The sequence below is a fragment of the Streptomyces sp. NPDC005181 genome, from assembly GCF_040608395.1.
Classification (GTDB): Bacteria; Actinomycetota; Actinomycetes; order Streptomycetales; family Streptomycetaceae; genus Streptomyces.
The window spans coordinates 111,837-169,507 of sequence record NZ_JBEXID010000006.1 but is presented as its reverse complement, the minus strand read 5'-3'; the positions used below and the strand labels follow the sequence as shown (position 1 = coordinate 169,507).

Annotated in this window: 50 protein-coding genes and 1 pseudogene (2 of these 51 cut by a window edge); 33 read left to right on the top strand and 18 right to left on the bottom strand. The window is 70.8% G+C overall.

Features of this window, described 5'->3' with window-relative positions; translation table 11 throughout:
* A protein-coding gene (locus ABZV38_RS06760; protein WP_356325242.1) for a magnesium and cobalt transport protein CorA crosses the window boundary here: on the bottom strand, positions 1 to 521 show its 5' end (the start). The gene continues 595 nt to the left of window position 1, outside the view; the window shows 521 of its 1,116 coding nt (coding positions 1-521); the start codon lies at positions 519 to 521; its stop codon lies beyond the left edge, outside the window.
* Positions 522 to 930: 409 nt separating this feature from the next.
* Here ABZV38_RS06760 and ABZV38_RS06755 point away from each other — a divergent pair, with 409 nt between their 5' ends.
* Complete coding sequence (locus ABZV38_RS06755) at positions 931 to 1,515, top strand: suppressor of fused domain protein (RefSeq protein WP_356325240.1); 585 nt, start codon at positions 931 to 933, stop codon at positions 1,513 to 1,515.
* An 88-nt stretch (positions 1,516 to 1,603) separates the two neighbouring features.
* Here the strand turns inward: ABZV38_RS06755 and ABZV38_RS06750 are convergent, their stop codons facing one another.
* A complete protein-coding gene (locus tag ABZV38_RS06750; RefSeq protein ID WP_356325238.1) occupies positions 1,604 to 2,035 on the bottom strand; it encodes a hypothetical protein in 432 nt (143 codons plus the stop codon).
* Between the two features lie 157 nt (positions 2,036 to 2,192).
* On the opposite strand from ABZV38_RS06750, the gene ABZV38_RS06745 reads away from it, so the two are divergent.
* From ABZV38_RS06745 to ABZV38_RS06735, 3 genes are all read left to right on the top strand, one after another.
* Positions 2,193 to 2,837, top strand: a complete 645-nt coding sequence (locus ABZV38_RS06745) for a DUF6758 family protein (protein ID WP_356325236.1) — start codon at positions 2,193 to 2,195, stop codon at positions 2,835 to 2,837.
* Positions 2,838 to 2,971: 134 nt separating this feature from the next.
* On the top strand, positions 2,972 to 3,838 hold the full coding sequence (locus ABZV38_RS06740) for a PHP domain-containing protein (protein WP_356325234.1): 867 nt from the start codon (positions 2,972 to 2,974) through the stop codon (positions 3,836 to 3,838).
* 139 nt (positions 3,839 to 3,977) lie between these two features.
* Entirely contained in the window at positions 3,978 to 4,583 is a 606-nt protein-coding gene (locus ABZV38_RS06735) for a MarC family protein (RefSeq protein WP_356325231.1), read from the top strand.
* A gap of 76 nt (positions 4,584 to 4,659) precedes the next feature.
* On the opposite strand, the gene ABZV38_RS06730 is transcribed toward ABZV38_RS06735, so the two are convergent.
* Complete coding sequence (locus ABZV38_RS06730) at positions 4,660 to 4,812, bottom strand: hypothetical protein (protein WP_356325229.1); 153 nt, start codon at positions 4,810 to 4,812, stop codon at positions 4,660 to 4,662.
* A 210-nt stretch (positions 4,813 to 5,022) separates the two neighbouring features.
* Here ABZV38_RS06730 and ABZV38_RS06725 point away from each other — a divergent pair, with 210 nt between their 5' ends.
* Entirely contained in the window at positions 5,023 to 5,919 is an 897-nt protein-coding gene (locus tag ABZV38_RS06725) for an NYN domain-containing protein (RefSeq protein WP_356325227.1), read from the top strand.
* A 1-nt stretch (position 5,920) separates the two neighbouring features.
* Here ABZV38_RS06725 and ABZV38_RS06720 read toward each other — a convergent pair whose 3' ends face one another.
* Positions 5,921 to 6,769, bottom strand: a complete 849-nt coding sequence (locus ABZV38_RS06720; protein WP_356325225.1) for an alpha/beta fold hydrolase — start codon at positions 6,767 to 6,769, stop codon at positions 5,921 to 5,923.
* A 189-nt stretch (positions 6,770 to 6,958) separates the two neighbouring features.
* Positions 6,959 to 8,839, bottom strand: a complete 1,881-nt coding sequence (locus ABZV38_RS06715; protein WP_356325223.1) for a DEAD/DEAH box helicase — start codon at positions 8,837 to 8,839, stop codon at positions 6,959 to 6,961.
* Between the two features lie 475 nt (positions 8,840 to 9,314).
* On the opposite strand from ABZV38_RS06715, the gene ABZV38_RS06710 reads away from it, so the two are divergent.
* A complete protein-coding gene (locus tag ABZV38_RS06710; RefSeq protein ID WP_356325221.1) occupies positions 9,315 to 10,049 on the top strand; it encodes a ferritin-like fold-containing protein in 735 nt (244 codons plus the stop codon).
* Between the two features lie 72 nt (positions 10,050 to 10,121).
* Here ABZV38_RS06710 and ABZV38_RS06705 read toward each other — a convergent pair whose 3' ends face one another.
* The 4 genes from ABZV38_RS06705 to ABZV38_RS06690 form a co-directional block, all read right to left on the bottom strand.
* Positions 10,122 to 10,391, bottom strand: coding sequence for a hypothetical protein (locus ABZV38_RS06705; protein ID WP_356325219.1), 270 nt, complete (start codon positions 10,389 to 10,391; stop codon positions 10,122 to 10,124).
* Between the two features lie 230 nt (positions 10,392 to 10,621).
* Positions 10,622 to 10,849, bottom strand: a complete 228-nt coding sequence (locus ABZV38_RS06700) for a DUF3107 domain-containing protein (RefSeq protein WP_356325217.1) — start codon at positions 10,847 to 10,849, stop codon at positions 10,622 to 10,624.
* A gap of 124 nt (positions 10,850 to 10,973) precedes the next feature.
* Positions 10,974 to 11,615, bottom strand: coding sequence for a TetR/AcrR family transcriptional regulator (locus tag ABZV38_RS06695; protein ID WP_030915445.1), 642 nt, complete (start codon positions 11,613 to 11,615; stop codon positions 10,974 to 10,976).
* Positions 11,616 to 11,783: 168 nt separating this feature from the next.
* Complete coding sequence (locus tag ABZV38_RS06690; RefSeq protein ID WP_356325215.1) at positions 11,784 to 11,999, bottom strand: hypothetical protein; 216 nt, start codon at positions 11,997 to 11,999, stop codon at positions 11,784 to 11,786.
* Positions 12,000 to 12,108: 109 nt separating this feature from the next.
* Here ABZV38_RS06690 and ABZV38_RS06685 point away from each other — a divergent pair, with 109 nt between their 5' ends.
* From ABZV38_RS06685 to moeZ, 12 genes are all read left to right on the top strand, one after another.
* Complete coding sequence (locus tag ABZV38_RS06685; protein ID WP_356325213.1) at positions 12,109 to 13,074, top strand: alpha/beta hydrolase; 966 nt, start codon at positions 12,109 to 12,111, stop codon at positions 13,072 to 13,074.
* A gap of 8 nt (positions 13,075 to 13,082) precedes the next feature.
* Positions 13,083 to 14,477: a DUF3152 domain-containing protein gene (locus ABZV38_RS06680; RefSeq protein WP_356325211.1), complete on the top strand. Its 1,395-nt coding sequence runs from the start codon at positions 13,083 to 13,085 to the stop codon at positions 14,475 to 14,477.
* 143 nt (positions 14,478 to 14,620) lie between these two features.
* A complete protein-coding gene (locus ABZV38_RS06675) occupies positions 14,621 to 14,740 on the top strand; it encodes an Ms4533A family Cys-rich leader peptide (RefSeq protein WP_356325209.1) in 120 nt (39 codons plus the stop codon).
* 226 nt (positions 14,741 to 14,966) lie between these two features.
* Positions 14,967 to 16,691, top strand: a complete 1,725-nt coding sequence (locus tag ABZV38_RS06670; protein ID WP_356325207.1) for an ABC transporter substrate-binding protein — start codon at positions 14,967 to 14,969, stop codon at positions 16,689 to 16,691.
* Positions 16,692 to 16,693: 2 nt separating this feature from the next.
* Complete coding sequence (locus ABZV38_RS06665; RefSeq protein WP_356325205.1) at positions 16,694 to 17,677, top strand: ABC transporter permease; 984 nt, start codon at positions 16,694 to 16,696, stop codon at positions 17,675 to 17,677.
* The gene (locus ABZV38_RS06660) at positions 17,674 to 18,663 is read left to right on the top strand and encodes an ABC transporter permease (protein WP_356325203.1); all 990 of its coding nucleotides are present in this window, start codon (positions 17,674 to 17,676) and stop codon (positions 18,661 to 18,663) included. The genes ABZV38_RS06665 and ABZV38_RS06660 overlap by 4 nt, the downstream gene beginning before the upstream one ends.
* Positions 18,660 to 20,309, top strand: a complete 1,650-nt coding sequence (locus tag ABZV38_RS06655; RefSeq protein ID WP_356325201.1) for an ABC transporter ATP-binding protein — start codon at positions 18,660 to 18,662, stop codon at positions 20,307 to 20,309. The genes ABZV38_RS06660 and ABZV38_RS06655 overlap by 4 nt, the downstream gene beginning before the upstream one ends.
* A gap of 189 nt (positions 20,310 to 20,498) precedes the next feature.
* A complete protein-coding gene (locus tag ABZV38_RS06650) occupies positions 20,499 to 22,283 on the top strand; it encodes a glycosyltransferase (RefSeq protein WP_356325323.1) in 1,785 nt (594 codons plus the stop codon).
* 661 nt (positions 22,284 to 22,944) lie between these two features.
* On the top strand, positions 22,945 to 24,081 hold the full coding sequence (locus ABZV38_RS06645; protein ID WP_356325321.1) for a hypothetical protein: 1,137 nt from the start codon (positions 22,945 to 22,947) through the stop codon (positions 24,079 to 24,081).
* A 144-nt stretch (positions 24,082 to 24,225) separates the two neighbouring features.
* Positions 24,226 to 25,191 carry an NAD-dependent epimerase/dehydratase family protein gene (locus ABZV38_RS06640; protein WP_030915473.1) on the top strand — a complete coding sequence of 322 codons (966 nt, stop codon included), beginning with the start codon at positions 24,226 to 24,228 and terminating at the stop codon, positions 25,189 to 25,191.
* A complete protein-coding gene (locus ABZV38_RS06635; RefSeq protein WP_356325199.1) occupies positions 25,179 to 26,033 on the top strand; it encodes a spherulation-specific family 4 protein in 855 nt (284 codons plus the stop codon). Before ABZV38_RS06640 ends, ABZV38_RS06635 begins: the two co-directional genes overlap by 13 nt.
* 85 nt (positions 26,034 to 26,118) lie before the next feature.
* Positions 26,119 to 27,297 (top strand): adenylyltransferase/sulfurtransferase MoeZ, encoded by a 1,179-nt coding sequence (moeZ, locus tag ABZV38_RS06630; RefSeq protein ID WP_356325197.1) that lies wholly within the window; start codon positions 26,119 to 26,121, stop codon positions 27,295 to 27,297.
* A gap of 82 nt (positions 27,298 to 27,379) precedes the next feature.
* On the opposite strand, the gene ABZV38_RS06625 is transcribed toward moeZ, so the two are convergent.
* The 3 genes from ABZV38_RS06625 to ABZV38_RS06615 form a co-directional block, all read right to left on the bottom strand.
* The gene (locus ABZV38_RS06625; RefSeq protein ID WP_356325195.1) at positions 27,380 to 28,969 is read right to left on the bottom strand and encodes an alpha/beta hydrolase; all 1,590 of its coding nucleotides are present in this window, start codon (positions 28,967 to 28,969) and stop codon (positions 27,380 to 27,382) included.
* A gap of 48 nt (positions 28,970 to 29,017) precedes the next feature.
* Positions 29,018 to 30,649: an alpha/beta hydrolase gene (locus ABZV38_RS06620; protein ID WP_356325193.1), complete on the bottom strand. Its 1,632-nt coding sequence runs from the start codon at positions 30,647 to 30,649 to the stop codon at positions 29,018 to 29,020.
* Between the two features lie 94 nt (positions 30,650 to 30,743).
* On the bottom strand, positions 30,744 to 33,578 hold the full coding sequence (locus ABZV38_RS06615; RefSeq protein WP_356325190.1) for a lysylphosphatidylglycerol synthase domain-containing protein: 2,835 nt from the start codon (positions 33,576 to 33,578) through the stop codon (positions 30,744 to 30,746).
* A 236-nt stretch (positions 33,579 to 33,814) separates the two neighbouring features.
* On the opposite strand from ABZV38_RS06615, the gene ABZV38_RS06610 reads away from it, so the two are divergent.
* Positions 33,815 to 34,234, top strand: a complete 420-nt coding sequence (locus tag ABZV38_RS06610; protein ID WP_356325319.1) for an MGMT family protein — start codon at positions 33,815 to 33,817, stop codon at positions 34,232 to 34,234.
* A 268-nt stretch (positions 34,235 to 34,502) separates the two neighbouring features.
* Positions 34,503 to 37,922 carry an ATP-dependent DNA helicase gene (locus ABZV38_RS06605; protein ID WP_356325188.1) on the top strand — a complete coding sequence of 1,140 codons (3,420 nt, stop codon included), beginning with the start codon at positions 34,503 to 34,505 and terminating at the stop codon, positions 37,920 to 37,922.
* A 22-nt stretch (positions 37,923 to 37,944) separates the two neighbouring features.
* Here the strand turns inward: ABZV38_RS06605 and ABZV38_RS06600 are convergent, their stop codons facing one another.
* Positions 37,945 to 38,145 (bottom strand): hypothetical protein, encoded by a 201-nt coding sequence (locus ABZV38_RS06600; RefSeq protein WP_356325186.1) that lies wholly within the window; start codon positions 38,143 to 38,145, stop codon positions 37,945 to 37,947.
* Between the two features lie 162 nt (positions 38,146 to 38,307).
* Between ABZV38_RS06600 and ABZV38_RS06595 the strand changes: the two genes are divergently transcribed.
* The 4 genes and pseudogenes from ABZV38_RS06595 to ABZV38_RS06580 form a co-directional block, all read left to right on the top strand.
* Positions 38,308 to 41,799, top strand: a complete 3,492-nt coding sequence (locus ABZV38_RS06595; protein WP_356325184.1) for an ATP-dependent DNA helicase — start codon at positions 38,308 to 38,310, stop codon at positions 41,797 to 41,799.
* A gap of 10 nt (positions 41,800 to 41,809) precedes the next feature.
* Complete coding sequence (locus tag ABZV38_RS06590) at positions 41,810 to 43,204, top strand: dipeptidase (RefSeq protein WP_356325182.1); 1,395 nt, start codon at positions 41,810 to 41,812, stop codon at positions 43,202 to 43,204.
* A 44-nt stretch (positions 43,205 to 43,248) separates the two neighbouring features.
* A complete protein-coding gene (gene nudC, locus ABZV38_RS06585) occupies positions 43,249 to 44,196 on the top strand; it encodes an NAD(+) diphosphatase (protein ID WP_356325180.1) in 948 nt (315 codons plus the stop codon).
* 70 nt (positions 44,197 to 44,266) lie between these two features.
* Positions 44,267 to 44,395, top strand: a pseudogene (locus ABZV38_RS06580) (bifunctional 5,10-methylene-tetrahydrofolate dehydrogenase/5,10-methylene-tetrahydrofolate cyclohydrolase); the annotation flags it as partial.
* Positions 44,396 to 44,546: 151 nt separating this feature from the next.
* On the opposite strand, the gene ABZV38_RS06575 reads toward ABZV38_RS06580, so the two are convergent.
* The gene (locus ABZV38_RS06575; protein WP_356325178.1) at positions 44,547 to 44,789 is read right to left on the bottom strand and encodes a mycoredoxin; all 243 of its coding nucleotides are present in this window, start codon (positions 44,787 to 44,789) and stop codon (positions 44,547 to 44,549) included.
* 204 nt (positions 44,790 to 44,993) lie between these two features.
* Here ABZV38_RS06575 and ABZV38_RS06570 point away from each other — a divergent pair, with 204 nt between their 5' ends.
* The 5 genes from ABZV38_RS06570 (at position 44,994) to ABZV38_RS06550 (ending at position 48,958) form a co-directional block, all read left to right on the top strand.
* Complete coding sequence (locus tag ABZV38_RS06570; protein ID WP_356325176.1) at positions 44,994 to 47,198, top strand: ATP-dependent DNA helicase UvrD2; 2,205 nt, start codon at positions 44,994 to 44,996, stop codon at positions 47,196 to 47,198.
* A 166-nt stretch (positions 47,199 to 47,364) separates the two neighbouring features.
* Positions 47,365 to 47,691 carry a hypothetical protein gene (locus ABZV38_RS06565; RefSeq protein WP_356325174.1) on the top strand — a complete coding sequence of 109 codons (327 nt, stop codon included), beginning with the start codon at positions 47,365 to 47,367 and terminating at the stop codon, positions 47,689 to 47,691.
* Positions 47,692 to 47,863: 172 nt separating this feature from the next.
* A complete protein-coding gene (locus tag ABZV38_RS06560; protein WP_030915514.1) occupies positions 47,864 to 48,232 on the top strand; it encodes a WhiB family transcriptional regulator in 369 nt (122 codons plus the stop codon).
* 32 nt (positions 48,233 to 48,264) lie between these two features.
* A complete protein-coding gene (locus tag ABZV38_RS06555) occupies positions 48,265 to 48,588 on the top strand; it encodes a hypothetical protein (protein ID WP_356325317.1) in 324 nt (107 codons plus the stop codon).
* Between the two features lie 166 nt (positions 48,589 to 48,754).
* Positions 48,755 to 48,958 carry a hypothetical protein gene (locus ABZV38_RS06550; protein WP_356325171.1) on the top strand — a complete coding sequence of 68 codons (204 nt, stop codon included), beginning with the start codon at positions 48,755 to 48,757 and terminating at the stop codon, positions 48,956 to 48,958.
* A gap of 28 nt (positions 48,959 to 48,986) precedes the next feature.
* Here ABZV38_RS06550 and ABZV38_RS06545 read toward each other — a convergent pair whose 3' ends face one another.
* Entirely contained in the window at positions 48,987 to 50,408 is a 1,422-nt protein-coding gene (locus tag ABZV38_RS06545) for an AarF/ABC1/UbiB kinase family protein (protein WP_356325169.1), read from the bottom strand.
* A 41-nt stretch (positions 50,409 to 50,449) separates the two neighbouring features.
* Positions 50,450 to 51,610 carry a ThiF family adenylyltransferase gene (locus ABZV38_RS06540; RefSeq protein WP_356325167.1) on the bottom strand — a complete coding sequence of 387 codons (1,161 nt, stop codon included), beginning with the start codon at positions 51,608 to 51,610 and terminating at the stop codon, positions 50,450 to 50,452.
* A 293-nt stretch (positions 51,611 to 51,903) separates the two neighbouring features.
* Between ABZV38_RS06540 and ABZV38_RS06535 the strand changes: the two genes are divergently transcribed.
* The 4 genes from ABZV38_RS06535 (at position 51,904) to ABZV38_RS06520 (ending at position 55,694) form a co-directional block, all read left to right on the top strand.
* The gene (locus ABZV38_RS06535) at positions 51,904 to 52,527 is read left to right on the top strand and encodes a M48 family metallopeptidase (protein ID WP_356325165.1); all 624 of its coding nucleotides are present in this window, start codon (positions 51,904 to 51,906) and stop codon (positions 52,525 to 52,527) included.
* Between the two features lie 107 nt (positions 52,528 to 52,634).
* Positions 52,635 to 54,227 (top strand): TerD family protein, encoded by a 1,593-nt coding sequence (locus tag ABZV38_RS06530; RefSeq protein WP_356325162.1) that lies wholly within the window; start codon positions 52,635 to 52,637, stop codon positions 54,225 to 54,227.
* Between the two features lie 11 nt (positions 54,228 to 54,238).
* Positions 54,239 to 54,919 (top strand): AIM24 family protein, encoded by a 681-nt coding sequence (locus ABZV38_RS06525; RefSeq protein WP_356325160.1) that lies wholly within the window; start codon positions 54,239 to 54,241, stop codon positions 54,917 to 54,919.
* A gap of 19 nt (positions 54,920 to 54,938) precedes the next feature.
* A complete protein-coding gene (locus ABZV38_RS06520) occupies positions 54,939 to 55,694 on the top strand; it encodes an AIM24 family protein (protein ID WP_356325158.1) in 756 nt (251 codons plus the stop codon).
* 67 nt (positions 55,695 to 55,761) lie between these two features.
* Here the strand turns inward: ABZV38_RS06520 and ABZV38_RS06515 are convergent, their stop codons facing one another.
* The gene (locus tag ABZV38_RS06515; RefSeq protein ID WP_356325156.1) at positions 55,762 to 56,316 is read right to left on the bottom strand and encodes an NUDIX hydrolase; all 555 of its coding nucleotides are present in this window, start codon (positions 56,314 to 56,316) and stop codon (positions 55,762 to 55,764) included.
* Positions 56,313 to 57,671, bottom strand: the 3' portion of a protein-coding gene (locus tag ABZV38_RS06510) for a zinc-dependent metalloprotease (RefSeq protein ID WP_356325154.1). 90 nt of this gene lie beyond the right edge of the window; the window shows 1,359 of its 1,449 coding nt (coding positions 91-1,449); the start codon falls outside the window, past its right edge; its stop codon occupies positions 56,313 to 56,315. Before ABZV38_RS06510 ends, ABZV38_RS06515 begins: the two co-directional genes overlap by 4 nt.

The window sequence follows — 57,671 nt, the reverse complement described above, 5'->3', positions numbered from 1 at the left end:
GGGTCGTCCTGCAGCCGGTGCCGCAGCGCACGCAGCGAGCCGTGTCCGCCGTGCCGGACGGTGATGACGAAGTCCCGGCCGGTGAAGCACATCACCTCACCGGTCTCGACGACCTCGCTGGTCGCGGTGAGCTCGGCGTGCTCGACGTAGTGGATGGTCTTGAAGACGGTGAAGAGCGTGTCGTCGTACCGCTCGAGCTTCGGCCGCTGGTGGGCGTGGACGGCGTCCTCGACGGCGAGTGGGTGGAGGCCGAACTCCCGGGCGATCCCCGCGAATTCGGCCTCGGTCGGCTCATGGAGGCCGATCCAGGCGAAGCCGCCCTCCTCCCGTACCCGGAGCATCGCCTCGTGCGGTGTCAGGCAGCTTCCGCTCTCCTGGCGCCGTCCGTCGCGGTAGACCGCGCAGTCGACGACCGCGCTGGAGGCGGACGGGTCACGGGTGGTGTCGTAATTGCTGTGCAGGACGTTGGTCTTGCGCAGGGACGGGCGCACGGCGGCGCGCAGGTCACGAATCATCGACATGGCTGGCTCCTTCACGGAGGGCCGTCGTCGGGCGCGTGGAACAGCCCGGAATGGGGACGTGTGCTCACATCCGCAAAGCGGGCGGCACCGCGGCGGCGCGATGACGGCGTTCGCTACAGACAGGCAAAAAAGGAGTGCTCTTCCGTCGTGCGCAATGCCCCGGGCCTTGACCGAGAAGGCTTCAGATCACCGAAGAGAGGTGTCGGGCGGAAGAGCGATCGGTACTGCACGATCGACTTCGATCCATTGCAGCCCCACCTCCTCCAGCCGGTCCCCCGTGGGGGATGACGTGTCGTCGGGACTGAGAGCGACGCTTCTGCGTGCTGCCCCGACCAGCGGCCAAGACTATCAGCCGACACAGGGCCAATCCCTTAATTTGCCCGTTCGATACGCGTTCTATGCTCGCCACATGGGAGAAATTCTTGCTCTGGTCGAGGCCCGTCTGCGGACGGCTCTCGGTGAACCGGACGCACGCGCCGCGGTGACGTTCCTCGGTACGGACCGGATCGAGGTGCTCCGTTTCGTCGACGGCGATGTGGTGCGCTACGCGACGCTCGGCATGTCCGCCCAGCCGATGTCCGACCCGACCGCAGCCCTCGCGGACCCGGTGAAGGGGCCGCGCGCCGAGCTGGTCCTCTCCGTGCGGGCCGGGCTCGCCGACACCGACAAAGTGCTCCGCGGGCTGGCGGTGCTGGCGGCCTCCCCGCAGGTCGAGGGGTTGATCGTGGCGCCCGGCGCCTCGCTGGACCTCGGTGAACCGCTGTGGCCCGGGGCGCCGTTCAGCTCCGTACTGGTCGCCGAGCCGGGCGGTCTGGTCGAGGACCTCGCACTGGACGAGCCGATGGAGCCGGTCCGGTTCCTGCCGCTCCTGCCGATGACGCACAACGAGGCCGCATGGAAGCGGGTCCGCGGGGCGCAGGAGCTCCAGGAGCGGTGGCTGTCGCACGGGACGGATCTGCGTGATCCGCTGCGTGCCTCCGTAGCCCTGGACTGAGACATAGGCCATACGGGGATGCTGGAAGCCCCGCCGCGCGGCCAGGAGGGAGAGCCGCGGGCGGGGCGGAACAGGATTGACCCAGGGGTCAGTTGGCGAAGACCGTGAGGCCGTCCTCGGTGGCGTGCTTCGGCTCCAGCTCCTCCGCCTCGTGGGTCAGGGCCGTACGGCGGATCCGGACCACGAGCGCGCCGGCCACGGCCGCGATCGCGGCGACCACGAACGGGACGTGGATGTTGCTCCACTCCTCGATCTTCGGGGCGAGATACGGGGCGGCGGCCGCGGCGAAGACGAAGCCGGTGACGAGCATCGCGACCGCGGTGATCAGGAAGTACGAGGTGAAGAGCAGGGACACCTGGCTGGGTGTGGCCTCGAGTCCCTTGGCGATGGACGGCAGGATCGGGTCGACCAGCCCGATCCCCATGAACGCGACAACCGAGGCACCCGCGGTGGCCCGGACAGCCTTGGGCTGGCGCAGGATGCTGCCCGTTCCCTGATCGAATGGATCATCTGCCGACATGGGAGTGCTCGCTCTCCAGTAGATCGATGTGTTGTGCACAGAATAAGTTAGAGAACCTAATAAATGCAAGTTACATCTAATTATTCTGGTGGGAGCCACGCTGCGGACGGGTGATCGTCCTTGACGCGGCGACAGCCGGGGAGGACCGTTGGTCGCTATGAGGGGCGAACCCAGTTGCCCGAAGTGCGGTGGCCGGGTCAGGGCGCCCGGTCTTTTCGCCGACACGTGGCAGTGCGCCGTGCACGGCGCCGTGTATCCGATGCAGCCGGTGATTCCGCCCAGCGTCGAGGCGCTCGGCGTGGTGGTGCACCGTGCCCGCGTGCCGGTGTGGATGCCCTGGCCGCTGCCGGTCGGCTGGCTGTTCACCGGCGTGGCATACGCGGGGGACGACCGCAGCGGCGGCCGCGCCACCGTCGTCGCCTGCTCGGGGCCCGGTCCGCTCGGCGGGGTGGGGGAGATGCTGCTCGTCGCCGAGGAGCTCGGGGTCGGCCTCGGCGCGCGCTACGCCGGGATCGACGGCCCCGACCCCGGCCCGTACCTCCACGTCGACGGCCCACCCAACGCCAAGGTGCTCGCCGCCGGACGGCCCACCCCGCTCTGGCAGGTCAAGAGTGCCCCCGAGGACCGAGCGGTCTTCGCGGGGGAGGCGCGAGGGCTCTGGCTGTGGGCGGTCGTCTGGCCCGAGCAGTCCGCACTGCTGATGTACGACGAGCTGATACTGACCGATCTGCGCGACGCCGGGGGAGAGATCGACCTGGTGCCCTGCGGGGCGCTCAGCCCACGGCTGCTCAGCCGGCCCTAGGGCTGGTCCGGCGGATCCTGGCCGCACTGCTGCCCTGCCCTGCCCTGTCCTGCCGTCCTGACCGGGCGGTGTTCGAATTCCGGTTATCCTTGGGCGTCCCCCCTGTCCGGCATGCGAGCACTGGAGTACGCGTCGTGCACATCGACCTGCACACCCACTCCACCGCGTCGGACGGCACGGACACCCCTGCCGAGCTGGTGCGGAACGCTGCGGCGGCGGGTCTCGATGTCGTCGCCCTCACCGACCACGACACCGTACGCGGCCACGCCGAGGCGACCGCCGCGCTCCCCGAGGGACTCACTCTCGTCACCGGCGCCGAGCTCTCCTGCCGGATCGACGGTGTGAGCCTGCACATGCTCGCGTACCTCTTCGACCCCGACGAGCCCGAGCTGGCGTGCGAACGCGAGCTGGTCCGCGACGACCGGGTGCCGCGCGCGCAGACGATGGTGCGCAAGCTCCAGGCGCTCGGCGTTCCCGTCGAGTGGGAGCAGGTCTCCCGGATCGCCGGCGAGGGATCGGTGGGCAGGCCGCACATCGCCACCGCGCTCGTCGAGCTCGGTGTCGTCGAGACCGTCTCCGACGCCTTCACCCCCGAGTGGCTCGCCAACGGCGGTCGCGCGTACGCCGAGAAGCACGAACTCGACCCCTTCGACGCGATCCGGCTGGTCAAGGCCGCCGGTGGCGTCACCGTCTTCGCCCACCCGCTCGCCGTCAAGCGCGGTGAGGTGGTGCCCGAGGCGTCGATAGCCCGGCTCGCCGCGGCAGGCCTCGACGGCATCGAGGTCGACCACATGGACCACGACGAGCCGACCAGGGCCCGGCTGCGCGGGCTCGCCAAGGAACTGGGGCTGCTGGCCACCGGTTCCAGCGACTACCACGGTCGCCGGAAGACCGTGCGGCTCGGCGAATACACCACCGACCCGGAGATCTACGGCGAGATCACCCGGCGCGCCACGGGAGCCTTCCCGGTGCCGGGCGCCGGTGGACCCCGCCCCGCGTAGCTCCCCGTCTGCGCGTCTCGCGCACTCCATTGCTTCTCGCGTACGTCACGTACGTCCCCTTCTTCGCGTGCCCGGCCGGACCTGGCCGTGGGCTGCGCGTGTCCTGTTTCGACTCGCTCTCTTCTCGCAAGGCCTCACTGTGTTCGATGTTGCTGTCTTCGGATCCCTTTTTCTCACGCTTTTTGTGATTATGGATCCGCCCGGAATCACCCCGATCTTCCTTGCCCTGACCGCCGGACGGCCCGCCAAGATCCAGCGCCGGATGGCGTTCCAGGCGGTCGCGGTCGCCTTCGGCGTGATCGCCGTTTTCGGCGTGCTCGGCCAGCAGATCCTCGACTATCTGCATGTCTCCGTCCCCGCCCTGATGATCGCGGGCGGACTTCTTCTGCTGCTGATCGCGCTCGATCTGCTGACCGGCAAGACCGACGAGCCGACGCAGACCAAGGACGTCAACGTGGCGCTCGTACCGCTGGGCATGCCGCTGCTCGCCGGACCCGGGGCGATCGTCTCGGTGATCCTGGCGGTGCAGCACGCCGACAGCTTCGCCATGCAGATCTCCGTCTGGACGGCGATCGTCGCCATGCATGTCGTGCTCTGGCTGGCCCTGCGCTACTCGCTGCTGATCATCCGTGTGATCAAGGACGGCGGTGTCGTGCTGATGACGAGGCTCGCCGGAATGATGCTCTCCGCCATCGCCGTACAGCAGATCATCAACGGGATCACCCAGGTCATCCAGAGCTCCTGACGGCGCCGCACATGCCACAGCGCCCCCGTACGGACAGTCCGTACGGGGGCGCTTCGTCTTTGTGCGTCGTCAGGTGTTACGAGGCCGAGGTCTGGGCCGGGCGGATATAGATGCGCTGGCCTATCGCGGCGGCCTGCTGCACGATCCGGTTGACGGAGGCGGCGTCCACGACGGTGCTGTCCACGGCGGTACCGTCGACATCGTCGAGTCGCATGATCTCGAAGCGCATATGGCTTCCCTTCGTCTGATCCTCCTGCTGGAGAACTACTGGGAGGACGGATGATCCGTCCGCAAGGATGTGGAGCACCAGACACCAGTGTCTTGCGCTCCGCAGGGTGTACAACGGCATGCTGTCTGCAAACATTCCCTACGCTAAGGAAATTTTTTGGATGTCTAAGTACCAGTGGGCAACGGGTCGTGCGCGCACCATGAGGTCCGTATGAACGAGGCACAGGCCGCAGAGATCGGCGAGCGCCTGGACCGCACCAACGAGCTGCTGGGGCGCGTGCTCGCCGAGGTGTCGAAGACCCCCTCGACCCACGCGATCTTCGTGGACGCGGGCTATGTGTACGCAGCGGCCGGGCTGCTCGTCACCGGAACCGAGGACCGGCGCTCCTTCGATCTCGACGCGGAAGGGCTGATCGAGGCATTCATCGACAAGGCCCGCACGATCTTCGCGGACAGCAGACTGCTGCGCGTGTACTGGTACGACGGGGCCAGGCGCCGGATCCACACCGTCGAGCAGCAGTCCATCGCCGAACTCCCCGACGTCAAGGTCAGACTCGGCAATCTCAACGCCAACAACCAGCAGAAGGGCGTCGACTCACTCATCCGCACCGACCTCGAATCGCTCGCCCGGCACCGCGCCATCAGCGACGCGGCGCTCGTCGGCGGCGACGAGGACCTGGTCTCGGCGGTCGAGGCGGCGCAGGGGTACGGGGCCCGGGTCCACCTGTGGGGCATCGAGGCCGGAGAAGGCCGCAACCAGGCCGAACCGCTGCTCTGGGAGGTCGACAGCCAGCGCACCTTCGACCTCGACTTCTGTCGGCCGTACGTCACCAGACGCCCCGTCACCACATACGAGGACGACTCCCCGGCGCCCTCGCGCGACGACGTCCGTTTCGTCGGTGCGCAGATTGCCGCGGCCTGGCTCGCCGCCCGCGGCCGCGAGTCCCTCGCCGATCTGCTGCCCGGACACCCCTATCTGCCGGGCTCCGTCGACCAGGACCTGCTTGTCGAAGCCGAGCGACTCCTCCAGCACTCGCTGCGCGGCCACGCCCACCTGCGGCGGGCGCTGCGCGACGGCTTCTGGCAGCACCTGCAGGCGCAGTACTGAACTACACGCCGTCCCAGAAGGAGACGAGCGCGGCAGCGGTCTGCTCCGGGCGGTCCGTATTGGGGGAGTGCTCGGCGCCCGCGATCCGGGTGCGGTGCGCGCCGAGGCGCTGCGCCATCGTGTCGAGCAGCGGCACCGGCCAGGTGTCGTCGCGCTCGCCGGACAGCACAAGCACGGGCAGCGGTACGGCGGCGAGTTCGGCCACCCGGTCCGGCTCGGTCACCAGCTGCCGGCCGGTGGCGATGAGCTGGGCGGCCCGGTGCCGCAGCCAGCGTCGGCGCAGGCCCTCGCCGTCCGTCGCCGCGTCCTCCGGCGGGTCGAGGGCGCGCATCGCCTCCCACACCTCGGCCATGCTCAGCGTCGTGAGCGCGTCGCTGAGCATCTTCACCTTGAGCTGCTGGGCCTCGGTGACCTGGGCGGGGCCGGAGGACATCAGCGTCAGCGAACGGAACGGCGAGGCGTCGACCAGCACGGCCGCACGGGCGATCAGGCCGCCGAGCGAATGCCCCAGCAGATGGACGGAGCCGTCACCACCGGCGTCGAGCGCGGCGGCCTGCGCAAGCACATCGCGAGCCAACTCGCCCTGAGCGTAAGCCTCCTGACGATCCGTCCCCTCGGTCTCGTACTGCCCGCGCCCATCGATGGCGACGATGCGGTACCCGGCGGCGGAGAGTGGTTCGAGGAGCGCGATGAAGTCCTCCTTGCTGCCCATGTAACCGGGCAACAGGAGTGCGGTGCCGCGCGGTTCGGCAGGCGGCAGGGCTTCCAGCACAGCAAAGTCCCCACGCGCGGTACGCAGCGGGCGGACGCGGGCGCAGGGGGGCGGGGTGAAGGTGTGCGGCCGACTCATGGAACGAGGCTATGTCCTCGAACGCCGGACGGGCCGAATCGGGTGTCCTCAAACGCCGGACGGGCTTGAGGTCGCCCTCAAGCCCGTCCGGCCATGCAAGCCCCTCAGGGGTCCCCCATGCCATTGAGGCCATGGGAGATGGAGGAGCGGGGTTCGGGGCGCAGCCCCGAACCAACCCACGTGGTGGGGTCAGCTCTCGGTCGTAGCCGCCCGCGCCCGCCGACGCCGCGGCTTCGCCTCGCCCTCGGCGACCGGAGCCTCGACCACGGTCTCCGCCTTCGGCTTCGCCGCAGCGCGCGTCCGCCGACGCGGCTTGCTCTCCGGCACCGGCTCGGCGATCGGCGCGATCTGGAAGTCGACCTCGTCCGCCACCGGCTTGGCCACGACCCGGGCGCGACGACGCGGCTTGGTCAGCGCCTTGGTCTCCGGCATCGGCTCGGCGATCGGCGCGATCTGGAAGTCGACCTCGTCCGCCACCGGCTTGGCCACGACCCTGGCCCGGCGGCGACGCGGCTTGGCCTCGGCAACCGGCTCCGCCTCGACCTTCACCGGTGCCTCGACAACGGCGGCCGGAGCCTCCGCCACGGCCACGGCCACGGCCACCGCGGCCTCGGCCGCGACATCCGGGGCCCCGACACGGGTACGACGACGGCGACGCGGTGTACGCGGCTCGGCCGGCGCGTCAGCAACCGACGAGACCGACGCGGCCTCGGAGGTCGGTGCGGCCTCGGAGGCCGGCGCCGGCACCACAGCGGCGGCGCCGTCCGCAGCCGCGGACCCGCCCCGCGTACGACGACGCTGACGCGGCGTACGCGGCGCTCGCTCCTCACGCTCCGCAGGGGCCGACGACGCGGCGGACGCCTTGCGGCCACGGCCGCCCGTCTCGCCCAGGTCCTCGATCTCCTCGGCCCGCAGACCCGCACGGGTCCGCTCGGTGCGCGGCAGGACACCCTTGGTACCGGCCGGGATGTCGAGCTCCTCGAAGAGGTGCGGCGACGTGGAGTACGTCTCGACCGGGTCGGGGAACTTCAGGTCCAGCGCCTTGTTGATCAGCTGCCAGCGCGGGATGTCGTCCCAGTCGACCAGCGTGATCGCGATGCCCTTCGCACCCGCACGGCCGGTCCGGCCGATGCGGTGGAGGTACGTCTTCTCGTCCTCCGGCGACTGGTAGTTGATGACGTGCGTGACGCCTTCGACGTCGATACCGCGGGCCGCGACATCGGTGCAGACGAGCACGTCGACCTTGCCGTTGCGGAACGCCCGCAGCGCCTGCTCACGGGCGCCCTGGCCGAGGTCGCCATGGACCGCGCCGGACGCGAAACCGCGCTTCTCCAGCTGCTCGGCGATGTCGGCTGCCGTCCGCTTGGTGCGGCAGAAGATCATCGCCAGTCCACGGCCGTTGGCCTGCAGTATCCGTGAGACCATCTCCGGCTTGTCCATGGAGTGGGCACGGAAGACGTGCTGCGAGGTGTTGGCGACGGTCGCGCCCTCGTCGTCGGGCGAGGTGGCGCGGATGTGCGTCGGCTGCGTCATGTAGCGCCGCGCGAGGCCGATGACCGCACCCGGCATGGTCGCCGAGAACAGCATCGTCTGGCGGGTCGGCGGCAGCATGGTGATGATCCGCTCGACGTCGGGCAGGAAGCCCAGGTCGAGCATCTCGTCGGCCTCGTCGAGGACGAGGGAACGCACGTGCGACAGGTCGAGCTTGCGCTGACCGGCCAGGTCGAGCAGGCGGCCCGGGGTACCGACGATCACGTCGACGCCCTTCTTGAGGGCCTCGACCTGCGGCTCGTACGCACGGCCGCCGTAGATCGCGAGAACGCGGACGTTACGCACCTTGCCGGCGGTCAGCAGGTCGTTGGTGACCTGCTGGCAGAGCTCACGCGTGGGAACGACGACCAGCGCCTGCGGCGCCTCGGTCAGCTGCTCGGGCTGGGCCCGGCCCGCCTCGACGTCCGCGGGGACGGTGACGCGCTCCAGCAGCGGAAGACCGAAACCGAGCGTCTTGCCGGTACCGGTCTTGGCCTGTCCGATCACGTCGGAGCCGGAGAGTGCGACGGGGAGCGTCATCTCCTGGATGGGAAAGGGGGACACAATGCCGACGGCCTCAAGGGCCTCGGCCGTCTCGGGAAGGATCCCGAGGTCTCGGAACGTAGTCAGGGTGCTGCCTCTTCTGTGAGACGCGGTCCGAGGCGAACGCTGGGGGTCGTACCGTGCCGGGGTTGGTCATCCGGCCGTGGATGGGCCGGGTGGCGCGGGACCACTGCCGTCGCTCGAGCGCTCGTGCCGCTGAGGGGGCCCCTCATCTGCGGTCGTACGTGTCGTACGCCCCGCGTGGAGGGCTGTCGGGTCGGAGCCGATCGGGCCACCGACCGGGCATCCTCATTCAATTTCGCGCCACCGGTACATCCAAAATACTCAGTAGCCGCAATACCACTGTACCCCGGATTCGCGCATGTGTGTCGGGCGAATTCATCGGAACGGTGTGATGTCACCGGCTGACCAGGCCCTTCCATCCTTCGACGGGCGGGCTATTCTGCGGTTCATGGAGACGCCTGACAACGCCACTGAAGCCCCCGCACCCACCGGAATCGCCGCCCAGGACTGGGCCACCGCATCCGCTGAGCCGCAGTACCGCGCCGCGGTCGTGGATCTGCTGGGAGCACTCGCGTACGGGGAACTTGCGGCCTTCGAGCGGCTCGCCGAGGACGCAAAACTCGCGCCGACGCTGGCCGACAAGGCGGAGCTGGCAAAGATGGCGTCCGCCGAATTCCATCACTTCGAGCGGTTGACGGACCGGCTGTCCGCGATCGACACCGAGCCGACCGGGGCCATGGAGCCGTTCGCCAAGGCGCTCGACGACTTCCACCGCCAGACCGCCCCGTCGGACTGGCTGGAAGGTCTGGTCAAGGCGTACGTCGGCGACTCGATCGCCAGTGACTTCTACCGTGAGGTCGCCGCCCGCCTCGACTCGGACACCCGCTCGCTCGTCCTCGCCGTGCTCGACGACACGGGCCACGGCAACTTCGCCGTGGAGAAGGTGCGTGCCGCGATCGAGGCCGACCCGCGCGTCGGCGGCCGGCTCGCTCTGTGGGCCCGCCGGCTGATGGGCGAGGCGCTCTCACAGGCGCAGCGGGTGGTCGCCGACCGCGACGCGCTGTCGACGATGCTCGTCGGCGGGGTGGCCGACGGTTTCGACCTGGCAGAAGTCGGCCGGATGTTCTCGCGCATCACCGAGGCGCACACCAAGCGGATGGCCGCACTCGGTCTGGCTGCCTGACCCGTACCCGCCCCGGACGGCCGACCGATCAGGACGACCGGCCGGCCGGTCCGGGGCCGGCCTCGTACGAGGTCAGGCCGCCGCTGATCGGCTCAGACGGCGGCTGCCCGGGCGGAGCAGCAGGGACAGCGTCACCGCGCCGATCAGCACCGCGCCGATCAGGGTGGCCAGGACATGGCCCGGCCCCAGCACCGAGTGCGTCAGATACGCGCCGAACAGGGCCCCCAGAGCGCCGGTGGCGAAGACGGTACGACGGGACGGGAGCCGGCCCGACAGTGAGCGGAGCGCCGCCCAGGAGAGGGCGAGTCCGAGCACGACGGAGCCGAGGGATTCCCAGATCACAGATGTTCACCTCGCGGGTTGCGGAGGGGGATCTCCCCTGCTCATGGAGCTGTGGGGGCAAATCGGTCGTAGGCGGTCCTACCCGTGGGCCGTGGAACGCAACCCTCCTGGGACATTTTTCGCACAGGTGTCGCACAGGCGTCGGTGGCCGTGAGCAGCGGGAAACGACGAAGCGGCCCGGTGGGGATCCCCGCCGGGCCGCTTCTCACTACTGTGCGTCGAGCGTGCTCCTACAGCGCGCCGAACCCCACCCGCCGCGTGCTCGGCTCGCCGATCTCCACGTAGGCGACCCGGTCGGCCGGCACCAGGACCTTGCGGCCCTTGTCGTCCGTGAGGCTGAGCAGCTGCGCCTTGCCGGTGAGAGCATCGGCGACCGCGCTCTCGACCTCCTCGGCGGAAAGCCCGCTCTCCAGAACGATCTCCCGGGGTGCGTGCTGCACGCCGATCTTGACCTCCACGGCTATGTCCCTCCGACGGTCAGTCCTCTGCGCGTGAGCCGCGCCGTACGCACCACACATTAGCCCGGTGAGGGGAGCTGCCAGCGGTCGGCGGGCCACGCCCGCAGCGAACACGGCCGGACGGTCAGTGCTGATCGATGCCGTGCAGGGGGAACCCGGCGATGCCGCGCCAGGCCAGCGAGGTGAGGAGCTGCACCGCCGTGTCGCGCGGAATCGCCGACTGGCTGGACAGCCAGTACCGGGCGACCACCTGGGAGACACCGCCCAGTCCCACCGCGAGCAGCATCGACTCGTCCTTGGACAGGCCCGTGTCACCCGCGATGACGTCGGAGATTGCCTCCGCGCACTGCAGCGAGACCCGGTCGACCCGCTCGCGTACCGCCGGCTCGTTCGTCAGGTCCGACTCGAAGACCAGCCGGAAGGCGCCGCCCTCGTCCTCGACGTACGCGAAGTAGGCATCCATCGTCGCGGCGACGCGCAGCTTGTTGTCCGTCGTCGACGCCAGTGCCGTACGGACCGCCTGCAGCAGCGACTCGCAGTGCTGGTCGAGCAGCGCCAGATAGAGCTCCAGCTTGCCCGGGAAGTGCTGGTAGAGCACCGGCTTGCTGACACCGGCCCGCTCCGCGATGTCGTCCATCGCGGCGGAGTGGTAGCCCTGCGCGACGAAGACCTCCTGCGCGGCGCCCAGCAGCTGGTTGCGTCGGGCGCGGCGAGGCAGGCGAGTGCCCCGCGGGCGCGCTGCCTCTGTCTGCTCGATGGCTGTCACGCCGCCTCCCAAATTTGTGATCGAACGCAGCCATTGCGTACACGCTGCGCCGTTCGGCCATCGTACTTTTGAGTAACCCGGGTGCGCGCGGCGCGGACGCAGAATTTCACGGACCGGACCGCTGCGGTAGCCACAGATTGGCCGACCCCCACGGCAAAACGGGACGTATCAGCGGTAGTCGTCCTCATCCTGCGCGACCACGCGGCGCTGCTCGGCCGCATCCGCCTCATTTGCGGTGGCCCGGTCGAAGTCCGTCAGCGGGTCGTCGCTCTTCTGTTGGAGATCGGCCTGCTGCTCGACGGCATCCGCCTCGGGCGTCTCCTGGTCCGGTTCGTCCGGCTGAATGTCTTCGAAGGTCTCCGGGTCACTGGGGTCGACCGTCATGGTGACTCCCTTCCTTGCTTCGAGCGTAGGAGCTACCCCTCCACGGCGCTATGCCATCTGTGACGGCGAACACACAAACCACGGTGTGATCGTCTCGTAACATTGGCGCATGTCGTCGACCGAGCTGCCGGGAGCCCGCGCCGCTGCCGCCGTGGTGGCCCCCACGGCGAGTCCCGTCCGGGTAGCCGAGGGCGAGAAACTGCGTTCCGTCGCGCTGCCCGGGCTGACGTTGAACGTCCGCACCCGCCCGCCGGAGCGGTCCGGACTGCCGCCCGCGCTCTATGTGCACGGGCTCGGCGGCTCCTCGCAGAACTGGTCGGCGCTGATGCTGTTGCTCCAGGACGTGGTGGACGGCGAGGCGGTCGACCTGCCCGGCTTCGGGGACTCCCCGCCGCCGGACGACGGCAACTATTCGGTCACCGGGCACGCCCGCGCGGTGATCCGGCTCCTGGATGCGGGGGAGTGCGGCCCCGTCCATCTCTTCGGCTGTTCGCTCGGCGGCGCGGTGGCCACCCGGGTCGCGGCCGTCCGCCCCGATCTGGTGCGGACGCTCACCCTCATCTCGCCGGCGCTGCCCGAGATCCGGGTGCAGTGGCCCGCCGTGCCGACCGCACTGCTCGCCGTTCCGGGGATCGCATCCCTGTTCTCCCGGATGACCAAGGACATGACGGCGGAACAACGGACGCGCGGAGTCATGGCACTCTGTTACGGCGATCCGGCACGCGTCTCCGAAGCCGGCTTCCGTGAAGCGGTGGCCGAAATGGAGCGGCGGCTGGAGCTGCCGTACTTCTGGGACGCGATGGCGCGCTCGGCGCGTGGCATCGTCGATGCGTACACGCTGGGCGGACAGCACGGACTGTGGCGCCAGGCCGAGCGTGTGCTCGCCCCGACCCAGCTCGTGTACGGCGGACGGGACCAGCTCGTCTCGTACCGGATGGCACGCAGGGCGTCCGCGGCCTTCCGTGATTCGCGGCTGCTGACACTGCCCGATGCCGGGCATGTGGCGATGATGGAGTACCCGGAGGCGGTCGCCCAGGCGTTCCGGGAATTGCTCGACGAACGCGGCGGGAGCTGATCCGGGGCGTGGGACGACATAGCCGAAAAGGCCCTCCACCCAAGGGGCCCGGGAGCGATGCCGCCGCGAACGCGGCAGGCGGCCGTGAGGGGGTCCGGCCGGAGGACGGCAGCGGACGGCGCAGGAGGACGGCAGACACGCCGCCCGGCACGGACGGGCACACTCCGTTCCAAGGGGTCCCGCAGGTGCGCGGCGGCCATCCCGAACCGCGTGAACCGGGTGGTGGCTGGGGGACCGGCCCGCAGCAGCGGTACGGCGACTGGCGCATAACGGCGCGGACCGGTGACCCGGGGCGACGGCCGGGGGCACCTCGGCCGGTCTCCCAGCAGTCGATGGCTCAGCGGCCGCCGATGCCGCAGCAGCAGGCGGTCGGTACGCGACCGCTGATACCGGGGCCACGACGAGAGTTCGTCGATGCCTTCGACGTACCAGCCGCATCGCTCACGCCACCCGCGCCGCGTTCCCCGTCCGCCCCACCGGCCGATCCGTTCAGCTCGGTCGGCGAGTGGGACGAGCGGCCCCCCGGCGGGGACAGGGATGCGGTACCGGGCACCGCTCCGGACAGCAAGGACAGCAAGGACAGCAAGGACAGCAAAGGCACCAAGGGCCGTACCTTCACCGGCATCGCGGCGGCCGCGGTGACCACCGTGCTCGCGGTCGTCGTCGCCGGACAGGTCGCCCACGACGGCAGCGCGCGGGTCGATGCCACCGCGCGGACGGGCGTGGACCGGGACGGTGCCGACGACACCTCCTCCCGGTCGGACGACCGGCCGACGCCCACACCGGCCGCGGTCAAGCCCCTTTCGTACGAGCAGAAGATGGCCACGGCCTATCCGCTCGCCCGGGAACTCCAGGGCTCCGGGCATTTCGAGGTGGTTCCGGGCGCGGCGAAGGCTCCGGGCGCGGGGCATAAGTACCGCTATCGGATCGATGTCGAAAAAGGTCTCGGCCTCGATGCCGGACTTTTTGCCGAAGCGGTTCAGAAAACCCTTAATGACGACCGGAGTTGGGCGCACCACGGCGCCATGACCTTTGAGCGGATCTCCTCGGGGGACCCCGATTTCGTGATCACTCTGGCCAGCCCGGGAACCACCGGCGACTGGTGCAGGAAGTCGGGCCTCGATACGACCGAGGACAATGTCTCGTGCGATTCCGCGGCGACCGAGCGCGTGATGATCAACGCCTATCGCTGGGCCCAGGGATCGTCGACGTTCGGCCCCGAGAAGCTCTTCGCCTACCGGCAGATGCTGATCAACCATGAAGTCGGCCACCGGCTGGGGCACAACCATGTGAGTTGCCGCACGCCGGGCGCCCTGGCTCCGGTGATGCAGCAGCAGACCAAATCCCTGAACATCGATGGGATCAAGTGCCGCCCCAACGCCTGGGTCTACCCGGCCAGTTGAGCCGGAGCGGGGCACCGGCCCCGTTGCGCCAGGTCATACCTTGATCGCGCCCTGCTGGGAACCGCGCCCGGGCCGGGAGAGCGGCCGTCCGGAATACTGTCCAGTATCTGAGATCGGCGTCTTGTTCCGCGTTGACATCGCCGATGCGGTCCCGCATATTTCTCGGCATGTCACGCAGCCCCGTCACCTCCGAATGCGCCGCCATTGTGCTGGCGCTCATCGGCGTGACCGGGCACAGCGTCGCCGACATTCACTGTTGCTGACGCCTGCCTGAGCGCGCGTCGGCCCCCTTTCCCCGAGTCCTGTCTCGTAGGGAACGGCTCTTCCCGGCTGCCGCGCCTGGGCGTACTCCGTCCGCAGGCGCGGCAGCTTCGGTGTTCCGGTCCCCTTCGCTTTCCGACCGGTTGTCCACCCCCACCCTCGCTGCAGCCTGCCCGGACCCACCATCCGTGTCCCACCGCAAGCAGCACTCCGAGAGGTCATCTTCCGATGCGTCAACCGTCCGTCATATCGCGCCGCGTGGCAGCGGCCGTCGTGGTTCTCGTCGTGGGTTCGGGCGCCGCCGCGTGCGGGCCCCAGGACAGCAAGGGCAGCGACGGCAACTCCGGCGCAGCGGGCAAGCCCGCCAAGGGCGGCACGCTCACCGTCCTCAACAGCAACCCGCAGGAGGACTTCGACCCCGCGCGGCTGTACACCTCCGGCGGCGGCAACGTCCCGTCCCTGGTCTTCCGTACGCTGACCACCCGCAACCGGGAGGACGGCGCCCCCGGCGCCGAGGTCGTCCCCGACCTGGCGACCGACCTGGGGACGCCCAGCAAGAACGCGACTGTCTGGACGTACACGCTCAAGGACGGCCTGAAGTACGAGGACGGCACCGCGATCACGAGCGCCGACATCAAGTACGGCATCGAGCGCTCCTTCGCCGCCGAGCTCTCCGGCGGTGCGCCCTACCTGCGTGACTGGCTGATCGGCGGGGCCGACTACCAGGGTCCGTACAAGGACAAGAAGGGCCTCGCCTCGATCGAGACGCCCGACGCGAAGACGATCGTCTTCCACCTCAACAAGCCGGAGGGCGAGTTCCCCTACCTGGCGACACAGACCCAGACGACCCCCGTACCGAAGGCCAAGGACACCGGCGCGAAGTACGAGAACCACCCGATCTCCTCGGGGCCGTACAAGGTCGTCAAGAACGAGGGCGACGGCGAGCGCCTCGTCCTGGAGCGCAACACGTTCTGGTCCGCGAAGACGGACGAGGAGCGCAAGGCGTACCCGGACCGGATCGACGTGCGCTCCGGCCTCGACTCCGCCGTCATCAACCAGCGGCTCTCCGCCTCCCGGGGCGCCGACGCCGCCGCCGTCACCACCGACACCAACCTCGGCCCGGCCGAGCTCGCCAAGGTCACCGGCGACAAGAAGCTCGCCGCCCGCGTCGGCACCGGCCACTTCGGCTACACCAACTACATCGCCTTCAACCCGAAGGTGAAGCCGTTCGACAACCCGAAGGTGCGCGAGGCGATCTCGTACGCTGTCGACAGGTCCTCCGTGATCAACGCGGCCGGCGGTTCCTCGCTCGCCGAGCCCGCCACCACCTTCCTGCCGGAGCAGGCGTCCTTCGGCTACAGCGCGTACGACGCCTTCCCGGCCGGCAAGACGGGCAACGCGGCCAAGGCCAAGGAGCTGCTGAAGGAGGCCGGTTACGCCAAGGGCCTGACCGTCACGCTCACGCACTCCAACGAGAAGAACTTCGCCACCAGCCCGGAGATCGCCACCGCTGTCCAGGAGGCGCTGAAGGAGGCCGGGATCACGGTCGAGCTGGCGGGCCTGGAGGGCAACGCCTACTCGGACAAGATCCACGATGTGAAGAGCGAGCCCGGCTTCTTCCTCACCGGCTGGGGCGCCGACTGGCCGTCCGGCGGCCCGTTCCTCGCGCCGATCTTCGACGGACGCCAGATCGTCAAGGACGGCTACAACTTCAACGCGTTCCAGCTCGACGACTCCTCCGTCAACAAGGAGGTCGACGAGATCAACAAGCTGACCGACCTGAGCGCGGCCGCGAAGCGCTGGGGCGCGCTCGACAAGAAGATCGGTGAGCAGGCGGTGACCGTGCCGCTGTTCCACCCCGTCTACAAGCGCCTGTACGGCGAGTCCATCAAGAACGTCGTCATCAGCGACTGGACCGGTGTACTCGACATCTCGCAGGTCGCGGTCAAGTAACCATGGCCGAAGCTCTGCTGGTCAAGGAGGCGGGGGCCGTGCAGGCCCCCGCCTCCGGGGCCTCCTCGTTCTGGCGGCGGCTGCGCGCACGGCGCTCCGCCGTCGTGGCGGCCGTGATCGTCGCTCTGCTGGTCCTGGTCGCGCTCGCCGCCCCGCTGCTGGCGGGCATCGAGGGCCAGGACCCCACCACGTACCACGCGAACCTCGTCGACTCCGCGACCGGCGGCGTGCCGCTGGGCTCGTTCGGCGGGATCAGTGCCGACCACTGGCTCGGCATCGAACCGCTCACCGGCCGCGATCTCTTCGCCCGCGTCGTGTACGGCGCCCGGGTCTCGCTCGGCGTCGCGCTCGCCGCGACCCTGCTCCAGGTGGCCATCGGCGTGGTCGTCGGCCTCGCCGCCGGGCTCGGCAACCGCTTCGTCGACCAGGCGCTCAGCCGCGTCACCGATGTTGTCGTCGCCCTGCCCGTCATGGTGATCGCGCTCGGCGCGCTCGCCGTCGCCCCCGCCGACTTCCCGCGTCCGGTGCTGATCGCCGCGATCGTCGGCCTGGTCGGCTGGTCCGGCATCTCCAAGATCGTGCGCGCCCAGACGCTCGCCCTGAAGTCGCTCGACCATGTGGCGGCCGCCCGGCTCAGCGGCTGGGGCGGCTGGCGGATCGCCCGGCGCGAGCTGTTGCCCGCGCTGGCCGCACCCGTCATCACGTACGCCGTGCTGCTCTTCCCCGGCAACATCGTCGTCGAAGCGGCACTGTCCTTCCTCGGCGTCGGCATCAAACCGCCCACGCCGTCCTGGGGACAGATGCTCAGCGACGCCGACACCTGGTACCAGGCGGCGCCCACCTATCTGCTGATCCCCGCCCTGCTGATCTTCATCACCGTGCTGGCGCTGACCGTCCTCGGTGAAGGCGTACGCAACGCACTCGACCCGCGCGTCGCCTCCCGGCTCCGGATCGGCACCGGACGCAAGAAGGAGGCCGGAGCATGAGCCGGTTCCTGCTGCGGCGCCTCGGCGGGGCGCTCTTCGTGCTCCTCGCCCTCAGCGTCGTCGTCTACGCCGCCTTCTACGTCGCCCCGGGCAACGTCGCACAGATCGCCTGCGGTCCGCGCTGCTCGCCCGCCCAGGTGGCACAGGTCAGCGACCAACTGCGGCTCGGCGACCCGCTGTACCTGCAGTACGCGCACTTCCTCCGGGGGATCTTCGCCGGCCGCGACTATTCGACCGGCACCGGAATCCTGCACTGCCAGGCACCCTGCCTCGGACGTTCGTACCAGAACGACGAGCAGGTCACCCAGATGATCCTCACCAAGCTCCCGGCCACCGCCTCGCTCGCCATCGGTGCCTTCGTGCTGTGGATCGTGCTCGGCGTCGGCACCGGGCTGCTCTCGGTGTGGCGGCGCGGCCGCGCGACCGAGCGGCTCCTCACCGGACTGACCCTGGCCGGCATGGCCACGCCCGTCTTCGTCGTCGGTCTGCTGCTGATCATCGTTTTCTGCTCGGCGCTGCAACTGCTGCCGTTCCCCGACTACGTACCGCTCACCGAGAATCCGGAGCAGTGGGCCTGGAACCTGCTGCTGCCCTGGGTCTCACTGGCCCTGGTCTCTGCCGCTCCGTACGCCCGGATGACCCGGGCGTCGATGCTGGAGACGCTCGCCGAGGACCATGTGCGCACCTTCCGGGCGTACGGGGTGAGCGAGCGGAAGCTCGTCGGGCGGCACGCGCTGCGCGGCGCCCTCGGCCCCGTGATCGCGCTCGGCGCACTGGACATCGGCTCGATGTTCGGCGGAGCCGTCCTCACGGAATCGCTCTTCAACATCCCCGGCGTCGGACGCGAACTCGTCGACGCCGTGAAGAACGTCGACCTGCCGGTCGTCGTCGGCCTGGTGCTCGTCACCGGCTTCTTCGTCGTCCTTGCCAATGCCGTCGCAGACATCCTGCAGGCGATGGCCGACCGTCGGGTGGTGCTGGCATGAGTCTGGTCGAGGTCTCCGATCTGACCATCTCCTTCGACGGCGCGGATGGCGTACGGGCCGTGGACGGCCTCTCCTTCACGCTGGAGGCGGGTGCCGCGCTCGGCGTCGTCGGCGAGTCCGGCTCCGGCAAGAGCGCGTCGGCGTACGCCCTGCTCGGACTCCACCGGGGGACAGGTGCCACGGTCGGTGGTTCGATCCGGGTCGCCGGCGTGGACGTACAGGCGGCGGACGACGCGGAGCTGCGTGCGCTGCGCGGGGCGAAGGCCGCGATGGTCTTCCAGGACCCGCTGTCCTCACTGGACCCGTACTACGCGGTCGGCGACCAGATCGCCGAGGTGTACCGGGTCCACGCCCGCGCCTCACTTCGAGCGGCGCGGGCGCGGGCCGTCGACGTGCTCGACCGGGTCGGCATCCCCGACGCGGTGCGGCGGTCGCGGTCCCGGCCGCACGAGTTCTCCGGCGGGATGCGGCAGCGCGCGCTGATCGCCATGGCGCTCGCCTGCGAGCCACAGCTGCTTGTGGCCGACGAGCCGACGACGGCGCTGGACGTCACCGTCCAGGCCCAGATCCTCGACCTGCTGCACACCCTGCGCCGGGAGACCGGCATGGGGCTGCTGCTGGTCACCCACGATGTGGGCGTCGCGGCGGAGAGCGTCGACGAGGTGCTGGTCATGCAGTCGGGCCGGGAGGTGGAGCGCGGGCCGGTAGCCGAGGCGCTCGGCGCGCCCCGGCAGCCGTACACGCGCGCACTGCTGGCCGCCGTGCCGCGGGTGGATGCGAAGCGTGCGGTGCCGGTACGGGTACCGGCACCTCGGGTCGCGGACAGCGGGGAACCGCTGCTCGAAGCCGTCGATCTGCGGCGTGAATTCGGGCGGGGCCGCAGCCGGGTCACCGCCGTGGACGGCGTATCGCTCACTGTCCACCCCGGCGAGACACTCGGCATCGTCGGCGAGAGCGGCAGTGGCAAGACGACGCTCGGACGGATGCTCGTACGCCTCCTCGACCCGACCGCGGGCCGGCTCCACTACCGGGGTACGGAGATCGGATCGCTGTCGGACAAGGCGCTGCGCCCGCACCGGCGCGAGCTCCAGATGGTCTTCCAGGACCCCGTCGCCTCGCTCAACCCGCGCCGCTCGATCGGTGAATCCGTCGCCGATCCGCTGCGTGCGGCGGGCGCACTCGACGACACCCGGGTCCGGGCCCGCGTCCAGGAGCTGCTGGAACGCGTCGGCCTCGACCCCGACCGGTACGACCGCTACCCGCACGAGTTCAGCGGCGGACAGCGCCAGCGCGTGGGCATCGCGCGCGCGCTCGCCGCCGACCCCCGGCTGATCGTCTGCGACGAACCGGTCTCCGCGCTCGACGTCACCACCCAGGCACAGGTCACCGCACTCCTCGCCGAGCTCCAGCGCGAACTCGGCCTCGGACTGGTCTTCATCGCCCATGACCTCGCGGTCGTACGGCAGGTCAGCGACCGGGTCGCGGTGATGCGGCAGGGCCGGATCGTCGAAACGGGCAGTGTCGACGAGGTGTACGGCGCGCCCCAGGATCCGTACACCAAGCAGCTCCTGGCCGCCGTGCCCGCCCTCGATCCGGCGCTCGCGGCAGTGCGCCGCACAGCCCGCAAGGAGCTGGCCGCAGCCTGACCCTGCGTAACCGATCACCCTCATAGCGCGACGGAACGCTACCGAGGCAGGAAAGTTACGACGGTTCACCCCTTTCGGTGGCGCGATGGACAACCGTCCGTCGCGCCACCGGCGTATCCGCTTACGGTCGTCCCGCTGTGAGTCGCCCTTTCGACGGCGGCCGCCACAAGGGAGATCGGGGGTGTGCTCGTGCGGATCGGACTCCTCACCGACGGTGGTTATCCGTATGCGACCGGTGAGTCCAGACTCTGGTGCGACCGTCTGGTGCGCGGACTGACGCAGCACGAGTTCGATCTCTACGCGCTCAGCCGCTCCGCCGAGCAGGAGGCGCAGGGCTGGGTACAGCTCCCGCCCCAGGTCAGCCGGGTGCGGACGGCGCCGCTGTGGATGGCCGACGAGGACATCCTGGGCGGCCACGCCCCCAAGGGGCTGCTCGCCCGGCTGGTGACCGGAGGGGGCGGGCGGTCGTACGGACGGCGCGAACGACGCCGCTTCACGGCGCACTTCACGGCGCTCGCGACATCCATCTGCACGGCGGACGTGACACGCGACGAAGCGGACGGCGTACGCCCTACAGGTGCCCCCGACGCCGCCGACACGCAGTTCACGGACGGGCTGTACGGACTCGCCGAGCTGGCCCGCGAACACGGCGGGCTTCCCGCGGCGCTCCGCTCCGAAACCGCCGTCCGCGTACTCGAAGCCGCCTGCCGCGCTCCCGGCACCGGCCGCACCGTCCAGACCGCGACCGTCCCCGACCTCCTCGCCTTCGCCGCGGAGCTGGACCGCGTCCTGCGTCCGCTCTCCCTCGACTGGTACGACGAGGAGAGCCTCGGCGCGGTCGACCTCTGCCACGCCACGTCCGGCGCCGCCGCGGCCCTGCCGGGGCTGTTGGCCAAACGCTTCTTCGGGGTGCCGCTGCTGGTCACCGAGCACGGTGTGCAGCTGCGGGCGCACTACCTCGCCGCGACCGGCACGCCGCTGAGCGCGCCGGTACGCGCCCTGCTCGCCAACTTCCTCGGACGGCTGGCCACCGAGGTGTACCGGCAGGCCGCGCTCATCACCCCGGGCAACACGCACGCCCGCCGCTGGCAGGAGCGGTGCGGCGCCGACCGGGCCAAGCTGCGCACCGTCTACCCCGGCATGGAGGCGGCCCGCTTCGCCGCGCTCGGGGAGAGCGGCGACGACGGCGGACCCGACACGCTGGTCTGGGTCGGCAGGATCGAACCTTCCAAGGACCTGATCGCGCTGCTGCACGCCTTCGCCGAAGTGCGGAAGGCCGAACCGGACGCCCGGCTGCGCATCGTCGGCGCCCCGGCGCCGTGCGCGGAAGGCACCACATACCTCGCCCAATGCCGGGCGCTCGCCGCCCAGCTCTTCCCCGACGAGGCCGCCGACGCGCACGCCATCGGTGACAACCCGGTCTCCTTCGAGGACATCGGCGACGCCGAACTGCCCGACCTCGCGGAGGCGTATGCGGCGGGCGGGATCGTGGTCCTCTCCAGCGTCGTCGAAGGCTTCCCGATCAGCCTGGTCGAGGCGATGTTCTGCGGACGGGCCACGGTGTCGACGGACGTCGGCGCCGTCGTCGAAGTCATCGGCGGTACGGGGCTGGTGGTGCCCCCGCGCAACCCCCGGGCGCTCGCCGACGCATGTATCACGCTGCTGCGCGACCCCGAGCGTCGTGCACGGCTCGGCGCGGCGGCCCGCGCCCGCGCACTCGAACTCTTCACCGTCGAACAGAACCTCGCGGCATTTCGCGGCATTTACCTGGAGCTGATCTCGCACTCCCCGGTGCGCAGAGACGCGCATGCACCGAACACGGACGGCTCCCCACGCCCGTTCGCGACACCGCCGGAGGCCCATGTGCTGGGCGGCTGGACGGCCCCCGTCCCGCCCACGGCCGGGCACACCCCGAGCTGGGCCACCGAGGGCGTGTGCGCGGGCGCGCTGGGAACGGGGGACGGCGATGTGTGAGCAGGAGACGGCCGCGAGGGCGGGCCGGTCGGGTACACCCGCCAGACGGTCCCGCGGACTTGGCGAAGAACACGGAGGAACTCCCATGGGCGGCCGCCCGACCGAGGCACCCGATGCCCCGGGCACACCGATGCCCGGCGCAAGCCGGGACTCCCGCGCGGAGGCCTTGGTCTCCGAGACACGAGTCGCGGGGATCTCCGCACCGGCTTGGGGTCTGCCCGCATCCGGGCCGGGGCGGACATCGGTGATGCCCGGCTACTCAGGGAAGGGGCGCGCGCCGATGGTGCCCGGCTTCTTCGGGGCGGGGCGGCCGGCGTCGGTCATGGGGAAGTTGATGAGGCGGGGCGGGAGCCCGGACCGGGGCGAGGACCCGCACGTCCCGGAGGCGGACCCGGCCACGCCCCAGGCGGCGGACGCGGCCGGTGGTCCGGAACCGGACGGCCCTTCGACCGCAGAGCCGGATCCGGCCGCAGACCCGCACGTGGCCTCGGCCCCGGATCCGGCCGCGGACCCGCACACACCCCCGCCCAGCGACACTGCCCGTCCGCCGGAGGCGACCGTCGCCCCGGACCCCGTCCGCCTCCCCACCGCAGAGCCGGAGCCGGAGCCGGAGGCGGCCGACTCCGAAGTCAGGACCGCGGCCGAAGCCGAGCCCGCCCCCATCCCCCGCGCCCCCGAGATCGCGCATACCCCCGCCGTCTCCGCGCGCAAGCTCAGCGCCGCGCGGCGTGGGCCCGTCGACCCCGTGAAGACGCTCATGCACCGGCACCGCGAGCTCTGCGAACGCGCCGTCGACCCTCTGGAGATCGCCGCCGGGCTCGAAGCCCACGGGGTGACCGACCGCACCGCCGCCCGCTACCGGCACCGCGACGTCTTCTCGCTTGCCGAGGAGCTCTACGCGCGGGTGCCCGCCGTCGCGGGCGAGCCCGGTCGCGTGACGGCGCCCGCGCCGATGCGTGACATCGAGACGCGCGCCGCCTGGTCGCTCCGCGCGCTGCTGCCCGGTGCCGCCTGCACCGCGACCGCCGTCGTTCTGAAACTCACCGACGGAGTGCTCGGCGGCGAGGCGCGGCTCACCGTGGCTCTCGTCGGGGCGCTCGTCGCGCTCCTCGGCCTCGGCCTGTGCCTGCGGAGCGGCCCCCTGCACGCCGCCGAAGGGCGCTCCTCGGCTGCCGCCCCGTTCTACGGGTACTGGCTTCTCGGGTACGTCCTGTACGGCGACGGCCTGCTCGACCAGGTCCTCAGCGGCGGACCCGAAGGGCCCTGGACGGTTACTCCCGCACCGCTCCTGGGGCTCGCGCTCGCCGTCGCCCCGGCCGCCTGGTGCGCGCACCTCTTCTCCGTGCACGCCCATCGCAAACTCGCCGGCAGCCGTGCGCTGGAGGAGTTCGCGGCAGGGGTGCGCCCCCTGCTCTTCGGGACCGTCGCGCTCTTCCTGTGCGTCCTCGCCGGGCTGCTCTACCTCGCCGACCTCGGATACGGAGGTGGCGGCGCCCCGGTCGCGGCCGCCGCCCTCGGCGTCCTGCTCCTACTGGCCCGGCTGCTGGCCGTCCATGGCTTCCCCGAGCCGGCCACCACCGGACTCGCCGCCGCCTGCGCCGTCGAAGCGGTGGCGCCCGCCCTGATCCTGGCCGGGCGGCTGCCCGGTCTGCACTTCGTCGCCCGGCCCGTCGACGCCGTCGTCGCAGCGGCCGGCACCGGAGCCGTACCCGCCATCGCCTGCGGCGCAGCCGCGCTCGGCCTGCTGATCCACGCCACCGTCGCCCTCTCGAGGGCCTCCGCACACACCCGCGCGTAACCCGCACGACCCCGCACGACCCCCGCGGAGCCGACGCCGCGAGTGCCTGTCCCGTAACGCTCACAACCTCCCCAAGGAGACACCGGACATGACCCCCCAATCCCCCGCACCGGCAGCCCGCCGTCGGCACGAAGGGGGCGCACGATGAGGGTTCTGCTGCTCGGAGCCAATGGATTCCTCGGCCGGTTCGTGGCCGACCGGCTGCTCGCCGACCCCGCCGTGCACCTGACCGCGCTCGGCCGCGGCGACGACGCCGACGTACGGTTCGACCTGGCCGGCGGCAGTCCAGGAGCACTCACCCGCTTCCTGGACGCCGTCCACCCCGGGGTCGTGGTCAACTGCGCGGGCGCCACCCGCGGCGGCGCCCGCGATCTGACCCGTCACAACACCGTCGCCGTCGCCACCGTCTGCGAGGCGATGCGCCGCAGCGGCTGCAGCGCCCGTCTCGTCCAGGTCGGCTGCTCCTCGGAGTACGGGCCCTCGCAGCCCGGATCGTCGACCGCGGAGGACGCCGTGCCGCGCCCCGGCGGCCCGTACGGCGTCTCCAAGCTCGCCGCCACCGAACTCGTCCTCGGCTCCGGCCTCGACGCGGTGGTGCTGCGGGTCTTCTCACCGGTCGGCCCCGGCACCCCGGCCGGCTCACCGCTGGGCCGGCTCGCCGAGGCGATGCGCCGTGCCATGCAGTCCGGCGACGGCGAGCTGAAGCTCAGTGGCCTCGGAGTGCAGCGAGACTTCGTCGACGTACGGGATGTCGCCCGCGCCGTGCACGCCGCCTCGCTCTCCGCCGCGCAGGGAGTCGTCAACATCGGAACCGGCCGGGCCGTGCGGCTGCGCGACGCGGCCGCCGTGCTCGCCAAGGTCGCGGGTTACCCGGGTGCCCTGCACGAGCTCGACACACCCCCCGCCCGGCTTCCCATCGGAGCCCCCCGCACCTCCGCCGAGTCCGTGATCGAACATCTCTCGGCGACCCCGTCCCCCTACCCGGACGGCTGCGGCGCCTGGCAGCAGGCGGACGTCCGCACCGCCCGCGACCGGCTCGGCTGGCGCCCCCGGATCAATCTGGAGGAGTCCCTCGCCGACATCTGGATGGAGGCGGCATGCCGCATCTGACCAGCACCGGAACCGCCCGCCGCATCAGTGGCGACGAGCAGCTCGGTTTCGGCGTCCCGGGGTACGCGCACCCGCTGCTCGCGCCCACCGAATGGGCTGAGCTGATCCGCCCCGGCACCCCGCTGCACTGGGCGGTCCTCAATATCGACAACGGCCCCGGCGCCCGGCCCGACCCGCACTGTCTCGAGGCCGCGGGCCGACTCCGCAACGCCCGCGAACGGGCCGTGCACGGCGGGGCCGCGCAGGACACCGCCCGAGCGGGCGGCGGCCTGCTGCTGGGGCATCTCGATCTGACCTTCGGCAACCGCCCCTTCGGCGAGCTGATCGCCGACGCGCAGTCCTTCCTCGACTGGTACCGCGTCGACGGCTTCTACCTCGACCGGTGCCCGGCCGAGCGCGCCGACCTCCCGGCGGTCCGCTGCCTCACCAGCACACTCTCCGCGCTCCTGGAGGACAGGGAGGAGGGAGAGGACAGCGGGGACGACGAGACCGGGAGCGGGCTGCTGGTGCTGGGGCACGGGACCCACCCGTATCCCGGATACGCTGAGACGGCCGACCAGTTGGTCACCTTCTCGGGGGCGTGGACCGACTACCGCTGGTCGCAGGTGGCGGAGTGGACCGCGGCCTACCCGCCGGGACACTTCGCACACTTCGTGCACGGCGTCCCGCGCACCCACCTCGACGAGGCCATGCGGATCGCCCGCTGGCAGGGGGCCGGGACGATCTTCTTCACCGACCGCACCATCCGCACCGATCATGGTGGACAAACCGACCCATTCGCGGCGCTGCCCGGGTACTGGGACGAAATCGTCTCGCGGATCGGACCCGGTATCTCGGAATGAGGAGGGGCGTGGCAGTGTTACCGGGAGAACAACCGTACGTAGCTGAAGTACGTAGAAACCGACCACCTGCATTGTTGAGGTTCCTGTGTCGCTGCCACCCCTGGTCGAGCCAGCTGCTGAGCTCACCGTCGACGAGGTCCGCAGGTACTCCCGCCACCTGATCATCCCGGATGTCGGGATGGACGGGCAGAAGCGGCTGAAGAACGCGAAGGTGCTCTGCGTCGGAGCCGGCGGTCTCGGCTCGCCGGCCCTGATGTACCTGGCTGCGGCCGGTGTCGGCACGCTCGGCATCGTGGAGTTCGACGAGGTCGACGAGTCGAACCTGCAGCGCCAGATCATCCACAGCCAGGCCGACATCGGCCGCTCCAAGGCCCAGTCCGCCAAGGACTCCGTCCTGGGTATCAACCCGTATGTGAATGTTGTCCTTCACGAAGAGCGGCTCGAAGCCGAGAACGTGATGGAGATCTTCGCCCAGTACGACCTGATCGTGGACGGCACGGACAACTTCGCCACCCGCTATCTGGTCAACGACGCCGCGGTGCTGCTGAACAAGCCGTACGTGTGGGGTTCGATCTACCGCTTCGACGGCCAGGCGTCCGTCTTCTGGTCGGAGCACGGTCCTTGCTACCGCTGCCTCTACCCGGAGCCGCCGCCCCCCGGCATGGTCCCGTCCTGCGCCGAGGGCGGCGTGCTGGGTGTGCTCTGCGCATCCATCGGCTCCATCCAGGTCAACGAGGCCATCAAGCTGCTCGCCGGCATCGGTGACCCGCTGGTCGGCCGGCTGATGATCTACGACGCCCTGGAGATGCAGTACCGCCAGGTCAAGGTCCGCAAGGACCCCGACTGCGCGGTCTGCGGCGAGAACCCGACCGTCACCGAGCTCATCGACTACGAGGCCTTCTGCGGCGTCGTGTCCGAGGAGGCCCAGGAGGCGGCGCTCGGCTCCACGATCACCCCGAAGCAGCTCAAGGAGTGGATCGACGCCGACGAGAAGATCGAGATCATCGACGTCCGCGAGCCGAACGAGTACGAGATCGTCTCGATCCCCGGCGCCACGCTGATCCCGAAGAACGAGTTCCTGATGGGCAACGCCCTGCAGGACCTCCCGCAGGACAGGCGCATCGTCCTGCACTGCAAGACGGGTGTCCGCAGCGCCGAGGTCCTCGCGGTCCTCAAGTCGGCGGGCTTCGCCGACGCGGTGCATGTCGGCGGCGGCGTGATCGGCTGGGTCAACCAGATCGAGCCCGAGAAGCCGGTGTACTGAGCCTCTGTACTGGGGCTGAATGCCGGGAAGGGGCCGGTCCGCGCTGCGCGGGCCGGCCCCTTCTCCGTATCGTCGGCCTCTTCTACGAGCAGGTCTTGCCGCTCGCCGGAACCTTCCCGTCCAGGAAGTACGCGTCCACGGTCGACGTCACACACGCTTTCTCGCCATATGCACCGTGTCCCTCGCCCTTGTTGGTGAGCATGATGCCGACGCTCTTGCCCAGCTCGTCCGCCATCTTCTGCGCACCCTCGTACGGCGTCGCCGGGTCACCGGTCGTCCCGACGACCAGGATCGGACCGGCACCCGGAGCGCTCGCCTCCGGGGTGTCGTGCTCACCCTTCACCGGCCAGTCGGCACACCAGCCGGCCGTGTCCCACGCCAGGAACGGGCCGAAGACCGGGGACAGCTTCCGGAATTCGGGCAGCAGCGCCCCGGCGTCGTCCGCCGTCGGCCGGAGCTTGCTGTCCGCGCAGGAAATGGCACGCTGCGAGTGGTTCTGGGTGTCGTAGTGCCCGTTCTCGTCACGGCCGTTGTAGGAGTCGGCCAGCTGGAGGAGCAGATTGCCGGTGCCCTGCTTCTCTGCCTCGTCCAGCGCCTGGGTCAGAACGGGCCAGCCGCTCCTGGAGTAGAGCGGTGTCACGATGCCGGTGATCGCCAGCGTCTCGTTGAGCTTGCGGCCCGAGCTGGTCGGCAGCGGCTTCCTGTCGATCCGCTCCAGCAGCCGGGCGATGCGCAGGGTGCCCGCCTTCGGGTCCTGGCCACGGTCCTTGAGGTAGTTCTCCAGCGCCCGCTGGAAGCCGGTCGCCTGGTTGCGGGCGTGCCCGAGCGTGTCGGCGGTCGGGTCGACGACCGCGTCGAGGACCGTGCGTCCCACATGCTTCGGGAAGAGGTGTGCGTACGTACCGCCGAGCTCCGTGCCGTACGAGATGCCGAAGTACGTGAGCTTCCTGTCGCCGAGCACCTCGCGGATCAGATCCATGTCCCGCGCGGCGCTCGTCGTACCGACGTACGGGAGGACCTTGCCCGAGTTGCGCTCGCAGCCGGCGCCGAAGTCCGCGCCGTCCTTCATGAACGCCGCCTGCTCCGCCGCCGTGTCCGGAGTCATGTCGATCTTCCGGTTGGCGTCCTCCTGCTCCCGGTCGGTGCGGCACTTCACCCCGGAGCTGCCCGCGACCCCGCGCGGGTCGAAACTCACCAGGTCGTAACGGGTGTTGAGCTTCCCGTACGATCCGGCGGCGCGCGGCAGTATCGAGACGCCCGAGCCGCCGGGGCCGCCGAAGTTGAACAGCATCGAGCCGAGCCGGCGGCCCTTGTCCCGGGCCTCCTTGCGGATCAGGGCGATCCCGATCGTGTCGCCGGTCGGCTCGGCGTAGTTCAACGGCACCTTGACCGTCGCGCACCGCCAGCTGGAGTCCGGTGCGTTCTGACCACCGACTGCCTTGCAGCGGTTCCAGACCGGCTGCTGGGAGGTGAGGGCCGCGGGCAGAGCGGGCAGCGCGCCCGGCTTCCCGTCCGATCCGTCGGACGGGGCTCCCAACCCCTCGGCGGACGAGGGCGCCGCACTGCGGCCCGCCTTGCCGTCCGCTTGCGCACCCCCGTCACAGCCCGCGAGCACACCCGTCAGCAGCAGTGCGGCAGCGGCCGGCGCTCCGGCGCGAGCATGGTGAACCACCTGTACGTCCCTCCCCGTTGTGCCTGTACGTACGGCGTGCGACGCACGCTATTTGCCGCTGCCGCCAGCCCCTGAGCCACAGACAGTACCGGCCGCCGGGACTTTGCCGTCCAGCAGATAGCCGCCCACCGCCTTCTGCACACAGGCATCGCCGCTGTTGTACGCGCCGTGCCCCTGACCCTTGTACGTGATCTCCACCCCGACACCCTTGCCCAGTTCGTCGGCCATCGCCTTCGCGCCCGCGTACGGGGTCGCCGGGTCGCCCGTGTTGCCGATGACCAGGATGGGGGGCGCGTCGGGGGCGCTGACGTCCGGGGTGTTCCAGGTGCCCCTCACAGGCCAGCCGGTGCACGCCATCAGACCCCAGCCCAGATAGTCGCCGAAGACCGGGGACGCCTTCCGGAACCCCGCGAGCTTCGCTTTCGTCTCGTCGACGGTGAACCGCTGCTTGGAGTCGACGCAGTTGATGGCCGTGTTGGCAGCCGTCGAGTTGTCGTAATGACCGTTCTCGGAGCGGCCGTTCAGCGAGTCGGCGAGGGCCAGGAGCAGCGCGCCGTCCCCGCCGTCCGCGTCGTCGAGTCCCTCTTCCAGCAGCGGCCAGGTCTGCCTGGAGTAGAGGGAGGCCGCGATCCCGGTGATGGCCTGGGACTGCGTCAGCTGCCGGGTGCCGAGCCCCGAGATCGGCGTCTTCTCCAGCTGCTGGAGAAGATCGGCGATCCACAACTCGACCTCGTTCCCGGTGGAACCGGGGAGCTTGCAGGCGCTGCCGCGGTCCGCGCAGTCCTTGGTGAAGTTGTCCAGGGCCAGCTGGAAGCCTTTCGCCTGGCCGAGGGAGGCCTGTTCGGAGTCCGTGGTCGGGTCGACGACCGCGTCGAGCACCGCCCTGCCGATGTGCTTCGGGAACAAGTGGGCGTAGACGCCACCGAGTTCGGTGCCGTAGGAGATGCCGAAGTAGTACAGCTTCTCGTCGCCGAGCACCCGGTACATCAAATCCATGTCGCGGGCGGCGTTGGTGGTGCCGACGTAGGGGAGTTCGGAGCCGGAGTTCTTCCTGCAGGCCGCCACGTACTCCTTCTGCTCGTCGACGTAGGCCTGCACCTCGGCGGCGGTGTCCGGGGTGAGGTCGCTCTCGAAGCGCGCGTCGAGCTGCTTGTCGTTCTCGCACTTCACGCCCTCGCTGCGGCCGACCCCGCGCGGATCGAAGCTCACCAGGTCGTAGCGGGCACGGAGCTTGTCGTACGTGGTGCCGAAGGCGGGCAGCGTGGCGACGCCGGAGGCGCCGGGGCCGCCGAAGTTGAAGATGAGCGAGCCGATCCGCTTGCTCTGGTTGACGGCCTTGGCGCGAATGAGCGCCAATTCTATCGTTTCGCCGTCCGGCTTCGCGTAGTCGAGCGGGACCTTCATGAAGGAGCACTCCCAGGCGGTGCCGCCGGGAAGCGGGGTGGGGGCGGTTCCGCCGCCCTGTGCCACGGACGGGGCGGGACAAGGCTTCCATTTCAGCTTCTGCGAGGCCAGGTCGGCGGGCAGAGACGTGGCGGCGGCGTTCGCCGCGTGCGGAGAGTTCTTGGTGCGGTCCGTGTCGGCCGCACCGTCGCCGCTCTCCGAACAGGCGGTGAGGGGCAGCAGCACGGTGACGGTTGCGGCGAGGGCCGCGGCGCGCACGGCAGGGGGGGTCCTCATTGCTCCATCGTGCGCCGGAGTGCGGGACCGCGCGCGGGACGTCGGTCCAAGCGGGTGGTGGCAGGGGCCGCACACGGGATCCGTGAGCCGGGACCTACAGAGCGCCCTTGCGGGTGAGGTGGTTGAAACTGATCCAGCCGGGAAGGACCGGAAGCCACAGCGTCATCAGCCGGAACAGCAGTACGGCGGGCGCCGCGACCTCCTTCGGCAGACCGACCGCGATCAGCCCCAGTGTCAGCGCACCCTCGACCGCGCCCATCCCGCCCGGGGTCGGCGCCGCCGAACCCAGCGCGTTGCCGGCGAGGAAGACCACCGCGATGCTCGCGTAGCTGAGCTGCGGTACGTCGGGACCGCTGAACGCCCGGATCGACGCGTCCAGACACATCACGAACAGGCCGGTCAGCAGCAGCATGCCGCCGATGCCCGTGAGCAGCTTCTGCGGCCGCTGCACGACATCGAGCATGCGCGGTACGACTCCGGCGAACAGCGACCGTACCCGTGTCACCACGAACTTCCGCAGGAACGGGATCGCCGTCACCACCAGCACCAGCACCGCGACGGTCAGCAGCCCGGCGATCACTGTCCTGGACGGCGTGAGCGACGACGGGGTCTTCTCGGTGCCCGTCAGGTAGCCGAACGCGCCCAGGAGCAGGACATGGCAGCCGAGCCCGAACAGCTGCGAGGCGCCGACACTCGCGACGGCCAGCCCCGGACGTACCCCGGAACGCTGCAGGAACCGGGTGTTCAGCGCCACCCCACCGACCGCGGGCGGCGCGACGATCTTCACGAACGAGCCGGCCACCTGAGCCAGCACGGTCTTGCCGAACGGCACCCGCTCCGGCACGAACCCCAGCAGGCTCATCGCGGCCGCGATGTAACTCAGCGCCGAGAACCCGAGCGCCGCAGCCACCCAGCCCCACTCCGCCTGCTCGACGACCGCACCGAAGTCGGCCTCCGTGACCTGGGAGATCAGGAAGTACGCGGCGATGGCACCGGCGATGAAGCTGAGCAGGGTGCGCGGCTTGATCCGCTCCAGCCGCACCGGCTCGACGGGCGCCTGCGGCCGGATCAGCAGCACCTGGCGGCGGATCTGGGTCAGCAGATCCTCCTCGCGGGCCTCGTCCAGCGCATCGTCTATCGCCCGCTTCTCGGCGCGCTTCTCCGCGTGCTTCTCGTTACGGAGCGCCTTGCGGTCGGCGGGGACCGAGGAGACCTCTTCCCCCGCCGACACCTCGGCCTCCTGGGCTTTGGCGCGCTTGGCGGCGTCCGACGCTTCGAGCACCGCCTCCCGCTCCCGCTGCGACCGCTCCCGGGCGAGCCTGCGCAGCGCCGCCCGGGTGGAGCGGCTGAGTGCGATCGGCTGGAGCAGCGGCAGACAGTTGGCGACGGCGTCGGGACCGAGGACTTCGAGAGCGGCCGCGACGGCCCGCTCGGCGCCCACCCGCAGACCGGTGGTGGTGAGCAGCTGGGCGATGTCCATCCGCAGCACCAGATCACCGGCCGCGATCTCGCCGCCGCGCAGGTCGGTGACGAACACCGTGCCGGAAGGCTCCACCAGGATCGCGTCGCCGGTGAGCCTGCGGTGCGCGATCCGCCGCGACTGGAGCGCCTTCACCTGCCGCCAGGCACCGCGCACCAGATCGTCGGTGATCTCCACATCCTGCAGTGCGTCGAGGGAGCGTCCGCCGATGTGCTCGTACACCAGCATCACGGCGTCGGGACCGAGTTCGGAGGTGGCGATCAGTTTGGGGGCGTTGGCCCCGGCGGCGATCGCCGCGTACGCGAGAAGCGCCTCCTGCTCCAGGGCCTGGCGCAGCGACTGGATGGACCGGCGCTGGGTGAAGGCCCGCAGGGTGAGCCTGCGCCATACCCGGTAGAAGAAGCCCTGCGCCTGCTGTTCCCGGTCGACGACGGTCACATCCAGTGGTGGACCGTCCTCCAGGGAGACCAGATAGCGGCGGCCCCGGTCGCTCTGGTCGCCGGAGTCGGGGGCCTCGTCGGCGCGCATCGCGGTGACCGGGCGGAAGCCGACGTGGCGCAGACCGGCCATCAGATGCTGGCCGGTCGGTCGGACGTTCGGCGAGCCGACCGTGTACAGCGTGCCGTAGGCCACGGTCCAGCCGATCAGCACGGTCAGGACGATCGAGAACGGTGTCGTATAGCCGCCGACCAGCATGGCGAAGGCGTCGAGCAGCAGCACCACCCACAGCACGACCCGCCAGCGCGGCCGTCTCGCCATGCCGACCGCCGTCATATAGGCGATGACGGGCGCGAGATAGCCGTGGACGGGATCGGTGAGCGCGGCACCGGGCTGCGGCTGGGTCAGGGCGTCCTGAATGGTGCCGGAGGCGGACTTGGCGACCCACAGGTCGGTGGCGAGCGTGACCCCGTGCGCGAGTACGGCGGCGAGTACCCCGTCCGCGATCCGCAGCCCGTCGCGTTTGATCAGCCGCTCGATGGCGAAGGCGACGGGTACGAGCAGCACGGCGATGCTGGAGACCAGACCGGCGATCTTGATGAGGACGTCGGGGGCCTGGTCCGTGCCCTTGTTGATGTCGTGCTCGAGACCGGTGGTCGTGCCGTGGGCGAACGCGGCGATGGAGAACAGGACGGCGATCGCCAGCACGCCGACGAGGAGCCGCATGAGGTCGGAGGGGCGGTGCACGCGCGCGGGGAGCAGCGGCTCGTCCCCGGAGACACGGTCGGCTTCTTCCGCCGCGCGCGCGGAGGAGAGAGTGGAGCCGACCAGATGGTGGGGGCGTTCTTCCTGCTCGGGCTCCCGGTCGCGCCCCTGATTCTGCTCGCGTTCCGTCCCGGACGACGGCTTCTGCTCCGGTGCCGGCTTCTGCTCCGGTGCCTGAGCCCGGTCCTGGCCTTCTTCCGGGCGCGGCTCGGCATCAGAGGCGTCCGCCGCCTTGGGTGGCTGCACGCCCTGCTCCTTCGTCGCCTCTGATTGGTCTTCGTGTTCTCGTATCACCGGTCACCGCCCGCATGATGGTGGCACGGCTCGGAGACAGAGGGGGGCATCAGGGTGCATTGCACGGTCGCGCGATGGGCAAGATACGCTCCTTTGCTCCCGCGTGCACACTCGGTGAGCGGATGCGTACGCACCGGTCGGCCACGGTCCGGGCCGGGCTGTCGGTGGCGTACGGCACCATGGGTCGGATGAGCGAACACCGGACGAGCGACGACGGCGCGAGGGACGACCGGGCGCCCGACGAGCTGCCCGAGTACGCGGAGCGCGTGCTCGATGTCGCCGACCTGATCCCGCCCGGCCGTGTCATGACGTACGGCGATGTCGCGGAGTGGCTGGGCGAGGGCGGGCCGCGCCAGGTCGGCCGGGTCATGGCGCTGTACGGCGGTGCGGCGCCGTGGTGGCGTGTGGTGCGCTCCGACGGGGCGCTGCTGCCCGGCCACGAACTGCGGGCGCTGGGCCACTACCGCGAGGAGAGCACCCCGCTGCGCGAGGCGTCGCGCAGCGCGGAGGGTCACATCCCGCGCCTCGACATGAAGCGCGCACGGTGGGACGGCGTGACCGGCGGTCACGGCGGGGCCGAGGGCGAGGACGGAGGAGCTCACACCTGACAGCTTCCGCCATTCGGCCCCATGACGGGAGCAGCCAGGCCCGCAGGACGTACCGGAAGTGCGGTGCGACCCGCTGTCCGACCTGCAGCCTGACCTGCTCCGAAACTCTCCGCGTACCTTTTCGGGCGACCTGCCGCGCGACGTGGAACGTGACGATCGACGCAGCGGACTCGCCGCATCCGACCCCTTCGCTGGCGTAGCGTCGACAGTTCGCGGCGCGCACCCCGCCCCCTCACCACCAGCACACCCACCAGGACCGGCGATCCACGTGAGCTCCTCCTCCTTCACCCGGCACAGTCCGCGCCGTCAGGCACGGCAGGGGGTCCCCCCACGCCCGCAGGGGCGTAGGGGGAGGACCACGGGTGCGTACCGACTGGTGCGTACCCGGCCGGGTTCCGTGGACCCCCCTCTCCTGGACACGGCGCAACAGGCGGTGGTTGACCACCCCGGCGGTCCGCTGCTGGTCCTCGCCGGGCCCGGCACCGGCAAGACGACCACGCTCGTCGAGGCGGTCGCCGCCCGCGTCGCCCGGGGCGGCGACCCGGCCCGCATCCTCGTCCTCACCTTCAGCCGCAAGGCCGCGGTGGAGCTGCGCGACCGAATGGCCGCCCGGCTCGGCGCCGCCCGCGGCCCGCAGGCCACCACGTTCCACTCCTTCTGCTACGCACTGGTCCGCGCCCATCAGGACGCCGACCTCTTCGCCGAACCGCTGCGACTGCTCTCCGGACCGGAGCAGGACGTCACCGTCCGCGATCTGCTGGCCGGCCAGCTCGAACTGGCGAAGGAGGGCCTCGCGCACATCCGCTGGCCGGACGAGCTGCGGGCCTGCCTGACCACGCGAGGCTTCGCCGACGAGGTACGCGCGGTGCTCGCCCGGAGCCGCGAGCTGGGCCTCGGCCCGGACGCCCTCGCCGACTTCGCGCGCCGCACCGGCCGCCCGGACTGGGGGGCGGCCGCCGCATTCCTCGCCGAGTACCTGGACGTGCTGGACGCACAAGGGGTGCTGGACTACGCGGAGCTGGTCCACCGGGCGGTGCTCCTCGCCGAGCGCCCCGAGGTGTCGGCGCTGCTGGCCGGAGAGTACGACGCGGTCTTCGTCGACGAGTACCAGGACACCGACCCGGCGCAGGTACGGCTGCTCCACGCGCTGGCCGGCAACCGCGGGAGTGCGCCGGGGGCCGGGGGCGGCCGGGACCTGATCGCGTTCGGCGACCCAGACCAGTCGATCTACGCCTTCCGGGGCGCCGATGTGAACGGCATCCTCGACTTTCCGGAGACGTTCCGGCGAGCGGACGGCGACCCGGCCCCGGTCGGCGTCCTCACCACGTCGCGCCGCTCCGGCGAACGGCTGCTGGCCGCCACCCGGCTGCTCACCCGCCGGATGCCGCTGACCCGCCTGCCGTCGGCGAAAGTGCGTGCCCACCGCGAGCTCGCCGCGGTCCGCGAGGGCGGCCGGGTGGAGACGTACACCTACCCGACCGCGTCCACCGAGCTCGACAACATCGCCGACCTGCTGCGCCGCGCCCATCTGGAGGACGGCGTGCCATGGAACGAGATGGCGGTGCTGGTACGCGCCGGCGGCCGCACGATCCCCGCGGTGCGCCGCGCGCTCACCTCGGCCGGCGTGCCCCTGGAGGTCGACGGCGACGACCTCCCGCTGCGCCATGAACCGGCGGTGGCCCCGCTCCTCACGGCACTGCGCGCGGTCGCCACGGCGGCGCTGCACCGCACGACGGCCACGACGACACCGGGAGCGGGGGACGCGGCCGCAGATCCGATGCCGGACCCCGCCGCGGACACCGCCTCCGACGAGCCCGCCGCCCCCTGGCTCGACACCGAGACCGCTCTCGCCCTCCTCGCCTCCCCCCTCGGCTCGATGGACGCCGCCGATCTGCGCCGTCTCGGGCGGGCGCTGCGCGACGAGGAGCGGGCCGCCGGGAACCGGGTGCCGGCGCCCTCCGGGGATCTGCTGGCCCGCGCACTCGCCGAGCCCGAACGCCTCGTCGCGCACGACCCCGCGTACGCCCGCGGTGCCCAGCGTCTCGGCGCGCTCCTGCGCAAGGCCCGTGAGCTCCTTGAAGGCGGTGGCACCGCCGAGGAGGCCCTGTGGGAGCTGTGGGCCGGCACCCCGTGGCCGGGGCGGCTCGAACGCGCCGCGCTGCGCGGCGGCCGCAACGCCGACCGCGACCTCGACGCCGTCTGCGCGCTCTTCGACACCGCGGCCCGCGCCGAGGAACGCACCGGCGGGCGCGGCGCGCTCAACTTCCTTGAAGAGGTCGACGCCCAGGACATCGCCGCCGACACCCTCTTCAAGCGCGTCGTGCGCCCCGACGCCGTACGCCTGATGACCGCGCACCGGTCGAAGGGGCTGGAGTGGCGGATGGTCGTCGTCGCAGGCGTGCAGGAGGGCCTCTGGCCGGACCTGCGACGCCGCGGTTCGCTCCTCGAAGCGGACCGGATCGGCCGCGACGGACTGGCCGAACCGCTCACCCCCGGCGCCCTGCTCGCCGAGGAACGCCGCCTCTTCTACGTCGCGGCCACCCGCGCCCGGGAACGCCTGGTCGTCACCGCGGTGAAGGCCCCCGCCGACGACGGCGACCAGCCGTCCCGCTTCCTCACCGAGCTCGGCGTCGAACCGCGCGACGTCACCGGCCGCCCCCGCCGCCCCCTCGCCGTCGCCGCACTCGTCGCCGAGCTGCGTGCGACCACCGTCGACCCGGATGCCTCCGCCGCCCTGCGCGACGAGGCGGCCCATCGGCTGGCCCGGCTTGCCGCCCTCACGGACGACGAAGGCCAGCCGCTCGTACCGTCGGCCCATCCGTACCGCTGGTGGGGCCTGTACGAGCCGACCCGCTCGGCCGTCCCGCTCCGCGACCGGGATCACCCCGTGGCGCTCTCCGGAAGCGCACTCGACCAGCTCGCCAACACCTGCGCCCTGCAGTGGTTCCTCGGCCGCGAGGTGAAGGCGGACGCCCCGGCGACGGCCGCGCAGGGGTTCGGCAACGTCGTGCACGTACTCGCCGACGAGGTCGCCTCCGGCCGGACCCCCGCCGACCTGGCGGTCCTGATGGAACGCCTCGACTCCGTCTGGGACGGGCTGGTCTTCGACGCCCCCTGGAAGTCTCAGCAGGAGAAGGAGCAGGCGCGGGTCGCCCTCGAACGCTTCCTGCGCTGGCATGTCATGGACCGCACGGGCCGCACCCCCGCCGCGAGCGAGCACGACTTCGACGTGACGCTCGAAGCAGGGGAGTACGAGGTACGGATCCGGGGCTCCATGGACCGCGTCGAACGGGACGCCGACGGCCGGGCGTACGTTGTCGACTTCAAGACCGGCAAGCAGGCCCCGACGAAGGACGAGGTCGCCCGCCACCCCCAGCTCGCCGTGTATCAGCTGGCCGTCCGGGAAGGGGCGGTCGACGAGATCTTCGACGGCCACCGGCCCGCCCCCGGTGGCGCCGAACTCGTACAGCTCAGGCAGCCCGCCCCCAAGAAGGAGGGCGGCGACGCCCTGCCCAAGGTGCAGGCCCAGGAGCCGCCCACCACCGAGTGGGTCTCCGACCTGCTGGCCACGGCCGCGGGCCGCGTCCTGGACGAACGCTTCACCCCCACAACCGGCCAGCACTGCACCCACTGCACGTTCAAGGCGTCCTGCAGTGCGCAGCCGGAGGGCCGCCACATCCTGGAGTGACGCGGGTATCGGCTGGGGACGGTCAGCCCTTGCGGACCACGGTCACGTAGACGTTGATGTCGTCATCGGTCGCCTCGCCGATGCTCACGTACCGGGTCCGTTCGATGGCGTCGAGACCCGCCAGGTGCTCCGCGGAAGGCGCCGGTTCCGGTGCCTCGGCCGCGTCGGCGTAGTCCGGTCCGGAGTCCGCCCCGAAGCCGGGGGCGGGTGCGGCGGGGCTCATATGACCCTCCTCGTAAGGTCGTTGACGCGATCACACGCGATCGGGACCGATCGGACTTCAACCTGGACCGGTCAGCACCTTCGGGCGAGGCACTTCCCGGCCACCGGCCGGACCGGCTCATCGCCCCGCACGCTGTCAGTCCGCCCGGTTAGCCTCTGTGGAGTGTCCTCACGTATCACCGATCCCGAGCAGCTCAAGGAGCTCCTCGGGATCCCCTTCACCCCGGAGCAGATGGCCTGCATCACCGCGCCGCCCGCCCCGCAGGTGATCGTGGCCGGAGCCGGGTCCGGGAAGACCACGGTGATGGCGGCGCGCGTGGTGTGGCTGGTCGGGACCGGACAGGTCGCCCCCGAGCAGGTCCTCGGGCTCACGTTCACGAACAAGGCGGCGGGCGAGCTCGCCGAGCGCGTCCGCAGGGCCCTCGTCGCCGCCGGGGTCACCGATCCGGACGTCATCGACCCGGACAATCCCCCGGGCGAGCCCAGCATCTCCACGTACCACGCCTTCGCCGGACGGCTCCTCACCGAGCACGGACTGCGGATAGGGCTCGAACCCACCACCCGCCTCCTCGCCGACGCCACCCGCTACCAGTTGGCCGCCCGCGTGCTGCGCGAGGCGCCCGGCCCCTACCCGGCCCTGACCAGGTCGTTCCCCACCCTGGTCAGCGATCTGCTGGCACTCGACGCCGAGCTTGCCGAGCATCTCGTCCGCCCCGAACAGCTCGCGGAGTACGACACCGAACTCCTCCGTGTGCTCGCATCGGCCCGGCTCACCAACGCCGAGCTGCGCAAGATCCCGGAGGCCGCCGAGGCCCGTCGCGAACTCCTCTCGCTGACCCGGCGCTACCGGGACGCCAAGCGCAGCCGCGACCTCCTCGACTTCGGCGATCAGATCGCACTCTCCGCCGAGCTGGCCCTCACCCGCCCGAAGGTCGGCGCGATCCTGCGCGACGAGTACCGGGTCGTCCTGCTCGACGAGTACCAGGACACCTCCGTCGCCCAGCGGCTGCTGCTCTCCGCCCTCTTCGGCCGCGGCCCCGACGACGCCGCGTCCGGGCACGCCGTCACCGCCGTCGGCGACCCCTGCCAGGCGATCTACGGCTGGCGCGGCGCCTCCGTCGCCAACCTCGACGACTTCCCGCGCCACTTCCCGCACGCCGACGGCGCCCCCGCCACCCGGTACTCCCTCAGCGAGAACCGCCGCAGCGGCGGCCGCCTGCTGCACCTGGCCAACGGGCTCGCCGAGCCGCTGCGCGCCATGCACGAGGGCGTCGAGGCACTGCGCCCCGCCCCGGGCGCCGAGCGCGACGGCATCGTCCGCTGCGCCCTCCTGCGTACCCACACCGAAGAGATCGACTGGCTCGCCGACTCGATCGCCCATCTCGTACGGACCGGGAAGGCACCCGGCGAGATCGCCGTTCTGTGCCGCACCGCCGGGAACTTCCCGGAGATCCAGGCCGCGCTCGTCGCCCGCGACATCCCGGTCGAGGTCGTCGGTCTCTCCGGGCTGCTGCACCTGCCCGAGGTCGCGGACCTCGTCGCGGTCTGCGAAGTCCTCCAGGACCCCGGCGCCAACGCTTCCCTGGTCCGGCTGCTCACCGGCCCCCGCTGGCGGATCGGCCCCCGTGACCTGGCCCTCCTCGGCCGCCGCGCCCGCCTCCTCGTCCACCACGCCGCGCACGCCGCCGACGACGACTTCGACCCCGACCGCCGGCTCGCCGAAGCCGTCGAAGGCATCGACCCGGCCGAAGTCATCTCGCTCGCCGACGCCCTCGACACGTTCCTCGAATCGGGTGGTACGGAGGACGACGGGCTGCCGTTCTCCACCGATGCCCGTATCCGCTTCGCCCGCCTCGCCACCGAGCTGCGCGACCTGCGCCGCTCGCTGGCCGACCCCCTCATGGACGTCCTGCACCGCGTCCTCGCCACCACCGGCCTCGAAGTCGAGCTCTCCGCGTCGCCGCACGCTTTGGCCGCCCGCCGCCGCGAGACCCTCGCCAACTTCCTGGACGTGGCGGCCCGCTTCGCCGCCGTCGACGGCGAGGCCACGCTCCTTGCCTTCCTCGGCTTCCTGCGCACCGCCGTCCAGTACGAGAAGGGCCTGGACAACGCGCTGCCCGGCGGCGAGAACACCGTCAAGGTCCTCACCGCCCACAAGTCCAAGGGGCTGGAGTGGGACGTCGTCGCCGTGCCCGGCCTGGTCACCGGCCAGTTCCCCAGCGGCCAGTCCCGCGACGCCTGGACCTCCCAGTCCAAGGTCCTCCCGCACGCCCTGCGCGGCGACGCGGCCACGCTGCCCGTCGTCCACAGCTGGGACGCCCAGGGGCTGGGGGGCTTCAAAGCGGAGATGAAGGAGCACCAGCACACCGAGGAGCTCCGCCTCGGATACGTCACCTTCACCCGGCCCCGCACTCTGCTGCTCGGCTCCGGCCACTGGTGGGGCCCGTCCCAGAAGAAGCCGCGCGGCCCGTCCGACTTCCTGCAGGCGCTGTACGAGCACTGTGCGGCCGGACACGGCGAGATCGAGGCCTGGGCGGACGAGCCGGCCGAGGACGAGGAGAACCCGGCACTGGCCGCAGCGGCCGCGGACCACGCCTGGCCGCTGCCCCTGGACGACACGGCACTCGCCCGCCGCCGGGCGGCCGCGGAAACGGTGCTGGCTCATCTGGAGAAGTCGGCGGCGGGGAGCGACTCGGTGCCGGGGGCGTATCCCGCCGCACCGGACGACGAGGCGTTCCCCTTCCCGGAAGACGACGCGTACACCGACGAGGACCCGTACCCGGACGACGACCCGTACCCGGACGAGGCCGCGGACTGGGACGCCTGGTCGACCGAACCCCCCACGGACCCGGACCCCACACCGCACGCTCCCACCCCCCACGTCCCTGCAGCCCGCACCCCCTCACGGCTCACCCCGGAGGAGTCCCGCACCCTCGCCTCCTGGGACCGGGACCTCGACGCGCTCGCCGGTGAGCTGCGCCGCGCCCGCGCCACCGTCCGCGAGGTCCTCGTGCCCGCCTCGCTCTCCGCCACCCAACTGCTCCGTCTCGCCGAAGACCCCGACGGCTTCGCCCAGGAGCTGGCCCGCCCCATGCCCCGGCAGCCCGCCCCGGCAGCCCGCCGCGGCACCCGGTTCCACGCCTGGGTGGAGGCCCGCTTCGAGGAGCTGCCGCTGCCCATGCTCGGCCCCGACGAGCTGCCCGGCGGCGACGAGAGCGACGCCGACATTGCGGACGAGCGCGACCTCGCCGCGCTCAAGGAGGCCTTCGAGCGCACCCCCTATGCCCACCGCACCCCGTACCGCGTCGAGACACCGTTCCGGATCACCCTCGCGGGCCGGGTGATCCGCGGCCGGATCGACGCCGTGTACCGCAACGAGGGCCCCGACGGGTACACGTACGAGATCGTCGACTGGAAGACCACCCGCAATGTGCCCAGCAGCCGCGAAGGCACCTCGGGCAGCCCCGCCGCCGACCCGCTCCAGCTGGCCGTCTACCGCCTCGCCTGGGCCGAACTGCACGACATACCGCTCGACTCCGTCACCACCACATTCCTGTTCGTCCGCAGCGGAGAAGCCGTCCGTCCCGCCCACCTGCCGGGCCGTGCCGAGCTGGAGCAGCTCCTCCTGGACGAGCCACCTCCGACGGGCCGATAGGCTCAAGAGCATGAGCGACACCCCGGACAGCGCCGTCCGTACGTACATCGAGCAGCACCGCACAGCCTTCCTCGACGACCTCGCCGAGTGGCTGCGGATCCCCTCCGTATCCGCCCAGCCGGAGCACGACGGAGACGTACGACGCAGCGCCGAGTGGCTGTCCGCCAAGCTCAAGGAGACCGGCTTCCCGGTCACAGAGATCTGGGAGACCGCAGGTGCGCCCGCGGTCTTCGCCGAGTGGCCGTCCGCCGACCCGGACGCCCCGACCGTCCTCGTCTACGGGCACCACGACGTGCAGCCCGCAGCCAGGGAGGACGGCTGGGACACCGATCCGTTCGAACCGGTGATCCGGGACGGCCGGATGTACGGGCGCGGCGCGGCCGACGACAAGGGCCAGGTGTTCTTCCACACCCTCGGCGTCCGGGCCCACCTCGCCACCACCGGCCGCACCACCCCCGCCGTCCACCTCAAGCTTCTCGTCGAGGGCGAGGAGGAGTCCGGCTCCCCGCACTTCCGCACCCTGGTCGAACAGCAGGCGGCGCGTCTCGCCGCGGATGCCGTGATCGTCTCCGACACCGGCATGTGGGACGAGACGACCCCGACGGTCTGCACAGGCATGCGTGGCCTTGCCGAGTGCGAGATCGAGCTGTACGGCCCCGAGCAGGACATCCACTCCGGATCGTTCGGCGGCGCCGTCCCCAACCCGGCGACCGCCGTGGCCCGCCTCGTCGCCGCGCTGCACGACGCGGACGGACGGGTCGCGATCCCCGGCTTCTACGACGGCGTGACGGAACTCACCGACACCGAGCGCGCCCTCTTTGCCGAGCTGCCTTTCGACGAGGCCACCTGGCTGCGGACCGCCAAGTCGCGGGCCACGGCGGGCGAGGCCGGCTACTCCACGCTGGAACGCATCTGGGCCCGCCCCACCGCCGAGGTCAACGGCATCGGCGGCGGCTACCAGGGCGCCGGAAGCAAGACCATCATCCCGTCCTCCGCCCTCGTGAAGATCAGCTTCCGGCTGGTCGCCGGCCAGGATCCCGACCACGTCCAGCAGGCCGTCCGGGGCTGGGCCGAGGCGCACTTCCCGGCCGGCATCCGCCACCGGATCACCTTCGCCCCCGCCACCCGCCCCTGCCTGACCCCGCTGGACCACCCCGCCCTGCAGGCCGTGGCCCGCGCCATGGGACGGGCCTTCGGCCAGAAGATCCTCTTCACCCGCGAAGGAGGCTCGGGACCCGCAGCCGACCTGCAGGACGTGCTCGGCGCACCCGTCCTCTTCCTGGGTATCTCCGTACCGTCCGACGGCTGGCACGCCCCCGACGAGAAGGTCGAACTCGACCTCCTGCTCAAGGGCGTGGAGACGACCGCGCACCTCTGGCGCGAACTGTCCGCCGCACTCCGCTGAATCCTCTGAACACCCGATCCATCCCGGGGGAGTAGGAAGCACCTGTGAGCACCTTCGACAACGCCACGACAGACCGGCCCATCGGTCTCACTGCGCCCAGCGGCATCGACCGCGCCGCGCACCACCGCCTCGACGAGGCCTGGCTCTCCGCCGCCTGGAGCCACCCGACCACCCGCGTCTTCGTGGTCTCGGGCGGGCAGGTGCTGATCGACGACACGGCCGACGGCGGCACCGAGATCGTCATGACCCCGGCCTTCGAGGCCCCGGTCACCGAGACCCACCGTTACTTCCTCGGCACCGACGAGGACGGCGTCAGCTACTTCGCGCTCCAGAAGGACTCCCTGCCCGGCCGCATGGACCAGCCGGCCCGCCCGGCCGGCCTGCGCGAGGCCGGACTGCTGCTCGGCCCCCGCGACGCGGGGCTGATGGTGCACGCGGTTGCGCTGGAGAACTGGCAGCGGCTGCACCGCTTCTGCTCCCGCTGCGGCGAACGCACGGTCATCGCGGCGGCCGGCCACATCCGCCGCTGCCAGGCCTGCGGCGCCGAGCACTACCCGCGCACGGACCCCGCGGTGATCATGCTGGTCACGGACGACCAGGACCGTGCCCTGCTGGGCCGTCAGGTGCACTGGCCGGAAGGCCGCTTCTCGACGCTCGCGGGCTTCGTCGAACCGGGGGAGTCGATCGAGCAGTCCGTGGCCCGTGAGGTGTTCGAGGAGGCGGGCGTCACGGTCGGTGAGGTCGAGTACATCGCCAGCCAGCCCTGGCCGTTCCCGTCGAGCCTGATGCTCGGGTTCATGGCCCGGGCCACGTCGTCGGAGATCAACGTGGACGGCGAGGAGATCGAGGAGGCCCGCTGGTTCTCCCGCGAGGATCTGACGGCGGCTTTCGAGTCGGGCGAGGTCCTGCCGCCGTTCGGCATCTCGATCGCGGCCCGTCTGATCGAGCTCTGGTACGGCAAGCCGCTCCCGAGGCCGGGCAGCGTCCGCTGACGCGCGCTGCTCGGCGTGCGACCGGGACGTGCATGGCCCGGTCGCCTTCAAGGCCGCGCCGGTTTCTCTCGAGACAGCTGCCGAGCGGGCGCGGCTGACCACCCAGGTCCCGGGCGGTGTCGGACCGATGACCGTCGCGGTCCTTCTTGAACAGACGGTCGCGGGGGCGGCCCGACAGCTCGGTGCCGCGACGGCGTGACCTGAAGCCCGGCTTCCGGGTACGCGAACGCCCGCCGTCCTCCGGGGTAATCGGAAGGCAGCGGGCGTTCACGCGGGTTCCTGGCGCCGGTTCTCCGTGCGGGCTCTTCGCCCCGACTCCTTGCGCCGGCGCAAGGAGTGCAAGCGCGCGATCAGACGCCGATCTTCTGCTTCACCTGGGCCAGCGAGGGGTTCGTCATCGTCGAACCGTCCGAGAAGAGTACGGTCGGAACGGTCTGGTTGCCCCCGTTGGCCTTCTCGACGAAGACCGCGGACTCCGGGTCCTGCTCGATGTTGATCTCGTTGTACGTGATGCCCTCGCGGTCCATCTGACCCTTGAGCCGACGGCAGTAGCCGCACCACGTGGTGCTGTACATCGTCACAGTGCCCGGCATGTTTTCGCGCTCCTCTGTCTAATTCGTCTCGTCACGTCGCGTCGCCACGTCTCGCGGAAAGGCTGGAAAGGTGCCCCCCGCTGGGAGTGGAACGTACGTGACCTGGCAGCCATTCCCGTAGCCGCCCCTGCATTAGTACGACGGATCCTGCTCGCCTGTGGACAACTTCCGCGTCCGCCTCTCCCGACCTGGCAGCATGGCGGGGTGACATCAGCAACGCATTCCTCTTTCTTCCCCCAGGTCCCCGAGTCGGCGGACGCCGTGCTCGGCGGGCTGGACCCCGAGCAGCGCGAGGTCGCCCTGGCTCTGCACGGCCCGGTGTGCGTGCTGGCCGGAGCCGGTACGGGCAAGACGCGCGCGATCACGCACCGCATCGCGTACGGGGTGCGTGCCGGGATACTTCAGCCGACGAGTGTGCTGGCTGTCACGTTCACGAACCGGGCCGCGGGCGAGATGCGGGGCAGGCTGCGGCAGCTCGGCGCGGCCGGGGTGCAGGCGCGGACGTTCCACTCCGCCGCCCTGCGCCAGCTCCAGTACTTCTGGCCGAAAGCAGTCGGTGGTGATCTGCCGCGGCTGGTGGAGCGCAAGGTCCAGCTGGTAGCCGAGGCCGCGGCCCGCTGCCGCATCCGGCTCGACCGCAACGAGCTGCGGGACGTCACCAGTGAGATCGAGTGGGCGAAGGTCACCCAGACCGTCCCCGCCGACTACCCGGCCGTGGTCGCCAAGACCCAGCGGGACGCCCCGCGCGATCCGGCCGAGATCTCCCAGATCTACGCGATGTACGAGCAGCTGAAGCGCGACCGCTCGGTGATCGACTTCGAGGATGTGCTGCTCCTCACCGTCGCGATCCTCCAGGACCGCCATGACATCGCCGACCACGTCCGCCGCCAGTACCAGCACTTCGTGGTCGACGAGTACCAGGACGTCAGCCCGCTCCAGCAGCGCCTCCTCGACCTCTGGCTCGGCGACCGGGACAACCTGTGCGTCGTCGGGGACGCCGGCCAGACGATCTACTCGTTCACCGGGGCCACCCCCGACCACCTGCTGAACTTCCGCACCCGCCACCCGAACGCGACCGTCGTCAAGCTGGTCCGGGACTACCGCTCCACGCCCCAGGTCGTCCATCTCGCCAACGGCCTGCTCGGCCAGGCCCGCGGCCGCGCCGCCGAACACCGGCTCGAACTGGTCTCGCAGCGCGAGCAGGGCCCGGAGCCGTCCTATACGGAGTACGCCGACGAGCCCGCCGAGGCCGAGGGAACTGCCCGCCGGATCCGCGATCTGATCGCCTCGGGTGTTCCGGCCGGCGAGATCGCCGTGCTCTACCGGGTCAACTCCCAGTCCGAGGTCTACGAGCAGGCCCTGTCCGACGCGGGCGTGCCGTACCAGCTGAGGGGCGCGGAGCGTTTCTTCGAGCGCGCGGAGGTCCGGGAGGCAGGCGTCGCCCTGCGCGGCGCCGCCCGCGCCGGGGGCAACGACTCCCTGCTCGACGACGCGGAGGGGCTGCCCTCGCAGGTGCGGGCGGTGCTCTCCACCAAGGGGTGGACCACGGAGCCGCCCGCGGGCTCCGGGGCGGTGCGTGACCGCTGGGAATCCCTGGCCGCCCTGGTCCGGCTGGCCGAGGACTTCGAACAGGCCAAGCCGGGGGCGACGCTCTCCGACCTGGTGGCCGAACTGGACGAACGGGCGGCCGCCCAGCATGCCCCCACGGTCCAGGGAGTCACGCTGGCCTCGTTGCACTCGGCGAAGGGCCTGGAGTGGGACGCCGTGTTCCTGGTCGGGCTGACCGAGGGCATGATGCCGATCACGTACGCCAAGACCGACGAGCAGATCGAGGAGGAGCGCCGGCTGCTGTATGTCGGCGTCACCCGGGCGCGCTTCCATCTCTCGCTGTCCTGGTCGCTGTCCCGGTCGCCGGGCAGCCGCGGCGGACGCCGCCCGAGCCGCTTCCTGAACGGGCTGCGCCCCGGCTCGGCGGCGCTCGGTGCCGGCCGCGCCGCGGCCGGCACCGGGGGAAGCGGCGGAGGAGGCATCGACCGGCCGGCGGTGGCCAAGCGCAGGCGCCGTGGTCCTGCCCTGTGCCGGGTCTGCGGCAAGACCCTCACCGACGCGGGCGAGATGAAACTGATGCGCTGTGAGGACTGCCCCTCCGACATGGACGAGGCGCTGTACGAGCGGCTGCGCGACTGGCGCGCGGAACAGGCCAAGGAGATCGGCCAGCCCGCCTACTGCGTGTTCACCGACAAAACGCTGATGGCGATCGCGGAGGCGGTCCCGGGCAGCGACGGCGAACTGGCGGGAATCTCCGGGGTCGGTGTCCGCAAGCTGGACCGGTTCGGCGCCGCCGTGCTGGCCATCTGTGCGGGCCAGGACCCGGATGAGGGGCTCGGAGGAGACGACGAGGAGGGGTGAGAAAAACTCGTCGAAAAAATAGTTTGCGCCCGCCCCAGTCATCACCATAGGTTCTTAACCACGGGAACAGCGACTTCTCTGAAGCCCTCACCCCGTGCTGTACTTATCCGAATACGCAGGACCGGCCAGCCCGGTCCCCCCGAGACGCCGAGAGGAGGCGATTGTCGTGATCAGCATCATCAAGACCAACAAAATGACCGATCTGTCGGTCGTCTCCGCCTGCTCGCTCGGCCTCGCCTGCTCTTCGGAATCTTCGCTCCGTGGCACCGGTCTGTCCGGCATTTCCGCCGTCAGCCCGCTGTCTCTGGCGAGCCTCCCCGTGCGGGAGCGCAATGAGCGACCGACCCAGGCACCGACGGCAGCAGTAGCGAAGGGACAGGCCAAGGCGGCCTATGCCTTTGCGGCAGTCGGTGCCGGAGCCGAGCAGCAGACGACGCACCACCACAAGATGTGGGCCTTCCGTGGGCCTGAACCCTGGAGTGATCCAGCCTGATGGACCATCAGGTCGGCGCCTTCAGGGCCGCGGAACCCCACTCGGGATCCGCGGCCCTTTTGTTTTGTCCAAACGGACGACACAGCGAAAAGGCGCCTCGGGACAAGCAGCACCCGGTACCAGCAGCCACCCGGCCGACCGGCCGGAACGACCAGACGAGGACACCACCACCGTGCAACTCGAAGCGCACGCCCCGTCCGTACCGCCTTCCGAAACGATCCCCCCGCCCGGCCTCACGGAGGACTCCACCTTGATCCCCCTCACTGCGCTCACCGCGCTCGACGACGCCATCGAGAACCTCGGCGTGCCCGTCCCCTGCCGCTCCTACGACCCGGAGGTCTTCTTCGCCGAGTCGCCGGCCGATGTCGAGTACGCCAAGTCCCTCTGCCGTACCTGCCCGCTGGTCGAGGCCTGCCTCGCCGGTGCCAAGGAGCGCCGCGAGCCGTGGGGTGTCTGGGGTGGCGAGCTCTTCATCCAGGGCGTCGTCGTCGCTCGCAAGCGGCCGCGTGGCCGTCCGCGCAAGAACCCGGTTGCGGCGTGACCGCCGGCCTGGGGGTCGCGGCCCCCAAACCCATGAATCGCATCGGAACCATCGACCGTCCCCGAACCCACGATCCCCGAAATCAGGCACCAATGTCCGTCCCCACGAATGAGCCCGTCGGCTCCGCAACACCGAACGTCTCAAGCATCGGCGCGAACGACTCGCGTCAGAACAGGACCCGCGAAATGCAACTCATCCCAGAAGCTCTGGCTCGTGCGCATATGCACGACCGCCTGAGGGAAGCCGACGCGGAGCGCCAGGCCGTGCGCCTGGTCTCCGCCCGGCGGATGCAGCGCCGGGCGGAGCGCGCTTCGATGCGCGCCCGCCGCGCGCTGGCCATGGCGGTCATGCACTAGTCAGGCCGTACAGCCGCAGCACCCGCTGCCGGGCAGCCGCTCTGCCCGGCAGCGATCAGTACCTCTTGTCAGTACCCCTTCCGCGGGGCCGGTCCGAACGGACCGGCCCCGCGGTCGTGCTGTGTGGTGACGTGCCGCGCGGCAGGGACGGAGTTATCGTCACGAGGTGAACGAGGAGACTCATCACCCCGCACAACCGGGCGCCCCTGTCGTGGTGTGCGCCCGGTGCGGCACCGCCGCCGACAGCGAGCACGCGCCACCGACCTGGGTCTGCTCCGTGGAGAACGGCAGACGCCAGTACTTCTGCGACAACTGCGCCCGCACTCATATCAGGGCGATCGAAGGCCGTCTCGACTCGCCCTGGTGGTGACAGGCCCGCCCCGGCCCGGTCCCCGGGCCTATGCCTTGGCGGCCGCGTCGCCCACCAGCTGCTCCTGCTCGGGCAGGTCCGCGATCGGCAGGTCCTCGGCGGGCAGATCCTCGATCGGCAGGAACCCCGGGAGCCAGGACTCCAGTTCGTCCCGCAGCCGCACCGTCGCACCCAGCTGACACAGCACCCCGATCGTGCTCAGCGTCACCCGGTGTATGAGCAGATAGGCGGGCGGCAGGTTCAGCTGCTTGCCCAGCTGATGGGCGGGGGAGCGAAGATCGGCTATCCGGGCGGCCTGATTGCGCATCCAGCTCCGGGTGAAGGTGAACTCCTCCACCTGCGCCGGCTCGATGATCGGCAGCAGATAGTCGAGTACTGCATTCGGGTCGAGGTCGATCGACTCCTTGACGAAGCCTTCCTCGCGCAGCAGTTCGTACACCGCTTCCGCGTCACCTTCCAGCGTGAGCCGCAACGAGTCCCCGATGGGCTGCGGCAGACCGCCCGACAGCCGGTCCACCGTGCCGAAGTCCAGCACTCCGAGCCGCCACTGCCCGGCCTCGCCGTGCTCCTTTTCCGCAGGCAGCAGCCGGAAGTTGCCCGGATGCGGGTCCGCGTGCAGCAGGCCCGTGCGCGCCGGACCCGAGAACAGGAAGCGGGCCAGCAGCTGGCCCGTCCGGTCCCGCTGCTCCTGCGTGCCGTCCGTGATCACCTCGGAGAGCGGCACGCCGTCGATCCACTCCGTCACCAGCACCTGGTCCGACTGGTGCACCACATGGGGGATGACCACATCGGGATCGCCTGCGAACTCCTCGGCGTGCTCCCGCTGCGACAGCGCCTCCAGTTCGTAGTCCAGCTCCTCCGACACGCGGTCGCGCAGCTCCGCGATGAGCGGTTTGATGTCCATTCCGGGGATCAGCGGGCCGAGCAGCCGGGCGAAACGGCTGAGTTGGGTGAGATCCGAGAGCAGAGCCTCCCCGGCGCCCGGATACTGCACCTTCACCGCGACCTCGCGCCCGTCGTGCCAGACCGCCCGGTGCACCTGCCCGATCGAGGCGGCGGCCGACGGCTTGTCCTCGAATTCGAGGAACAGCTTCCGCCAGTCCTCACCGAGCCGCTCCGCCAGCACCGCGTGGACCGTGCGGGTCGGCATGGGGGGCGCGGCTTCCTGCAGTTTGGTGAGCGCCGCCCGGTACGGCCCGGCGACCTCCTCGGGCAGCGCCGACTCGAAGACGGACAGGGCCTGACCGAGTTTCATGGCACCCCCCTTCAGCTCCCCCAATGTCTTGAACAACTGGTCCGCTGTGCGCTGCTGGAGCTCGCGGGCCACTATCTCCGCGGACCTGCCGCCGATCCGCTTGCCCAGACCCCACGTGGCGCGGCCGGCGAAGCCGAGTGGCAGTGCGGCCAACTTGGCGGTACGGGTGACCGCTTTCCGGGGTAGATCAGACATGCGCCCCTCCAAATCCCAGACTGCCGTGCCGCGTGCGGCGGTTACCCGGCCATTGTGTCCTGCGCCGTGCCGAGCCCAGAGGGGCGCTCCCCCTCAGTGTGCCCACCCGCCCCGCAGGAACAGTCGAGGTGCGCCCCGACCTGCTCCGACCGCCAGTCCAACAGCGGCAGAGCAGCCTCCCACCTGGCCCCCGTGCTGGCGGGCAGTTCGCCGTCCAGAAAAGCCAGGGCATGGGCCGCGGCGAGACCGGCCACCGCTGTCGCGAGCCCCAGGTCGCACGCCTGCACCGCATTGCGTCGCCCGGACCGCCACTGCGTCAGCATCCTCGGCCACTGCGGATCCCGGTCCGTGCGGGTCAGCGCCAGGCATCCCGCGCAGGCCGTACCCCCGGGCAGGACCAGGGGGCCCACCACACCGGTGGCCTCGATCACTCCGGCATAGAGATGAGGAATGCCCGAGGCGATCCACGGTTCGGCGGCGCCCGGGTCGGGGGCGTACACCGCGAGACCGTCCCGAGGGGCGACCACGACCAATGACAGCCCGGGCCCACCGTTCGCAGACGCGCCACCCGCCGCGGCGTCTGCCGTCCCCGTCGCCCGCGGGGTGGAGCCGACGGCCGATCGGCGCACCAACTGCCGGGCGGCGGTGTCCCTGCGCTCTCCGACCGCCGCCGCCGGAAGTCCGCCGGGCGCGATGTCCGAGGGCTCGGTGACCCCGCCGTCCAGGACCTCGACCAGGCCCACTCCGGATCCGGACAGCACCGCGGCGATCGCCGCCCCGACCCGGCCGGCGCCCCGCACCTGGACCCGCATCGCGCGACGGGCCGCCAGCCGGCGCATCCCGCCGCCCGGCTCGGGGTGGATCACCGAGAGCGACGCGAGGTCGGGGCGCTGCCGCTCCAGGACGTCGGCCCGGCGCCGCAATGCTTCGGCTTCCGGGCCGCCGGCCCGTACATCGTCGATCAGCCCCGCATTCGCCAGGCGTCCCACCAACGTGTCCACTTGATGAGCCGACAGATCCAGTGCCCGCGCCTCTTCGTGCAGCAGTGGAAGGCCGCGCGTTCCGTCGAGCAGTTCGAGGAAACTTCCCGTGGCGATATCCACCGGGCCGAGCTTCACCGCGTGGGCGTGTGTCACTCCGAATTGCACGGTGTTCCTGCCGCGCCAGGCGCGGCGCAGTGCGGGCTTCAACATCGGATGCATGGTTTCCCCCGGGCTCTGTCCGTCGTGCTGTTCAACGTCGGTGCGATCTGTGTGCGGTCTGTGTGCGATCTCTGTGTGATCTCTCTGCGGTCGCTCTGCGATCTCTGTGCGTGGGGCGTGTCCGGAGATTCGCGAGATCCGTTGTCAGAATGCAGGCCGGCGTCGAAACGCGCAGAAAGTTATCCACAGGCATGGGGTATTAGTCGTTCAAATGGTGCATGCCATGGAGTGGATCAAGCGTCAACCGCCCCGGAGGCGGGACTTCCCCCACTGACAGCGGGTAACGTCGTGCCGTGCCCGCCGACCTGTCACCCGGCTTCGCCGGGGAGACCCCCGCGCGCAGCGCCGGACATCATCAGCGCAGCGCGGCCAGCCATCCGCCCCGCGTCTCGGCGACGAGCGCGGTCGAGGTCCGCAGGAGCCCCCGCCGCAGCAGAACGGTCTCCGCGTACCGGGAGGGCGACCGCACTATTGTGCTGATCCCCGCCCGGATGTCGGAGGCGGAGGAGCAGCGCTGGGTGAGCGTGATGCTCGACAAACTCGCCGCCCAGGAGAGCAAGCGCATCCTCGGCGACAGCGAACTCGCCGAGCGGGCCGAGCGGTTGTCCGACCAGTATTTCGACGGCCGGGCCAGACCCGCGTCGGTGCGGTGGGTGACCAATCAGAACACCCGATGGGGGTCCTGCACTCCGGCGGAGGGCAGCATCCGTCTGTCGCACCGGTTGCAGGGCATGCCGGAGTACGTCGTCGACTACGTGCTCGTCCATGAGCTCGCGCATCTGCTGGTCCCCGGTCATGGTCCACGGTTCTGGCGGCTGCTGGAGGCGTATCCGCGGACCGAGCGGGCTCGCGGCTACCTCGAAGGGGTGGTGGCGGCCGACCGGCTGCCGCATCTGCCGGCCGCCCGGAGCGAGTGACGTTCGGTGATTCTGTACCGGGTGTGTACCGACTCAGCTCAATGTCGGAGTTTGCGGCTAGCCTGGCGCGACGCATTCACATTCGGGATGGGGGACGGTCGTTACGCATGGCCAGGGAATTCCAACGCGGTCACAAAGCCAAGATCAGCGATCTCACGCCGGGGACGGACCTGTACGTAGGTGTGCAGATCGCCGGCCCGGGACTGACCTTTGACATCAGCTGCTTCGGCCTCGACGCCAATGAGCAGCTCTCCGACGACCGTTATTTCATCTTCTTCAATCAGCCGAAATCGCCCGAGGAGTCCATTCAGCTCCTCGGTGCCCAGGCCGGTGACACCGAGTCGTTCCGCGTCACTCTGGACCGCCTTCCGGCGAACATCCACAAGCTGTCGTTCACCGCGACCGTCGACGGCGCGGGGCAGATGTCGCAGGTCGGTCCGGGCTATATCCGGATCGTCGCGGGTGGCGAGGAAGTCGTCAGGTACGCCTTCACCGGCTCCGAGTTCACCACCGAGCGTGCGGTGATGCTGGGCGACTTCTATCTGAAGGACGTCTGGCGGTTCGCTGCTGTCGGTCAGGGCTTCGACGGCGGCCTCGACGCTCTGCTGAAGAACTTTGGGGGTGAAGTCGCCGAGGAGGCACCCGCCGCGCCGCAGGCAGCCGCCCCGTCGTTCGCCCCGCCGCCGCAGGCGGCCGCCCCGGCCCAGTCCTTCGGTGCTCCCGCTGCGCCCCCGACCCCCCAAGTCCCGCAGCCCGCACCGTCCTTCGGGGCCCCGGCCGCGCAGGCCCCGGCCCCCACTCCGCAGCAGCAGATGCATGCCGCGCCGACGATCGCGGCGCCGATGGCGCCGATGGGTGGCACTGTGCCGCCGCCTGCGCCCGCCCCGGCTCCGTACGGGCAGCCGGGCCAGCCGCCCCAGCAGCCGCAGTTCGGACAGGTCCCCGGCCAGCCCGCGCCCGCCGCCCCCTACGGGCAGCAGGCTCCGGCTCCGTACGGGCAGCAGCCCCCTGGCGTACCGCAAGGTGTGCCGCAGGCCGGTGCCGGTCTGCAGGCCGCGCTCCAGCCGTACAAGGAGACGGCCACCGGCCAGCGTTGGACCCCGCAGAACCAGCAGCTCATGCGGGTCGACCTCACCATGGGCGGTACGCCGGTGCTCGCCCGCCAGGGCTCCATGGTGATGTACCAGGGCAAGGTCGACTTCAGCTACAAGGGCGCCGGTTTCGCCGGCCGTATCGTCGGCAACGCCACCGGCCAGGAAATGCAGCTGATGCGCTGTACCGGCCGGGGACAGGTCTTCCTCGCCGAGGACGGCTCCCATCTGCATGCCATCGAGCTCCAGGGCGACGGCATCTGTGTCTCGGCGGAGAGCGTTCTCGCCTTCGATGAATCGCTGCAGCACGAGGTCCGCAGGATCGAGGGCCACGGCATCCCCGGTGGCGCCCTGTTCACCATGCAGTTCCAGGGCACCGGGACGGTCATCGTCAAGACCCACGGCGTTCCCGTCGTCCTGCCGGTCACGCCGACCACGTTCGCCGACTGCAATGCCATCGTGGCCTGGTCGTCGGCGTCCCAGGTGATCATCTCCAGCCAGGTCCGGCTGCGCCGCAACGCGTACCCCGGGCACAGCGGAGAGACCGTGAATCTCCAGTTCCGGGGAGCCCCCGGCAACTTCATCGTCGTCCAGCCCTACGAGGTCTGAGGGAGCCCGTCATGAATCAGCAACTCGCGGGCTTCGCCCCGACCCCCGTCACGGCCCGGATGGAGAACCACGGCCGCACGATGCTCAAGGTCGCCATGGCCACCGGCCAGGACCTCTACGCACGTACCGGCTCGATGGTGTCGTACGAGGGCTTCATCCAGTACGAACCGAACCCGCCCGCCGTCCGCCAGATCGCCTCCCAGTGGATCACCGGCGAGGGCGCACCCCTGATGAAGTGCGCCGGTGACGGGCTGCTCTACCTCGCCGACTACGGCGCCGATGTGGTCGTCATCAATCTCAACAACGACTCGCTCTCGGTCAACGGCACCAACGTCCTGGCCTTCGACGGCCACCTCACCTGGGGCGTCGAGCGGGTCAAGGGGCTGGCCAAGTTCGCCGGCCAGGGCCTGTGGAACGTCTGCATCGCCGGGACAGGCTGGGTCGCCATCACCTCGCGTGGCACGCCGATCGTCGTCGACTGCGGGCGCGGCGACGACGAGACCTACGTCGACCCGGACGCCCTCGTGGCGTGGTCCCCGAACCTCAAGGTCAAGGGCAAGCGCAGCTTCAAGGCCTCCGCGCTCATCGGGCGCGGAAGCGGCGAGGCATACCAGATGGCGTTCTCCGGGCAGGGCATCGTCGTCGTCCAGCCGAGCGAGGACAGTACGGACCGCCTGCGGATCCGGAACTGAGGGGGAGGGAGAACACACCATGCAGAGTCCGCTTTTCAGCTACACGGAACAGCAGTCCCAGGACCGGTACACCGTGCAGAACCCGCAGCTCCTGCGGGTCTCGCTGACCGGTCGTGACGACGTCCTCGCCCGCAAGGGCGCCATGGTCGCCTACCAGGGGCTGATGGAGTTCGACGGCGAGTACCAGTCGCACGGGCAGCGCCGCGCCCGCGCGACCACCGGTGAGGGTCTCGACCTGATGCGCTGCTCCGGGCAGGGCACCGTCTACCTCGCCAACCTGGCGCAGTACGTCCACGTCGTGGACGTCGACCACGACGGAATGACGGTGGACAGTGCCTACGTCCTGGCGCTCGACTCGTCGCTGCACACCGAGGTCATCGCCGTGGACAGCCAGTACGGCATCTCGGGCACCGGCAAGTACCAGCTCAACATCTCCGGCACCGGCAAGGTCGCCCTGATGACCTCGGGCCAGCCGCTGATGATGCAGGTCACGCCCGACAAGTACGTCAACGTCGACGCCGATGCGATCGTCGCCTGGTCCAGCTCCCTGCGGGTGCAGATGCAGGCCCAGACGCACTCCTCCGGGGTCTGGCGGCGGCGCGGCAACACCGGCGAGGGCTGGGAGCTCAGCTTCCTCGGACAGGGCTTCGCCCTGGTGCAGCCCAGCGAGGTGCTGCCCCCGCAGAGCGCCCAGATCGGCCAGGGGCTGCGCGCCCAGTACGGCATGGGCCAGCAGGGAGCGCACGGCCAGAACCAGAACAACGCCTGGAACTGAGCCGCACCGCACGGACACGGGTAAGGGGCGATCTCCCGGGAGGTTGCCCCTTACCCGTTACGGTCCGTTACGGCCGCCGGCCGTCCTCCAGCGCCGCGCGTGTGCGCGCCACCAGGCGTACGACCGAGGCGTCGGCCACCTCGGCCACTTCGTCGTACGGGAACCAGTGCAGGTCCAGCGACTCGTCACTGATCTGCGCCGTGGCGCCCGACGGTGCCAGCGCCGCGTACTGCACATCCAGGTGCCAGTGACAGGGTGCCGGGATCGCATGCCGATCCAGCACCACCGGGCCGCCCGACAGCAGGGTCAGGCCGCTGATGCCGGACTCCTCGGTGGCCTCGCGCAGCGCCGCGGCAGCCAGCGTGGCGTCCTCGGGCTCGCAGTGCCCGCCCATCTGCAGCCACATCTGCAGCTTCCGGTGCAGCGTCAGCAGGACGCGGCCGCGCTCCGGATCGACCACCAGCGCGCTGGCCGTCAGATGCCCGGCCCCGCAGGCCTTCCACATGCCGTCCGGGTGCCGTGCCAGATGGTCCAGATAGACCTGGCTCTGCTGCTCCTGGTCCGGGTCGGCCAATGACTCGTACCTCTTCAGTACGAGGACTGCGTCGTCGTGCAGGCTCACTGGTCGGTGTCGTCCTTGCCGTCCCTGCCGCCCTTGCCGTCCGCATCGCCCCGGTCGCCGGCGTCGTCCGGAGGCGTCTGGGTGCCCTTCGCGGCCTCGCCGAGCATCTTGTCCAGCTCGGAGAAGTCCAGCTGCTCGTGGTGCACGAACCCGTCCGGGTCGTCCAGGTCACCGGCGGTCGGCAGCATGTCCGGGTGCGCCCAGAGGGCGTCGCGCCCGTCGAGACCGCGCGCGTCCGTGAGCGACGCCCACAGCCGCGAGGCGTCCCGCAGCCGTCGCGGCCGCAGCTGCAGGCCGATCAGCGTGGCGAAGGTCTGCTCGGCCGGACCACCGGAGGCGCGCCGCCTGCGCATGGTCTCGCGCAGTGCGTCGGCCGAGGTCAGCCGGCCCTTCGCGGCCTCGTGCACCACTGCGTCGACCCAGCCCTCGACGAGCGCGAGCGCCGTCTCCAGCCGGGCCAGCGCGGCCTTCTGCTCCGGTGTGTCCTCCGGCTGGAACATGCCCTGCTGAAGGGCGTCCTGCAGCTGCTCGGGCTGCGACGGGTCGAACTGGCCGACCACGTCCTCCAGCTTGCTGGTGTCGACCTTGATGCCGCGCGCGTACCCCTCGACCGCGCCGAACAGGTGCGAGCGCAGCCACGGCACATGGGCGAAGAGCCGCTGGTGGGCGGCCTCACGCAGGGCGAGATACAGCCGAACCTCGTCCTGCGGCACGCTCAGGTCCTTGCCGAACATCTCGACGTTCAGCGGAAGCAGCGCGGCCTTGCCGGCCGGGCCCAGCGGCAGCCCGATATCGGTCGAGCCGACGACCTCCCCCGCCAGCACGCCCACGGCCTGCCCGATCTGCTGGCCGAACATGGCGCCGCCCATCGACCGCATCATGCCGATCAGCGGACCCGCCATCGCCTGCATCTCCTCGGGCAGCACATCGCCCATGGCGAGGCCGACGCGCTCAGCCACCGGGTCGACCAGCTTCTGCCAGGCGGGGAGCGACGCCTCGACCCACTCCGCACGGCTCCACGCCACGGTCGAGACGGAACCGGACGGCAGCGACGTCACGCCGTCCAGCCAGAGATCCGCCAGCCGCAGCGCCTCGTCGACCGCGGCCTGCTCCGAAGGACCGACGCTCGCGTCCTTCGTGCCGTCCGGGGTGCCCTGGGAGACTGTCTGGCGGGCGATCTGCTTGGCCATGTCCCAGTTCACGGGACCGCCCTCGTAGCTCAGCATCTGGCCGAGCTGCTGGAAGGCGGCTCCCAGGTCGTTCGGGTTCATCGTGCCGAACATCGCCGCGAACGGGTTGTCCCCGCCCGCGCCCGGCCCGAAGCCGAACGGGTTCGCAGGCCCGCCCGAACCCTG

Excerpts from the sequence above, each read along its gene's own strand:
- ABZV38_RS06600 (WP_356325186.1), bottom strand. The coding sequence starts at position 38,145 with ATGAGCCCCGCCGCACCCGCCCCCGGCTTCGGGGCGGACTCCGGACCG.
- ABZV38_RS06620 (WP_356325193.1), bottom strand. The coding sequence starts at position 30,649 with ATGAGGACCCCCCCTGCCGTGCGCGCCGCGGCCCTCGCCGCAACCGTC.
- ABZV38_RS06755 (WP_356325240.1), top strand. The coding sequence starts at position 931 with ATGGGAGAAATTCTTGCTCTGGTCGAGGCCCGTCTGCGGACGGCTCTC.
- ABZV38_RS06525 (WP_356325160.1), top strand. The coding sequence starts at position 54,239 with ATGAATCAGCAACTCGCGGGCTTCGCCCCGACCCCCGTCACGGCCCGG.
- ABZV38_RS06670 (WP_356325207.1), top strand. The coding sequence starts at position 14,967 with ATGCGTCAACCGTCCGTCATATCGCGCCGCGTGGCAGCGGCCGTCGTG.
- ABZV38_RS06610 (WP_356325319.1), top strand. The coding sequence starts at position 33,815 with ATGAGCGAACACCGGACGAGCGACGACGGCGCGAGGGACGACCGGGCG.
- ABZV38_RS06720 (WP_356325225.1), bottom strand. The coding sequence starts at position 6,769 with ATGAGTCGGCCGCACACCTTCACCCCGCCCCCCTGCGCCCGCGTCCGC.
- ABZV38_RS06710 (WP_356325221.1), top strand. The coding sequence starts at position 9,315 with ATGGAGACGCCTGACAACGCCACTGAAGCCCCCGCACCCACCGGAATC.
- ABZV38_RS06655 (WP_356325201.1), top strand. The coding sequence starts at position 18,660 with ATGAGTCTGGTCGAGGTCTCCGATCTGACCATCTCCTTCGACGGCGCG.
- ABZV38_RS06725 (WP_356325227.1), top strand. The coding sequence starts at position 5,023 with ATGAACGAGGCACAGGCCGCAGAGATCGGCGAGCGCCTGGACCGCACC.
- ABZV38_RS06675 (WP_356325209.1), top strand. The coding sequence starts at position 14,621 with ATGCGGTCCCGCATATTTCTCGGCATGTCACGCAGCCCCGTCACCTCC.
- ABZV38_RS06715 (WP_356325223.1), bottom strand. The coding sequence starts at position 8,839 with ATGACGCTCCCCGTCGCACTCTCCGGCTCCGACGTGATCGGACAGGCC.
- ABZV38_RS06540 (WP_356325167.1), bottom strand. The coding sequence starts at position 51,610 with ATGCATCCGATGTTGAAGCCCGCACTGCGCCGCGCCTGGCGCGGCAGG.
- ABZV38_RS06660 (WP_356325203.1), top strand. The coding sequence starts at position 17,674 with ATGAGCCGGTTCCTGCTGCGGCGCCTCGGCGGGGCGCTCTTCGTGCTC.
- ABZV38_RS06590 (WP_356325182.1), top strand. The coding sequence starts at position 41,810 with ATGAGCGACACCCCGGACAGCGCCGTCCGTACGTACATCGAGCAGCAC.
- ABZV38_RS06730 (WP_356325229.1), bottom strand. The coding sequence starts at position 4,812 with ATGCGCTTCGAGATCATGCGACTCGACGATGTCGACGGTACCGCCGTG.
- ABZV38_RS06635 (WP_356325199.1), top strand. The coding sequence starts at position 25,179 with ATGCCGCATCTGACCAGCACCGGAACCGCCCGCCGCATCAGTGGCGAC.
- ABZV38_RS06520 (WP_356325158.1), top strand. The coding sequence starts at position 54,939 with ATGCAGAGTCCGCTTTTCAGCTACACGGAACAGCAGTCCCAGGACCGG.
- ABZV38_RS06575 (WP_356325178.1), bottom strand. The coding sequence starts at position 44,789 with ATGCCGGGCACTGTGACGATGTACAGCACCACGTGGTGCGGCTACTGC.
- ABZV38_RS06745 (WP_356325236.1), top strand. The coding sequence starts at position 2,193 with ATGAGGGGCGAACCCAGTTGCCCGAAGTGCGGTGGCCGGGTCAGGGCG.
- ABZV38_RS06530 (WP_356325162.1), top strand. The coding sequence starts at position 52,635 with ATGGCCAGGGAATTCCAACGCGGTCACAAAGCCAAGATCAGCGATCTC.
- ABZV38_RS06685 (WP_356325213.1), top strand. The coding sequence starts at position 12,109 with ATGTCGTCGACCGAGCTGCCGGGAGCCCGCGCCGCTGCCGCCGTGGTG.
- ABZV38_RS06665 (WP_356325205.1), top strand. The coding sequence starts at position 16,694 with ATGGCCGAAGCTCTGCTGGTCAAGGAGGCGGGGGCCGTGCAGGCCCCC.
- ABZV38_RS06690 (WP_356325215.1), bottom strand. The coding sequence starts at position 11,999 with ATGACGGTCGACCCCAGTGACCCGGAGACCTTCGAAGACATTCAGCCG.
- ABZV38_RS06545 (WP_356325169.1), bottom strand. The coding sequence starts at position 50,408 with ATGTCTGATCTACCCCGGAAAGCGGTCACCCGTACCGCCAAGTTGGCC.
- ABZV38_RS06750 (WP_356325238.1), bottom strand. The coding sequence starts at position 2,035 with ATGTCGGCAGATGATCCATTCGATCAGGGAACGGGCAGCATCCTGCGC.
- ABZV38_RS06555 (WP_356325317.1), top strand. The coding sequence starts at position 48,265 with ATGAATCGCATCGGAACCATCGACCGTCCCCGAACCCACGATCCCCGA.
- ABZV38_RS06640 (WP_030915473.1), top strand. The coding sequence starts at position 24,226 with ATGAGGGTTCTGCTGCTCGGAGCCAATGGATTCCTCGGCCGGTTCGTG.